This is a genomic window from Candidatus Nanopelagicales bacterium (assembly GCA_018003655.1).
GTDB lineage: Bacteria > Actinomycetota > Actinomycetes > S36-B12 > UBA10799 > JAGNDY01.
In genome coordinates, this window is sequence record JAGNDY010000005.1 from 1 (window position 1) to 54966 (window position 54966).

A 54966-nucleotide genomic window follows, 5' to 3' on the forward strand; every position below is an offset into this window, starting at 1 on the left:
CCAAGAAGCCGATCGATCACGACTCAGAGATGGGTCTACGGGCAACTATCGGGCTCATCTCCGGTACTTCTCTGCTTCGCAGGGTCGTGCTCTTCACTGTGATCTTTCAACTGCTCGCTTGGCCCCTTACCCGAATCTTCCAACACGTCGCCAAACTCGTTCTCGACAATCCGTTGACGTTCTCGATGCTGCTCGTGTCGTTCCAGATCGGCGCGCTGCTCGTCGGGCCCGTCCTGACGATCAGCGAGAAGCGAGCCACTTACTCGAAGATCGTGCAGCGGACATCGCTGATCTTGGTCCTGGCGCTGATCCTCGTTGCGGTCGCTGGTGAACTTCCCGGCGGAGCCGTCCAACTCGCGCTGATCATGGTTGTTCTCATCCCCTTCGGGCTCGCCGTGAACCTCTCGGCCGCCTTGCTCCAGGCCTGCATGCAAGTCGGGTCGCCGGACACACGGGAACCAGCGATCCTGGCGATCTACGCGGGCTGCATCTCCCTCGTCGGTTTCATCGGCACGCTCGCGATCAGCGCGCTCGTCTCGTTCGTGTCACTCTGGATCATCCTGGCGGTTGAGGGTGTCCTGCTAGGCCTGCTGATGATCGTCGCCAATCGCACAAGGTGGTTTGCGGATCTGGATGCTGCCGAGTCCGACGCGGGCACGACCGCGATCGACCGAATAAGGCGCCACCACAATGGGCGCCTGCGTTACGGCTTCGCCAGCTTTGGGCACAGTCTCGAGCCGCTGTCCGTCGGTCATCACCGAACGCGAGAGGAAGCGCACGGCGCAGGCCGAGCAGCAGATCCTGGCAATCCGCCGGTCAGCGGCACCGGTTTGACGAATCCACCGGGATGACAACGTTCGCCCTCTTGACCTGAGGGGCAGGTGTCGACGCTGCGGCACGTCCCTGCGCACCTCCGCTCGGCTCGTCCAGAGTCTTGCTCGCGACCATGACTCGTAAGGTCACGGACTCAATGGTTGGCGAAGTCGCACGTCTTGGATCGTGGATGCTTCACGTTGCGAACGTAGGGATCGATGTGCCGGGCCACGCAGACCGAGGGCGTGTTGTTCCAGATCACATGCTGGCCGCCGCGGTACTTGATGAAGGCGGCCCTCGGGAAGGCGTTCGCCATGGATTTGGCCCACCGCATCGGCGTAGCCGCATCCTTGGTCGCGTTCGCGATGACTATCTTGAGGCCTGCGATTCGTGCCCGGTTCGTTTTGGAACGAGTGCGCGGGATTGGGTCCGGTTTGACCTTCAGTCCGCTACAACCGATCGCGTAGTCGGTTGTTAGCGAGCCCCCGAAAACGGGCCCAGCAATTGCGTTGCGTTTGACGACCCGTCGCTGCCTCGCGGCAGACATTCGATCCTTGTAGTCCAGACAGTTGACCACGGAAAAGGCGCCTCCGGCGTTGGTATTCGACTTGGTCGCTGCCAGCACGGTTCTAAGGATGCCCCGGGCCTGATCACCACCAGCACCAGCAACTCGAGCCTGATTGACGATCGATGGGAGCGCATCGATCGTCGGCCACTGGGCCTGCGCCCCCACAACCCCCATCATGAAGTCCAGGTACGACCAACGAGTGAAGGTCTCTCCCCCGCCCAAGTCGATGGGTGCAGCGGCAAGGCCATCTCGGGTGGCCAGCAAGGAGGCGTAGCTTGCTGGGCTCAACTTTCTAACGAAGCCAAGTGCCTGATCCGCCGCGACCCCACCTTGAGTCAAGCCTGCGTAGCTTCCCTTCGGATCAATGTTTCCGTCCTGCACCATGGCTCGGACTCTGTTTGGGTAGAGCATGGCGTAGACCACGCCAATCCGGGTTCCGTAGCTCATCCCCCAATAGGTCAGCTTCGAGTCCCCAACCTTGGCTCGCAAACGGTCCAGGTCTCGCGCGGCATTATTGGTGCCCATGTAGTTGATGAAGCGCGCGTTGCGCTGCTGGCACAGTCGGTTTGCCTTAGCCAAGTTCGCGGCGGACTTGTTACGGACCACCGACCAAACGACCGGTCCACTGATCGGCCGAACGGAGTATGGCGTTGCGCAACTGCGCAGCACGGGCCGGGTCGCTCCGATACCGCGCGGATCCCAACTGACGATGTCGAATTTGGCTCGGATCGATGCTGGAACGATCGAGCCGACGCCAGCCACAGCAGCAGCTCCCGCGCCGCCCGGGCCACCGGGATTGAAAATCAGCGAACGCCGAGCGACGCCAGTCGCCGGGAGTTTGCTCACGGCTAGCCGAAACTTGCCTCGCTTGGGGTGGTCGTAGTCGAACGGGACTTTGAGCGTCGCGCATAGCAGCGTTGGTGCCGAGTCGGTGGGGCAGCCCCGCCAATTCAGCCCCCGAACGTCGCCACGGGTCGACCGAAAACTCCGCGCCGGAACCGTTGCGGGCGCATCCAGACTCTCTTCCAAGGCCGCCAGGTCAGTGGCCGAAGGTCCACCGGATCGCGCGCCATTCGACTCGAGGTCTTGGGTGGGGCCGACTGCGGCCGCGCCGGCCGTCCCTACCAACGAGGACGCCAGAGCGACACAGAGTGCGATGGTTGCGGTCTTACCCGCTGGTCCTCGAGTCACGAGGTGACTCTCGCACACGCTTCGTGGCACCACCTACCTAGCGGCCGATGCCTACCCTGGGTGAGAGGTGAAGTGCGGCCTACTTGACGGTGATGGTCGCGGTCTCGCCGGAGATGACCTCGACCACGGGGTACGTACCCGCCTGGGGGAAGTCGAACGTCTCGATCAGTCCGCCGGTGACAGTCGCTTGGTCAAGGCTGCCGACGGTGACGGCGAACGTTCCTGAACCGTCGGCCTTGAAGGTGACGTTCTGACCTACCGCGATCGTCAGTTCCTTCGGGGTCATACCCGTTGAAGACACCATGATCGTCCGGTCAGCGGGTGCGGTGCCGTTGCCCAACACCGGTGTGCCTGTTGCGGTGTCGCCGCTGCTGGTTTCGGTTGCCGATGGCGCACTGCTGGTAGTTGCCGTGGGGGTGCTGTCCGATGAACTGCTGTCGCTGCTGCAGGCGCCCAGAACTGGCGTGATTGCGATGACTGCTGCGGCCAATACGAGGCTGCTCCGCTTGTACTGCGCCATCTTGGTCATTGGACTCCCTCGGCTAGTCGGCCTGGTCGGCTCGGATGGACGATAGCGGTCCGACACCGCGCGTTGCCAACCGGAATCATGCCTTCGGCTGACCGATGTCTGCTCTCGCGCCCAGCGGTGCCGACCCCGTGCGACTCAGTGGGTGACGGTTGCTTCACCGGACCGCTAGGAGCGCTCAGACACAACCGCGTGAAGCGCGATTCCTGCCGCGACGGCGGCGTTCAGCGACTCAACCCGGCCGTTGATCGGAATGGATGCCAACAGGTCGCAGTTCTCGGCAACCAGGCGGCTCAACCCCTTGCCCTCGCCGCCGATCACCAAGAGCACGGGATCGTTGCCGAGACCCAAGGCATCGATGTCCGTTGAGCCCTCGCCAGCCAGGCCGACGACTGTGAACCCAGCATCCTTGGCGTCCTCGATCGTCCGGTTCAGGTTCGTCACCATGGCGACCGGAATGTGGGCCAGCGCACCGGCCGACGTTCGCCAGGACGCTGCCGTCACCGTGGCCGAGCGACGCGAAGGAATGACTATTCCGGTGCCGTCGAACGCTGCGGCCGACCGTGCGATCGCACCGAGGTTGCGCGTGTCGGTTACCCCGTCCAGCGCGACCAGCAGCGCCGGGCGGCGGTCGGTTCCAGCGAAGAGCAGGTCAGCAATATCGGCGTACTCGTACGGCGCGACCGCCAAGACGATGCCTTGGTGGACACCACCGGCGATCTCATCGAGTTCCTCACGCCGACATTCGCGCATCTCCAAGCCGTTCTCCAACGCGGTGGTCAGCGCTTGCTTGATCCGTGGATCGGCGTCGATGTTGCGTTGGACCAATAGCGTCCGAGCCGGGACTCCAGCAAGAACCGCCTCCAGCACCTGGTTGCGACCGGCGACGATGTCCGGGTTCTTGCTGGCGCCCCTCGGCGCACGACCCCGGCCGCCTTGCTGTTTGGCGGCTTGCACGGCCTCGGCGCGGGCACGCTTGCCCGCCACATGGCCCGGCCGTTCAGTCGCCTTGGGCGTCGGGCCCTTGCCTTCCAAGCCCTGGCGACGGTTGCCGCCGGAACCCACGCCCCGTGGCTTCTTGGCTTCGGTGTTGCGCACCGCACCCTTGCGCTTGGAATTGCCAGCCATCAGGAATCACCGGCCAGCGACCATCGCGAACCATCGGCAGAGTCCTCGATGCTGATCCCGGCGGCAATGATCCGGTCCCGAATTGCATCAGCAGTAGCGAAGTCACGCTCCGCTCGAGCCTCTTGGCGAGCGCCAATCTCGGCTGCAACAAGCGCGTCGAGTGCCGTTCGCAGTCGCTGGTCATCGGCCTCCGAGCCAGCCCACGGCGGGCTCAACGGATCAACCCCAATGACATCGAGCATCGAACGAACCTCTGCAAGCACTGGCACCAAGCCCTCATCGTCGCGAGCGGCGAGCAGGCGGTTGCCTTCGGTCACTCGTTCATGCGCCACCGCAACGGCGGCCGGAACTGCCAAATCATCGTTCATCGCATCGACGAAGCTCTTGGGAAGATGCTTTGTTGGATCGGGATCCGACGTTCCGACCCGGGACGCGGCACGCTTCACAAAACCCTCGATCCGTCGGTAGCTCGCGGCGGACTCGGCCAACGCCTCGTCGGAGAACTCCAGGTTGCTGCGGTAGTGCGCAGCCACCAGATACCAACGCAGCTCGACCGGGCGCACGCGACGCAGCACCTCAGCCACGATCATCGAGTTACCCAACGACTTGCTCATCTTCTCGCCAGCGGTCGTCACCCACGCGTTGTGCAACCAGTACTGCGCGAAGGCGTCGCCGGCAGCCCGCGACTGCGCAATCTCATTCTCGTGGTGGGGGAAGACCAGGTCGAGTCCACCGCCGTGGATATCGAACTGCGCACCCAAGTAGGCCCGTGCCATCGCCGAGCATTCCAAATGCCACCCGGGTCGACCCTCGCCCCACGGCGTGGGCCAACTCGGCTCGCCCGGTTTGGCGGCCTTCCACAACGCAAAGTCGCGCGGGTCGCGTTTGCGGGTATCCAACTCGCTGTCGGCGCCCGGTTGCAGATCGCCTGGCCGCTGGCCGGACAGCGCGCCGTAGTCGGCGTAGGAATGAACGTCGAAGTAGACGTCGCCACCGGACTCATACGCGTGGTCACGCTCGATCAGGCGGGTGATGAGCTCGACCATCTCGGTCACATGGCCCGTTGCCCGTGGTTCAACCGTGGGCGGTACGCAGCCGAGTACCTGGTACGCCAGTTGGAACTCGAGTTCGTATTGATGGGCAACCGCCCACCACGGCCGACCCTGCTCGACAGAGCGGGTCAGAATCTTGTCGTCAATGTCGGTGACGTTGCGGCACAGCACAACCTCGTATCCGCTGATGCGCAACCAACGCGAGAGGACGTCGAACACCAGACTGGAGCGGATGTGGCCGACGTGAGGGGCGGACTGCACCGTGGCGCCGCACAGGTACATCGAGACCTTGCCGGGTTCGAGCGGGACAAAGTCCCGTACCGACCGGGTCGCGGTGTCGTGCAGGCGTAGGCTCACGGGCGCAAGCCTACGGGTTGGCTGCCTACTGACCCATGGTGACGACGTGCTCGGGCTTGATCCGCACAATCACCCGGACGTTGTCCGTGCCATCGTCCATCGGATAGCGGTCGGCATCCATGTACTTCTTGGCCAGCTCGTCGATGAGCTCGCGCCCGCCTTCGGTGGTCATGGTCGCGGTGCCACGCACCTCGATGTAGCTGTAGGGATTGGTGGGTGGATTCACCAGGATGGTGACTCTGGGGTCGGCAACCAGGTTGAGTTGCTTGCGCCGACCCTCCGTTGTGGAGAAGAGAATGTCGTCGCCGTCGGTCTTGACCCACACCACCGAAAGCTGCGGCCGACCGTCCGGGTTGATCGTGCCCACCACCGCGAACACAACCTCGTTGAACAGCGCTTTCTGGGCATCCGTCAGAGCAGCAGTCATGCTCGGAACGCTATCTGCCCTCTGCCCAAAAAGCGAGGCACAGCCACTCTTGCGCTGATCAGCTCACCAGGGCGATCGCGATTGCGGCGATACCCTCACCGCGGCCAGTCAGCCCGAGTCCATCGGTCGTTGTCGCCGACACGGAAACAGGCGCACCGACAGCATCAGAAAGAACCTCTTCCGCTTCCACGCGGCGAGGCCCGATCTTTGGCCGATTGCCGATGACCTGCACCGACACGTTGCCGATCCGCCAGCCCGCTAGCCGCACCCGATCCGCAGCCTCCGCGAGCAGGGTCACTCCGCTCGCACCCTGCCATTGCGGCTCATCCACCCCGAAGTTCGAGCCAAGATCGCCCAGCCCAGCGGCAGAGAACAATGCGTCGCAGCACGCGTGCGCTGCGACGTCACCATCTGAGTGCCCGGTCACGCCGGTTTCGTCAGGCCAGAACAACCCGACCAGATGTAATTGCCGACCATCGGCAAAGGGGTGCACGTCCGTGCCGATCCCCACCCGCGGGGCCAAGTGGGAATCCCCAGCATGCGCTGACGAGGTCATCTGCGAGCTACCTCCTCGACTTGTCAGCCAACACCGCACGAGCCACGGCGATGTCGAACGGCGTCGTCACCTTGAATGCCTCGGGCTTGCCGGGCACTACCAGAACGGGGAATCCGTACGAGGCCACAATGCCAGCATCGTCCGTGTGGTCCGTCCCCTCGACGGTTTTGCGGTGGGCGTCATAGAGCGCGCCCCGGTCAAAGCCCTGCGGGGTCTGGACACCTCGAAGACTGCTCCGGTCGACCGTTTCCAACACGGACTCGCCCGCATCGACCCGCTTGATCGTGTCGGCTACCGGAAGCCCCGGCACCACCGCGTCAGACCCGGAATGCACTGCGGCGATGACCTCGCTGAACAACTCACGGGGTGCGAAGGCCCGGGCCGCGTCGTGGATTAACACCACCTCAACGACCGCCGGCAACTCCTTCAATGCCTTGGTCACCGATGCTTTGCGCGTCAGGCCGCCAGTGACGATCGTGGTGGGTTTGGCTGGCCAGCGATCGCAGATCTGCTGGACTTCGGACTCGTAGCCCGGTGGCCCAGCGACGACGACCATGTCGACCTCAGGGACCGTCGCGATGATTTCCAATGTGTAGTCGAGCAGCGCCCGTTCGGCAACCTTCGCCAGCGCCTTGGGCAACGCCCCACCGAGCCGCTCACCACGACCAGCGGCAGCGACGACAACGGCGACCTGCCCAGGTGGGCGGTCGCCGTTAGCAGTCGAGTGGGACATGGAGTTGTGGTCGTCGTGACCTAGGAGGCCAGCACCTCGTCGAGCAGTGACTCGGCCTTGTCTTCGTTGGTGTGCTCCGCCAGGGCGAGTTCGCTGACCAGAATCTGGCGGGCCTTGGCGAGCATGCGCTTCTCGCCAGCGGACAGGCCGCGATCCTTCTCGCGTCGCCAGAGGTCGCGAACAACCTCGGCAACTTTGATGACGTCGCCGGAAGCGAGCTTCTCCAGGTTGGCCTTGTACCGGCGCGACCAGTTGGTCGGTTCTTCGGTGTACGGCTGACGCAGGACGTCGAAGACCTTGTCCAGGCCTTCCTGATTGACGACGTCACGGACGCCGACGAGATCGACGTTGTCAGCAGGTACTCGAACGGTCAAGTCACCTTGCGCAACGCGCAGTACCAAGTACTCACGTGGCTCACCCTTGATCACCCGCTGCTCGATCGATTCGATCAGTGCAGCCCCGTGATGAGGGTAAACAACGGTGTCTCCGACAGAGAACGACATATGGCGATATGCCCCTTTCGCGATACCCAAGGGTAACATGCGTAGTTGATCATGATTCCAGCTTCAACTAGCCGCTGCGCCGACATGGGCACCACGGAGGAGCCTGCGAGCGTTCAACGCGCTAGGCTGCCCGCCGTGAACCGGATGAATCGTCGAGTGACCGTAGTCGTCGCCGCAGCCGCCACTGTTCCCCTGCTCGCAGGCTGCTTCAACGGCTTCAATGCCCAGACCGACACCCAAGGTCCATCGGGTGACGGCACCTCCGCTGAGGTGGGCAATCTGCAGATCCGCAGCGCTACCTGGGTCCGTAGCGCCAAGGACCCTCGCACGATGACGATGGCGGCGACATTCGTGAATCCCAGCAGGGAAGCAGACGTGCTCGAGTCGGTGACCACTGACCCGAAAGCCTTTGTCATCGGCATCACCGGCGGAAAGATCGACCTCCGTCCTGCCAGCGATGTGCGCGTCGGATTTAACAGCGACGTATACGTCAACGGCTACGGCGTTGACGCGGTCCCGTCGGGCTACGTATCGACGACCTTCACCTTCAAGAACGCCGGCGCGGTCACCATCCCGCTGCTGACCGTCGCGCCCATTGGCATCTATGCCGGCATCGAGCCCAACCCTGCGGGAATCGGGCAGAAACCCACCCCCCGCGCCACGGCTACTCCGGGCGCGCCGATCCCAAGTCCTGCCTCCGCAAGCGCAAGCCCCAAGGCCGCGTAGCGACACGACTCACCCCTCGAACCCGACCGTGGTCGGGTTCGAGGGGTGAGTCGTGTGCGCTGGTCGAAGCGATCAGCTGCTGCCTGAGTTTGAGTTGTCCTGTTGATCGTTTTCGCCATCACAGCGATTGATGCCTGCCTCGGAGTTGGCTGTGCAGACACTGAAGTACGTCGGCGCACCCTTCTCTGCGCCGGCGCCAACACCCGTCCAGACCTCGCCCTTCTGAGCACGCAATCCGGCACCTTGGCCGCCATATGGGCCCCAGCCGCCGCCGCCGGAGTTCTCCTTGACGATCTTGTAGCCCGCAGCGGTCAGTTCGCCCTTGTAGAAGCTGACAACCTGAGCGGGGTCCTTCGCTGAGTTCTTGTACCGCGAGTAGGTCTGGTTGCCACTGATTTTGATGGATCCCGCGGGTGGTGCCGGGATGCCGGCAACCGGCTCCGCCGTAGCCGTTGCGGTCGAGGTGACGGTGGGGGTTGCCACTGTCGCGGTCGGGGTCGGGGTCGTGGAGGAATCGGTGCTACTGCTGCAGCCGGCCGCGACGACAAGGGAACCAATGCCGATGGTCGTGAGACCGATGGCTCGGAGCCGGTGAGAACTTCCAACGTGCGTCTTCTTCGCCATGAGTGTCCATTCCTGATCAAGAGGATGATGGGGTGAAAGTACTCATGTGAACGCCTCGTCGCGCGCCGAAAAGGCGCGGCAGGCCCGAACGATGGATCGACCCGGAGTTCGGTCCGCTACGCGTCGAACTTGTATCCCAGGCCGCGCAGGGTAATCAGGTACTTGGGTTCGGATGGATCCGGTTCGATTTTCGATCGGATTCGTTTGACGTGAACGTCAAGGGTTTTGGTGTCACCGACGTAGTTGGAGCCCCAGATCCGGTCTATCAACTGCGATCGCGTCAGGACTCGGCCGGAGTTGCGTAGCAGGAGTTCGAGCAGCTCGAACTCCTTGAGCGGCAACTTGACCTCGCGTCCGTCGACGATCACTAGGTGGCGATCGACATCCATTCGCACTGGGCCGGCCTCAAGGACGGCTGAGGGTTCAGCCTCATCACTCGGCGCTGATCTGCGGCGCAAGACTGCGCGCACTCGAGCGACCAATTCACGGCTGGAGAACGGCTTGGTGACGTAATCGTCGGCCCCGAGTTCCAGGCCGACGACTTTGTCGATCTCGCCATCCTTCGCAGTCAGCATGATGATCGGCACCGACGAGACTTGGCGAAGTTGCCGACACACTTCAGTTCCTGGCAGTCCAGGCAACATGACGTCGAGCAGGATGAGGTCCGGGCCAAGGCGCTCGAACATCTCCAGCGCAGCGAGCCCGTCCGCCGCCACGGCCACTTCGAAGCCCTCCTTCTTCAGCATGAAGCTGAGTGCCTCGCTGAAGGACGGTTCGTCCTCCACGATCATCACTACCGTCATGGCCGAGCCTCCTGTGAATCGCGGCCAGTCGATCTGGCCAGTGGTGACGCCTGTGCGGGCCTCACGACGTTGCCGCGGACGCTGGGCAGTCGAAGTGTGAACGTACTGCCCTCCCCTTCCACCGACCAAACCGTGACGTCGCCGCCATGGTTACGGCAGACGTGTTTGACAATCGCCAGGCCCAGGCCGGTACCGCCGGTAACCCGTGAACGCGCCTGATCGACGCGGTAGAACCGTTCAAAGATTCGATCAACCTCAGCGGCGGGAATCCCGATGCCTTGGTCGGTCACGCTGATCTCGATTACCTGATTCGTCGTTTTGGTCGCGACTGCTATGCGGGTGTTGGGCGGGCTGTAGGACACAGCGTTGGACAACAGATTGCGTAGCGCAGTGACCAGTTGGCTTTCCACGCCGTGGGCGATCAGGTGGTGCGTCCCGCCGGCGACAATCTCGATCCGGCCGGAGTCGGCAGCCATTCGCATTGAGTCGATTGCCTCGGTAACCACCGCGTCGACATCGACCGCCTCTGCATTGGCCATCGGGTCATCACCCTGCAGTCGTGACAGGTCAACCAAGTCGGCGACCAGGTTCGACAGACGCGCGGTCTCCAGTTGCATCCGTCCGGCAAAGTGCCGGACCTCATCCGGGTCATCGGATGCCGCTAGCACCGCTTCAGCCAGTAACGACAGGGCACCAACGGGGGTCTTCAGTTCGTGGCTGACGTTCGCAACGAAGTCCCTGCGAACCTCGTCCACTCGGCGTGCGCTGGACAGGTCTTCCAACATCACCAGGTTCGCCCGCGCGGTGATCGGCGTGATGCGCGCGAGCAAGTCGAGGCGGCCACCGCGGAAAGCGGGTCGACGGACATTCAATTCCTCTTCCACTACCTGCCCAGGGTGGCGCACAGTCACCGCGACGCGAGCGATCTCTGGATCCGCAATTCCACTGGGTTGGATCAGGCCGAGGTCCGCCGCTCGGGCAGACGCGCTGAGCACCGTCCCGTTACCGGAATCCACCACCATTGAGGTGCCTGGCAAGGCCGAGATCGCGCGGATTACCAAATCGGCAGAGATATCGGCTGGCATCGACCCGGGGGCTTTCGCGGTCGAATGTGCCAAACCATGATCGGGATGGTGGCGGCTGAGCCATAGCCACACGACGAACGCACCCACTAGCGCGCCTGCGATAAGGGCAGTCAGGACTGCTGCCCCACTGGCATCCACGATTTGAGCATAGGGCCGAATTGTCCGGCGCCGACCCGCGCCTGCTGATTCGAGACCTTGCACACCTGCTGTTCACTTGTCGGCCACCTGCCGTTGCCCGCTGGTAACCAACTGTTCGCGCAAGTGTGTGGTTCCGGTTCGGCCATACGGACTACTCTGGAACCATCATGCGGACCACATACCACGAAGAACTCGAAGATTTCGATGAGAAGCTGGTGGAGCTGACTCGCCTCGTCGACGCAGCGATGCTGGCGGCTACCCAGTCTCTCCTCGATGCCGACCTGAGCAAGGCTGAGGCTGTCATCGCCGGTGACGACGCCATCGATGTGCTCGCGGCGGATTTGGAAGATCGCGCCCTCAACCTGGTTGCACTTCAGGCTCCAGTGGCCACCGAGTTGCGCGTCCTGCTCTCCGGCCTGCGGATCTCCGCATCGCTTGAGCGGATGGGCGACTTGGCGACCCACGTGGCGAAGGCGACCCGGATGCGGTACCCGGCACACGCGGTGCCAGCGGAGCTACGAGGAATCTTCATTGAGATGGGGTCGGTCGCCGAGCGGATCGTCCGACGCACTGGTGAGGTGCTCAGTGAGCGCGATGTCCCTGGGGCCGAGGGCTTGGCCGCGATGGACGACGACATGGACAGATTGCACCGGGAATTGTTTCAAGCGGTGCTCGATCCCACGTGGCCCTACGGCATTGAAGCGGCCGTCGACATCACGCTGCTGTCGCGCTACTACGAGCGATTTGCCGACCACGCGGTCACGATCGGGATGCGGGTTGTTCACATCGTGACCGGCGAACCGTACGTCTCACGTTCCGCTAGCTGAACCAATTTCACGCACGCAGTCGGAATACGCGCGGACCGGATTCTTGTTGGCGCCCTGAAGAGGGGGCAGCCGAGTAGTGAGCGAGAACATGCGCGACCATCGAGACGTGTCCGTCCTGTCCGTCCCCGACGCGAGCCTGCGCCCGAGCCGTGCGGCCGTCCTATCGGTACACACCTCGCCGTTGGATCAGCCCGGTACCGGGGACGCTGGTGGTTTGAATGTCTATGTTGTGGAGCTTTCGCGGCGTCTCGCAGCGGCGGGCGTCGATGTGGAGATCTTCACCAGGGCGACCAGGCCGGAGTTGCCGCCGGTCGTGGAGTTAGCCGACGGAATTCTGGTCCGACACATTGAATCCGGTCCGCTGGAGGACATTCGCAAGGAGGACCTCCCGGCCCAGTTGTGCTCGCTGACCGCAGGTGTTCTGCGCGCGGAGGCGAATCGGCCGCCGGGCTGGTTCGACGTCATTCACTCCCACTACTGGCTCTCCGGCCAAGTCGGGTCGGTAGCCAGTGACCGCTGGGACGTACCGCTGATTCACTCGATGCACACCATGGCCAAGGTGAAGAATGCCGCGCTGGCGACCGACGACGTCCCAGAGCCTCCGATGCGGGTCATGGGCGAGCAACAAGTTGTCGAAACCGCCGACCACCTGGTTGCAAATACCGAGGCCGAAGCCACCGAGTTGGTAGACCTATATGACGCCGACCCCGACCGGGTCTCTGTCATTCACCCCGGCGTGGATCTTGAGTTGTTCACCCCGGGTCGCCGCGCGGACGCCCGTGCCAGAAGAGGCTTGGCCAGCGATGCTCTCGTCCTGCTCTTTGTCGGCAGGATTCAGCCCCTCAAGGCCCCCGATGTCGTCATCCAGGCGACTGCGGCTCTCGTGGCGCAGTCGCCTGGTCTGCGTGATCGCCTCGTCACGGTTGTGTGCGGTGGACCATCCGGGGCCGGCGTTGAACGACTTGATGAACTGCGCAAATTGGCCGCCTCGCTCGGCGTAACTGACCTGGTGCGGTTCGAGCCGCCAGCGACCCGGGCAGAACTCGCACAGTGGTACCGAGCTGCCGACCTGGTCTGCGTTCCGTCCTACTCCGAGAGCTTCGGGTTGGTCGCCGTCGAGGCGCAGGCTTCCGGTACGCCGGTTGTCGCCGCGGACGTGGGCGGGCTGCGAACGGCGGTGGCCGATGGAGTGTCCGGATTGCTCATCCCCGGCCACAACCCGCATCTTTGGGCGAACACGATCGAGGATTTGCTGACAACCCCGCGCCAATTGGAGGCGTTGGCAACCAACGCACGCAAGCACGCGACGAACTTCGGCTGGGCGGCCACGACGGCGTCAACGCTGGAGGTTTACCGCAAAGCAATGCGAACCCGGCGGCTGCGCACCATCGAGGCCCTCGTCGCAAGCGATCGGAGCACCGCGTGAACGACCTGAACGACGCGCAACTCGTGGCCCGTGAGGTCATCGTCACCTACCTGCAGGCCGCTGGGATCGACTTCGAGGAGACCCAACCTGGTTCCTTCGCCGCCACGCTCCCAGGCGAGCACCGGCTCAAGACCACAACGTCGCTGGTCGTCGGAAGCTCAACGGTGTCCATCAACGCGTTCGTGGTTCGCAATCCTGATGAAAATCACGAGGGTGTCTACCGGTGGCTGCTGGAGCGCAATCGTCGCCTCTACGGCGTCAGCTATGCGATCGACCAACTCGGCGACGTGTACTTGGTCGGTCGGGTTCCGCTGCATGCCGTCACGGAAGCCGAAGTAGATCGTGTGTTGGGGTCGGTGTTGGAGAACTCCGACGGTGCCTTCGACCGTCTGCTCGAGCTGGGGTTCGCGACAGCTATCAGCCGGGAGTGGCAGTGGCGGATATCCCGGGGCGAGAGCACTCGCAACTTGGCGGCATTCGCGCACTTGGCCAACCCAACTGCGGAGGCCTGATCGACGACCGCGCACGATGCGGCAAGATGAAGTCATGACCTCGACGACTGTTGGCAAGTTGGTGCTGCTTCGACATGGCCAGAGCACCTGGAACTCCCGCAATCTGTTCACCGGGTGGGTAGACGTTGAGCTCACCGAACAAGGGGTAGTCGAGGCCGTTAGTGGCGGGAGAATGCTCGCCGACGCCGAGCTGCTGCCAGATGTCGTCCACACTTCCGTGTTGCGTAGGGCAATCCTGACTTCCCAACTCGCCCTCGATGCTTGCGGCCGGTCCTGGATCCCGGTTCATCGATCCTGGCGACTCAACGAACGTCACTACGGCGCGTTGCAGGGCAAGGACAAGAAGCAGACCCTGGCCGAGTTCGGTGAGGAGCAGTTCCTGCTGTGGCGTCGGTCGTTCGACACCCCGCCGCCGCCGATCGACCCGGACAGCCAGTTCGCGCAGACCCACGACGTTCGCTACGCCGACCTGGCACCGGAAATCCTGCCTCGATCGGAATGCCTCAAAGACGTCATCGATCGGATGCTGCCGTACTGGTACGACGCGATCGTTCCCGATCTGCGGGCTGGCAAGACGGTCCTTGTGACCGCTCACGGCAACTCACTGCGTGGCCTCGTCAAGCACCTCGACGGCATCTCCGACGAGGACATCGCCGGACTCAACATCCCGACGGGTATCCCGCTGCTCTATGCGCTGGATCAGGAACTCAAACCACTGGTCGCTGGCGGGAACTACCTCGATCCGGCGGCCGCCGCGACCGCAGCGGCCGCCGTTGCGAGCCAGGGCCACTAGCCGCGGCACTAGCGACGAGTAATCTCCAGCACTTTGGTCCGAACGTCAGCCAAGTAGTAGCCGGCAAGCACCAACGCGGCCAGCCCCAGTAGGCCAACGCCGCCGAAGAACAGCTGAAGGGCGACGCCGACGCCGAGGAACGCGATCCAAGCGAGCTTGGTCTGTCGTTCGACAGCCGGGAACGCAGCAGCGGGGCGGATAAGGCAATCAACGAACGCCCACACGTTGATCGCCAACATGAGGAAGTACACGGCGTTCATGGCCATCTGCATCATGGGCTTACTGTACGGAATGGCGCCACGAGCGAGGCCCGCCCCACCGATGGTGGGACGGGCCTGGCTGTGAATCGCTGACGAATCAGCGGTTTGCGTTTACTTGATGCCTAGCCGATCGCGAACCTGGGCGACTGCCTCATCAAAGCTCTTGCGAACCTCGACGTAGCGGGCGCTGACACGCTCACGGAGGTCGATGACGACCTCTTGGGCGCGGGCCGGAGCCGCAACAACGGCTTCTTGAACGTTCTCAAGGCGCTCGACAACCTCGGCGCGAACGTCGTCGACCTTGGGAAGCTCGACGTTGGGAAGCTCAACCTTTGGCAGGTTCAGGTTGCGAACGTTGGCCTTCTTGACGGCGGCCTTCGCTGTGCCCGTGGTCCGGCTGGCGCTCTTGGTGACCTTGGCCTTGGGAGCCGTTACGGTCTTCTTCGCGGTGGCCGGCGTGGTCTTCTTGGCGGCGGGCTTGCGCGCTGCGGTCTTCTTGGCGGTCGGCTTGGTGGCCGGCGCGGTCTTCTTGGCAGCAGGCTTGCGCGCTGCGGTCTTCTTGGCTGTGGTGGTAGCCATATCGATCATCCCTTTCGGTGGGTGAATTTCGGCGCTCCAACCGGTTGCTGCCCTTAGGAGGCGGCATCCAGCGGGTCGCCGGTCTTGGTGGGCCCTCCGACGTTCGTGACCCGAGGTAAGGGCAGGTCGCCCATTTCCTCACCGGGTGAGTCGGCGTCATTGCCTTCACCACGGATCGCGTGTTCGGTGGGTTGTGCGGCGTTCTCGGTTTGAAAAGCCGCGTAAATCTCCAGCAGAACCCGGCGTTGGCGATCGGTCAGGGCGGAGGTAGCCATGATGGCCGCCGTTACCGAGACTGTCTCTCCGGTGTCCTCCAGAATTCCCGCCTTGACGTAGAGCGTCTCAGCGGAGATTCGTAGTGCCTTGGCTATCTGTCCAAGAATCTCGGCACTGGGTCTTCTGAGGCCACGCTCGATCTGGCTGAGGTATGGATTGGACACCTCAGAACTCGCGGCCAACTGCCGTAGGGACAGTTGGGCGAGTGTGCGCTGCTCACGGATGTACTCCCCAAGCCCGCCCACATCGATTCGCGCCACACCTCAATTGTGCCCCGGGTGCTTGCTATTGCAAACACCCTGAGTAGGAGTGATTCTGTGAGGTCACGCACAATGCAGCGCGTAGTCGGGCAATAACAGGGTGGATGCCCTACTGGCGGCGTGCTGCAGCAAGCAAATCGTCGACCTGCGCGGTGCCTTCGCGGTATCGGCGGGTGAGTTCGGTGCTCAGCCGATCGATCTGACGGTGGATCTGCGCGCGGGTGTCAGACACGATTCGTTCATGATCAGTCAAGGAGCCCAAGCACTCGCGAAGTTCGCCGTCGGTTGCAGTGGACACGTTGACGCTGGCGAGTTCGCTGAGAGCGACCTCGGCCTCCCGCGCCGTGCCATCTTCCCGAGTCGGATCGTTGAGCGAGACAAAGCGACCCTGGCCGGGCTTACCACCGGCAGGGTGGTCGGACAAGATCGTCGAAAGGTTGGCAATGAGCTCCTCGCCCTCGCCAGCGCGTCGACGCACTTCCGCGCGGATGATGTCGATTCGGCCGTGGAGGAGTCGACGAACGTAGGACAGTTCCTGCTCTTCGACCTCAGCATCACGGCGTGATTGGCGCAACTCCGCGAGGCTCAACTCAGCGAGACTCGACGTTGTGACGTCCAGCTCCGTAAGGCCATCGGATTCGTGTGTACCGCCCATGATCAGCCTTCCTATTTCTCGCTGATTGCCTGAGGATAACCCTCATACGTCCAATATCAATGTGATTGGACCCTCATTAGTCAGCTCAATCTGCATGTCAGCACCGAAGCGGCCGATCGCTACCGTCGTTCCGAATGCCTGTAGCTCATCGATGACCGCTGCGACCAGCGGCTCGGCCGCGGTCCTCGGCGCCGCCGACTCCCAGGTGGGACGCCGACCTTTTGTGAGTTGTCCGTAGAGGGTGAATTGACTAATTACCATTGCGGGCAAACCGAGATCGCCGATGCTGGCCTCTCGCCCGTCCGGGCCGTCAAAGATCCGCAAACCGTGCAACTTGCTGGCCAGCTTGCGCGCTTCCTCCTCGGTGTCGCTGTGGGTCACGCCAACCAGAACCACCAGGCCCAAACCCTGGAATTGTCCGATCACCTCACCAGCGACACTGACCCTTGCGGCTCGTGACCTTTGCACAACGGCACGCATCAGCCGACCACAACCGCCTCTTGGGCTGCGTCGATCAGCGAACCATCGCTGCCGCGCCGAACGACCAGCGCAGCATCGGTGGGCACCGACCGTTTAACGATGGCCGTCGCGATGGGGCCAAGTTCGTAATGTCGGGCTACCGATCCGATCTGGCCAACCACGCGATCGCCGAACAGGACCTCGTCGCCATGGGCAGGCACCTCGTTGGTCGAGCCGTCGAGGTGCAGCAGGACGAGTCGACGCGGAGGCCGACCCAGGTTGTGAACGCGGGCAACCGTCTCCTGACCGCGGTAGCAGCCTTTGGACAGGTGAACTGCCGGCCCAATCCAGCCCACCTCGTGCGGCAGGGTCTTGTGGTCGGTATCCGACCCCATGCGCGGTACCGCTGCTGCCACCCTGAGCGCGTTCCACGCCCAGGATCCCGCGAGCGAAGGCGCAGCGGCCAAGATGCCCGCCAGTTCGGAGCGCGGGACGATCGTCTCTTCGCCTTGCCACACCGCAGGTCGCGCGGGCACGTATCGGTCGGCGCCGCCACCCCGGTCGGTGCCCGCCTCGGTCAAACCGGTCCCGGCATAGTCGGCCGGAACCCGCCAGCGGGTGTAATCGCCGGATAGCTCGATGTCCGCTCCGACCCAGATCACCGCGTAGTCCTGCGAAACGTCGGCAACGGTCACGTCGCGCATGAACTTCATGGAGTTCAAGTAGGCCACCACGGCTTGCGCGGTGCCGGGCTCGATAGTCATCCAGGTCTGGTTGCCGTCATCAACCACGTGGAGGTCATGCTCCACGTGACCGTGCGGGTCGAGGATCAACGCTTGGGCGCTCTCGCCGGCGGCCAGTTGCAGCACGAGCTGACTGGTCAGGTCATTGAGCCAGCCGAGCCGATCTGGACCGGACACGGTCACAACTCCGCGGTGGGACAGGTCCACAATCGCCGAGCCGCTTGCCAATTCCCGCTGCTCGCGGTGCGGATCTCCGTAGTGCCAGGGCACCCCTACATCGGCATCGTTGTCCGGTGCTGGAATCGGCTTATCAGTCATCAGGTCAGTTCACTTCCGTCGATTCGGTCACGGGTGTCCGGCTGCTCGTCTGCCGCTGGATGTCATCCACCGACTTTCTTGGCGCAGTCGCCACAGACTCCATGTAGTACCAAGTGCCCGACGTCGGCGATGAAGCCGGATTGCTCCGCCACCGCAGACACCATCGGGTCCAACGTCGCCGCATCGATTTGCGATACCCGGTCACAACGTCGGCAAACCAGATGTATATGTGGGCGCTCGTCAATCGAGTGGTACGTCGGTGAGCCCTGCCCCAAGTGAGCGTGCGTGATCAGGCCGACGTCGTCGAGCAATTCCAGCGTTCGATAGACCGTTGACAAGTCGATAGCCGAACCGCGCCGACCCGCCTCGGCGAACACCTGGTCGGGGGTTGCGTGACGCACCTCGGCGATGACCTCCAACACGAGGATCCGCTGCGAGGTCGCCCGATGGCCGCGTGCCCGCAGTTGCTCTGCCCACCGATCGGACATCTCGCCTCGCCTAGTCGACCTTGGCAAGGCGAGCCGACAAGTGGTTGCTCAGCCGCTCGCCAACCGCAGCCATGTCGAACGCCCAACCGAGATCACCCTCAATGAGGCCGTAGAGGCGGGTGCCACCGTCATACTCCTTGGCCGACTTGCTGCGCGCCACGATGTCGGTCCGTAGTTCCACCCTCGCGCCGGTGATCCGGGCGTCTTGGATAGCGGTTACTTCGACCTTGCCCTGATAGGTCTCCAGGTGGCCCGTCGAATGTACGAGCATCACCTCGACCTCGTTGTCCGGCAGCGGACGCCAATAGCCGGATTCCGACGCGGCTGGCCGGATTCGATTGCCCTGCTCGTCAATGACCCACGAGACGCTGTTGTAGGTCAGGAACGGTCGCCCGTCAAAGGCGAAGGTCAGTTCCTGCCCGAACCGGAAATCCTCGATGGTGGGGTAGGTCCCGAGGCCGACTCCGACCCATCTGCCGATCAGCCACGAGAGGGGAACGAGCTGCTCAGGCAACTCGCTGGGTGCGGGCGAGGACTCGGTGCTCATGCGCCGGTCGGGTTAGCGCGGGTCGCCGGTCTTGTACAACCGGTAGACCACGTAGCCGATGAACCAAGCCGACGCGACAGCAACGAGCACGAGCAGCGACGTGAAGAAGAGTTCAAGCACGCGACCAGCCTAGCCCGCTAACGACGTCGTGCCTGCGCGAGGATGGGGGAATGCATCGACTAGTTGTCAAGCTGACCGTCGGCGATAGCGAGCCGGAGCGCTGTTCCCAAGCGTTCTCCGTTGCTGCGGCAGCCATCGCCGCCGGAGCGGACGCGTCGGTCTGGCTGACCGGCGACGCGGTCGGCTTCGCGAAGCCTGGTTTCGCCGAGGGGTTCACGCTCGCGGATTCGACGTCGATGACCCAACTGCGCGACCTGGTCATGGCGGACGGATTGCTGACGGTCTGCACCCAGTGCGCCCAGCGACGCTCCCTGACCGCTGCGGACTTCTTGCCAGCCGTCCGGATCGCGGGGTCCGCCGCATTCGTCGAAGAGTGCCTCATCGACGGAACCCAGGCGTTGGTCTACTAGCGCCTGGGTTCCGTCGATCGGTCCGTTCCTGACAGCCGCCGCGTCGAACGTGCCTACCCGGGCAGCTCCACCAGTACTTCAGCAATTGCGCCCTGGCTCGCGACCACGCTGCGGTCGAGGGTTGCACCCGGCGCCAGCATCCGTAGCGTCCAACCTCCCGGGGCCGCGAAGAACCGGAACTGACCTGTGGCACTCGTCGGAACCTCAGCCGTGAACTCTCCCGTGCTGTCGAGCAGGCGCACGTAAGCGCCACCTAACGGTTCTCCACCGCGGGAGACAACCCCTTGGATCACCGCCTCCTTGGTGGCATCAATTCCTTCGGTGGACAACCCGCCGGTCGTTGCGCCGCACATCAGGCCTGGCCCCCCGCTGGAGTCCCCGCGATGGCGCCCTTTTGGACCGGCACGCCAACCAGGGAGCCGTACTCGGTCCACGATCCGTCGTAGTTGCGCACGTTCTGCAAACCCAGCAGCTCGTGCAGTACGAACCAAGTGTGGGCAGAGCGCTCGCCGATACGGCAGTAAGCAACCGTGTCCGTTGCCAGGTCGACTCCCTCGGCTTCGTAGAGCGCCGTCAACTCCTCGTCGGAGCGGAAGGTGCCATCGTCGTTGGCCGCCTTGCTCCACGGGATGTTCGCCGCGGTCGGGATGTGCCCGGCCCGTTGCGACTGCTCCTGCGGCAGGTGGGCCGGCGCCAGAAGCTTGCCCGAGTATTCATCCGGCGAGCGCACGTCGATGAGGTTTTCGACGCCGATGGCTGCGATGACCTCGTCACGTAGCGCGCGGATCGTGGGGTCCTGCGGCTGGGCCACGTAGGTGGTTGGCGTGCGCTCCGGCACTTCGGTTACCAGTTCGCGCGAATCCAGCTCCCACTTCTTCCGTCCGCCATCGAGCAGGCGAACGTCGGGGTGACCGTAGAGCTTGAAGTACCAGTACGCGTATGACGCGAACCAGTTGTTGTTGCCGCCGTAGAGAACGACGGTGTCGTCGTTCGAGATTCCCTTGCTGCTGAGCAGCGCCTCGAACTGCTCCTTTGTGACGAAGTCACGACGAACCGGGTCCTGCAGGTCGTCGCGCCAATCTATCCGGACGGCATTGCGGATGTGGTTCTTCTCGTAGGCGGTGGTGTCCTCATCGACCTCGACGAGGACGATGCTGTCGCCCGCGAGGTTCTCCTCGACCCAATCGGCCGAGACGAGTGCGGTCTCACGACTCATGATGTGTTTCTCCTTTGATGTCAGGGTGATGCGTTGATGTCAGGGTGATGCCTTGATGTGACTGGATGGGGCTTGGAAGTGCTCGTCAGCTGGTGGCGACTGCGCCGCGACCGACGCGCTTGATCAGCAGGTACATCTCGCAGCCGAGGCAGAAGTCGAACGCCGTGTTGAGGAACGCTGCGGCAAGGGCGAGCGCAATCGCGAAGTAGAAGACGATGGACAGGCCAGCAAGTAGGCCGACGAGAGCCACCAGAGCGAAGGCAAGGCCGACCGCCTGGGCGAACCGCGGTGGCGCCGGGTCCTCAAGCTCTGCCGGGGGGCCCAGTCGTGGCCGGACGAAACGGCGGTAGATCAGGCCATAGGGCTGAGCGTGCAGGCCAAGAACCGCGCCAGCCGCGAAGGCCAAAGTCTGGATCGCGAGCAGTGCTGCCGATAGTCCTGAGGTGGGTCCGAGCAGCAGGAGCGCTGCCAGCACGGCAGTGGTGATTCCCGCGCCGAAGCGTGGGCCACGGGGGTCGATACCTCGGACGGGGGTTGTTTGTGGTGAACGTTGAACGGTTTGTGGCGGTGTAGTCATGATTCCCTCTGGTCGAAGAGCTGTTCTGTGGCCGGCACCGATCAGATTCGGTGCTGAACAGCAAGGGCCTCGCCTCGGCACGGTGGCAGGTCACGCGCCGCCTTCGAGGAGGGGCGCATCCGTGCCGGATCTAGCGAAGGGTCGCTGTCCGGTCAGGACATACAGGAACAGGACATACACATGCAGGTAGTGGACAGGCAGAAGTCGACGGCACGCCGCTTCACCAAGTCAACCTGCTGATCCATGGGCGGTAGCTTAGGACGCTGCCTGGGCTTGACCCAAATCGGGGTCCCCAGCCGACGCATCACGTGTTGTCGCCTTCTGCGGCTGACCCTCGACCGGAAGTCCCGAATCGGGCGGAACGACCGCTCCGAGCGCCGCCACAACGTCGGCGAAGCGGGGCTGACCAGCAGCGCGGTGTGCCACGGCACCGGTGGGTTCCAGGATGAACACGGTCGGTGTCCGCATGACGTTGAATTGGCGGGTCAATTCGAGCTGCGACTCGGCGTCCACCTCGGCGTAGACCACGCCATCCACCATGTCAGCCACCCGTTCCAGGGTGCGCTTGGTCGCGCGGCACGGCTGGCAGAAGGCGGAGGTGAACTGCACCAACGTTGCTGCCGTTCCCAGTTCAACCCCGAGGTCGTGCGCCGTGAAGGCGGGTCTTGCCACCGCAGCGGTGGAGGTGTCAAGGCCCTTGGAAGCAGCGAATCTGCCGTCGGTTCGTTTGCGCCACAGCCCGAACGCCGTGGCCGCGACCAGAACCGCGACCAGCGCGATGACGCCCGCCGAATTCATTGGCTGACCTCTGTCGTAACCACCGATGTGTGGCTCGCCTCGTCTTTGGGCGGCACCACGAAGCGGTAGCCAACATTGCGTACTGTTCCGATCAACGCCTCATGCTCAGAGCCGAGTTTGGCCCGTAGACGTCGGACGTGCACGTCGACGGTGCGGGTCCCACCGAAGTAGTCATAACCCCAGACTTCCTGCAACAACTGCGCCCGGGTGAAGACCCGGCCGGGATGCTGAGCGAGGTATTTGACGAGTTCGAATTCCTTGAAAGTCAGATCGAGCGGATGGTTGCGCAGCCGAGCGGAATAGGTTGCCTCGTCGATGACCAATTCGCCACCGCGGATCTCGTCCATCCCCGCAGTGGTCGAGGTCGCGGCAATCCGGCCGATCGAGATGCGCAGCCGGGCCTCAAGTTCGGCGGGTCCAGCCGTATCCAGCACCACGTCGTCCACACCCCAGTCAGCGGTGATCGCGGTGAGTCCACCCTCGGTCACCGCCAAGATCACTGGCACGTCGACGCCCGTCGTTCGAATCACTCGGCACAGGCTGCGGACCCTGGGCAGGTCTGCTCGACCGTCCACCAGGATCGCGTCGGTCGGGGGCGCATCGAGGAGGGCAGCGCCGTCCGCTGGCATCACGCGTACTTGGTGTTGCAACAGACTCAGGGCCGGGAGCACCTGCTCGCTGGGCGCCAGCGCATTGGTGAGCAACAGCAACGTGCTCATGGCTGCGCCCCCTTCCACTGTGGCGACGAGCTCGGCGATCGTTCAGGTCAAGAGTCAACAACTACCTGCGAGGATACCTTCCAACCCCAAACGTGCAGCAGGAAAGGGACAAGCGGTGGCCGACGAATTCATGATCCAGGACGGCCCGCGACTCGACGCTGCCGAACTGCGCGCCGTCGCAAAGCTCCTCGATCGAGTCGTCGAGTCCGGCGGTGTCCGACCTCTTAGCGAGAAGGTGGTGGCCGAGCTGCGGGCTGGCGCAGACGCCGATGGACGGCATATCCGGCTATACCGGGACGATTCGTTGGTTGCCTACGCCAATGTGGACTGCTCGGATGCCGACCGTCCGGTGGTAGAGATCGCCCTTGACCCGTGCGTTGAACTGGACTGGGTCGGCGTGCTCGTGCTCGACCGCCTGGTCGCCACGACTGCGGGGGATATCCAATTGTGGTGTCACGGATCGCAGGGAAATTTGGCCAACCTGGCGGTGGACCGGGGTTTTGCGTTGCGACGCACGTTGATCCGGATGCGCCGCGATCTGTCGCAGGTACTGCCCAAAGCCGACCTGCCGCCAGGTGTGCGGGTGCGGGCGTTCCGGGTTGGTGAGGACGAACAGGCCTGGCTCGCGGTCAACTCTCGCGCGTTCGCTGATCTGCCCGATCAGGGTGGCTGGGGCGGCAGCGAACTCGCTGCGCGCCTTCGAGCACCGTGGTTCGATGCGAACGGCTTCCTGCTGGCCGTCAGGGAGGGCGAACGCGGTGGAATAGATGAGTTGGTGGGCTTCCACTGGACCAAGATTCACACAGATGGCGCGGATGCTGGTTTGGGCACCCGGTCCGAGCGGGTCGGTGAGGTCTACGTGCTGGGAGTTGATCCGGCCTTTCAGGGCACAGGACTCGGGACAGCACTGACTTTGCTCGGACTTGCGTATCTCGCATCATGTGGGCTCACATCGGTCATGCTCTACGTCGAGTCGGACAATCTGGCCGCGATCCACACGTATGAGCGACTCGGGTTCCGGCGGTACGCCGCGGACAGTCTCTTCGCGCTGAAAAGCTAGTCAGCCGGGTTCGCCGCGACTGGCCTGGGAGCGTCCACACACGGCTGTGCGCATGCCCGCGACATCTGGGAGGATGCAGTCATGACCACCGAGATCACACGCAGCTCCGAAACAGGCGAGCAGGTCGAAGTCGGTCAAAACATCGGCGACCAGATCGGGCATCGCTACATCGACCGCGAACTGTCCTGGCTGGCGTTCAACCAACGGGTGCTGGAACTCGCCGAGAACCCCGACCTGCCGCTGCTGGAACGAACCAAGTTCCTTGCCATCTTTGCCAGCAACCTCGACGAATTCTTCATGGTTCGGGTCGCCGGGCTGAAGCGCCGAATTGCCACCGGCATTGCGGTTCGGGCCGCCAGCGGTTTGCTACCGCGCGAAGTCCACGGCGCCGTGTTGGAGAAGACCCGGGAACTGATGGGTCGGCAGGCATTCTGCTTCCGGCAGGAGGTGCTCCCGGCCTTGCAAGCGCAGGGCATCGAGTTGATTCGCTGGCAGGAACTGACCGAGCTCGAGCAGGAGCAGCTCGGATCGTGGTTCGACGAGAAGGTCTTCCCCGTCCTTACCCCGCTGGCAGTCGATCCTGCCCACCCCTTTCCCTACATCTCCGGCCTGTCGCTGAGCTTGGCCGTCATCGTCCGGAATCCGGAAACCGACGAGGAACTGTTTGCCCGCGTCAAGGTGCCGGAGACCCTGCAGCGGTTCGTGCAGATCGGTCCGCAACGGTTCACTCCCCTCGAGGACGTGATTGCCGCCCACCTCGATCGCCTATTCCCTGGCATGACCATCGAGGAATCGAGCACGTTCCGGGTGACCCGCAACGAGGACGTCGAGGTCGAGGAAGACGACGCCGAGAACCTGCTCAAGGCACTTGAGCGCGAACTTATGCGCCGCCGATTTGGGCCCCCGGTGCGTCTTGAGGTCGAAGAATCCATCAACGAGCACATGCTCCGGCTACTCGTACGCGAGTTGGCGGTCAGCGATGCGGAGGTGTTCCGACTCCCCGGCCCAGTCGATTTGACCGGATTGTGGACCCTGGTTGACCTCGATCGTGACGACCTGAAGGATCCGGCATTCGTGCCAAAGACGAACCGCGACCTGGCCGGCGTGGAAACTGCGTCCGAGCCCGACGTGCTCGACGCCATGAAGCGCGGTGACATCCTGCTGCACCACCCGTACGACTCGTTTTCGACCAGCGTTCAGCGCTTTCTCGAACAGGCAGCGACCGACCGCAAGGTGCTGGCCATCAAGCAAACCCTGTACCGGACATCTGGTGACTCACCGATCATCGATGCGCTGATCGAAGCAGCCCACGCGGGCAAGCAGGTGCTGGCGCTGGTCGAGATCAAGGCGCGCTTCGACGAGGAGGCGAACATTTCCTGGGCTCGCAAGCTCGAGCGCGCAGGCGTGCATGTGGTGTACGGACTCGTGGGACTCAAGACCCACTGCAAGCTCTCCATGGTGATACGCGATGAGGGAGACTCGCTCGTCCGCTACACCCACATTGGCACGGGCAACTACCACCCGAAAACGGCTCGCCTCTATGAAGACCTTGGACTGCTCACCAGCGACCGCGAGGTTGGCGAAGACGTCGGCAATCTTTTCAACCGGCTGTCTGGCTACTCGATGAAGAATGAGTACCAACGGCTGCTCGTAGCCCCCCATTCCATCCGCTCGGGATTGGTCGATCGCATCGAACGCGAGATTGACAATCACGAGGCTGGCCGGTCAGCGCGAATTCGATTCAAGTGCAACTCGATCGTCGACGAGGCCACCATCGATGCGTTGTATCGGGCCTCCAACGCGGGCGTGCCCGTTGACATGTTGGTTCGCGGGATCTGCGCGCTTCGACCCGAGGTTCCGGGCCTGAGCGAGAACATCCGGGTGCGCAGCGTGCTTGGTCGTTTCCTGGAACACTCTCGCGTCTACGAATTTGCCAACGGCGGCGACACCGAGGTGTTCATCGGCTCTGCGGACCTGATGCACCGCAACCTCGATCGGCGCGTGGAGACACTGGTTCGGATCACCGATCAGGAACACATCGCCGAGATCGCGGGCTTGCTCGACCTCAGTCTGGAAGACCAGACCGCGTCGTGGCATCTTGATAGCGATGGAACGTGGACTGGGGTCCATACCGATAGCGAAGGCAGGCCATTGCGCGACCTACAGGCGTACCTCATCAAAGCTCACTCGAAACGACTCGGCGCTAGTTCATGACGCAAAGTCCAGTCGCGGTCAGGGAAGTCGAACTCAAACTGCGGGTCCACGGATTGTTCCGGCTGCCCGACCTCGTCAGTGAGAGAACCGGCGTGGGACGCGCCAAGCGGCAAGTCGTCCGCAACCTGCAGGCGATCTACTACGACACCGAGGACCTTCGCTTGTATCGCTGGGGCGTCACGCTGCGGCGGCGCGAGGGTGGCCCGGATGCCGGGTGGCATCTGAAACTCCCGGTCCCTGGATCGGCCGGCCAAGCCCGCGACGAGCTCCAGTTGCCGCTGTCCGAGGGTGCGGTCGGAGATGTTCCGGCTGTCCTCCGAGAAATCGTGACCCCGTACACGCGCGGTATTGACTTGGTTGCCAAGGCGGAACTGCGCACCGAGCGCACGCCCTACCTGCTCTACGACCGCACTGGCAAGGCGTTCGCCGAGATGGTCGATGACAGCGTCTCCATCGTTGACAACGACGCTGTCGTGGAGCGTTTCCGGGAGCTGGAGATCGAAGCGCTCATCGACGACGCTCCCCTCCGACAGGTCATCGACCCCCTGATCGCGGCCGGTGCGATCCCTATCCGCGGCAATAAGGTCGGCAACGCCTTGGGACCACAGGCGTTCGGGCCAGCCGACGTGCTCAGCCCAGGCGAGGTCGGCCCGCAGGACAGCGCCGGTGATGCCATCACGGCATTTCTGCGCAAGTACGTCATCGCGTTCATCAGACAGGATGTGCGCGTTAGGCGCGACCTTCCTGACGGCGTTCACCAAATGCGGGTTGCTGCTCGCCGTTTGCGCAGCGGGCTGAAGGCCTTCGGCCCGCTCGTGGACAAGAAGTGGGCCGACGACCTGCGCAAGGAGTTGGGCTGGGCAGCCAGCGAACTTGGAGCCGCCCGGGACACCGAGGTGCTGTTGGAACGCCTCGATCGTCACGCCGCCGACCTCGGTTACCGCGATGCTGAGCTGGTGAAGGCGCTGATCGATCCGCAACTCAACGCGCGACTCGACAATGCGCGCGGCCATTCCCTCGGCGCACTCTTGAGCCCACGGCACCTGCGTTTGCTCGACGATTTGGTTGCCGCGGCCGCGGCACCGAACCTGACCGAATTGGCCGACGAATCTAGCGCCGAGGTCTTCCCCGAGTTGGTCGACCGAACCTTCCGCCGACTGGCTCGGCAGGTGAAGGAGCTCCAACTCGAGGGACCGGCCGAGGTCTGGCACGAGGCTCGAATCTCGGCGAAGCGAGCCCGATACTCAGCCGATGCCATCTCCGGTGTCTTCGGTGCCCCCGCGAAGAACCTCGCAGCTGCACTGTCGGAGGTGACGGAGATCCTGGGCGAGCACCAGGACGCCTGCATCGCCCAGGATGTATTGCGCGAGATGGCCGCAACCGACGGCCTCGATGGCCCGACCGGGTTTGCGTTGGGGTTGCTCCATGAGCACGAATTCGAGGCGGAAATCCATGCCCGACTCGAGTTTCAACGAGTCTGGCCGTCAGTGACCCGCGTGCACGAGCGCACGCAACTGGCATAGCGGACGGTCAACGAACAATGGCGAAATCGAACAATAACGAGATCCTCGCGGCGGGGGTTGTGCTCCTGCGCAAATACAAAGGGGATCCACAGGTTTGTGTGCTGCACCGGCCGACTCACCGGGACTGGTCGCTACCCAAGGGCAAACTCGAATCGCGCGAGCACATCATCACCTGTGCGCGCCGGGAGACCATTGAAGAGACCGGTGACGACGTCGTCCTCGGTGTTCCGCTGCTCACCCAGAAGTATCGGGTTGAGGGTCGGCCCAAAGTCGTTCGATACTGGGTTGGCTGGGTCAAGAGCGGCGGGCCTGGTTTCTCCCCCAACCGCGAGATCGACAAGTTGGAATGGCTGTCGCCGAACAAGGCAGCCAAGCGCCTGACCTACCGGCGAGATGTGCAGATCATGCGCAGCGCGCTGGACGTCGGTCCCACCACCCCGCTGATCTTGCTGCGCCACTCCCAGGCGGTCCGGCGAGCGGTGTGGAATGGATCCAAGGATGCGTTACGGCCGTTGGCCCCGGTCGGCAAAGGCCGCGCACGCAACCAGATCGGCGACATCTTGGCTGCGTTTGGAATTGAGTCGATCCAGTCCTCGGATGCCTTGCGATGCGTGCAGACCGTTCGCCCGTACGCCGACTCGGCCAAGCTGAAGATCGAGATGGATTCGCTCTTTAGCGAGGAGGGGTTCGAACCCTCAAAGAAGGCATCACTGGGCAGGATCAACGACTTGCTGGCCGACCCGTTGGCCACGGTGCTGTGCACGCACCGACCGGTACTTCCGGAGATCGTCGCGCAGGTGCGCAAGCGAACGGGACTGAATAACACCAAGCAACTTGATCCCGGGCTACCCCCCGGGGGGTTCATCGTCTTGCACCGGCAGTTTGACCCCAAGCGCGGTATGCGCGTCGTTGCCGTCGAGCGCCACGCCCCTTAGCCGAAACGACCGGAGATGTAGTCCTCCGTGGCCTTTTCGCTTGGGTTGGAGAACATGCGCGCCGTTGACCCGACCTCAACGAGCTCGCCGGGTTGACCCGGTCCCTTGAGGTTGAAGAATGCCGTCGTCTCGCTGATGCGAGCCGCCTGCTGCATGTTGTGGGTGACGATCACGATCGTGTACTGCTCGCGCAATTGGCTGATGAGTTCCTCAATCGCCAGCGTCGAGATTGGGTCCAGGGCTGAACACGGTTCGTCCATGAGGACGACCTGCGGCTCGACGGCAATGGCCCGGGCGATGCAGAGCCGCTGTTGCTGACCACCGGAAAGGCCCGCTCCTGGCCGATCGAGGCGATCCTTGACCTCTTCCCACAGATTCGCCCCGCGCAGTGAACGCTCGACGATGTCGTCGGTGTCGGACTTCCTTACCCGGCGACCTTTTTCCAGTTTCACGCCAGCAACGACGTTGCCGTAGATCGACATCGTCGGGAAGGGGTTGGGCCGCTGAAACACCATTCCCACCACGCGCCGCACGTTGACCGGGTCTACGTCATCGGCATAGATGTCTTGGCCGTCAAGCAGGACTTTGCCTTGAACGTAGGCACCCGGGATGACCTCGTGAAGCCGATTGAGTGTCCGCAGGACGGTCGACTTGCCGCAGCCGGAAGGGCCGATCAGAGCCGTCACGGAACGAGGCTCCACAGCCAGGTTGACATCTTGAACCGCCATGAATGATCCGTAGAAGACATTCAAGCCGCTGATGTCGATTCGCTTTGCCATACCGCCCTCGTCAGTTCCGCTCAGATTCAGTGTGCATGATGATCCGCCCTATCTAGCCTTCGGCGCAAATATTCGAGCGACCACCTTCGCACCGATGTAGAGGATCGCGACGAACAGGATGAGTACGAACGCACCACCCCAGGCTCGGTCGACCGCCACCGGAGTTCCACTGCCGATCTGGTCCCAGATGAACGTGGGCAATGCCGCCTGCGGTCCATCGAACAGATTCCAGTTCATGCTCTGCGTCAGGAACGTGGTCAAGAGCAGCGGCGCGGTCTCACCTGCGACGCGAGCAATCGCCAACATCACGCCAGTGATCACACCCGGTAACGCCGTTGGGATGACGATGCGCAGAATCGTCCTCCACTTCGGGACGCCGAGGGCGTAGGACGCCTCCCGCAGATCGTTCGGAACCAGTTTGAGCATCTCTTCGGTGGTCCGGACGACCACCGGCAGCATCAGGATCACCAGCGCCAGCGACGCGGCGAACCCGCTGCGCTGCATGCCCAAGGTCAAAATCAAGGCCGTGTAGATGAACAGGCCAGCCACGATGGACGGCACGCCGGTCATCACGTCGACGAAGAACGAGATTGACAGAGCCAGCTTTCCGCGCCCGTACTCCACCAAATAGACCGCGACCATGATGCCGATCGGAACAGCGATCACCGTCGCCATGAGGACCTGCTCGATGGTCCCAACCAGCGCGTGGGCGATTCCGCCACCCGGGGTACGGGCGCTCACATTGCGCATGGTTGAGCTGAAGAACTCCGCATTGATCACGGAGATGCCCTTGCTGATGACGGTGAACAGAATCGCGACGAGCGGAATGAGCGCGATGACGAAAGCCGCGTAGACCGCCGTGGTCATCAAGCGATCGACGGCATGACGACGACCCTCAACGCGGAAGCTCCAGACCGACTGGACGACGACGAAGATGATCACTGCCCACAGCAGAGTCAGCGCGACACCCTGAATCAGTCCGATCAGCGCCATCAGAATGGCGACGATCAAGGCTGCCCCCGCGAGTCCGGGGAGTGCTCGTTTTGGCAGTCGCCGACCGACCAGCTCGGCCCGGATCGACTTCTCGACTGGTTTGCCCTCGGGGGGTGCGATCGCCATCAGTTCGACCCCGAGAACTCTTTGCGACGCGCGACGATGAGCCTCGCGGCCATATTGACGGCCAGGGTGATGACGAACAACACGAGGCCGGATGCGACCAGGGCTGACAGTCCGACGGAGCCAGCCTCGTTCCACTTGAGCGCGATATTGGCGGCGAAGGTGTTGCCGCCGGGCTCAGTGATGTGCCAGTTGATGGTGAAGACCGCGGACAGCACCAATGCGACGGCGATGGTCTCACCCAGCGCCCGCCCGAGTCCGAGCATCGCGGCCGAGATCATGCCGGGCATCCCAAACGGGAACACCGCGAGGCGAACCATCTCCCAGCGGGTGGCACCTAGGGCGAGCGCGGCTTCGACGTGACCGTGCGGCACTTGCAGAAAGACCTCACGAGAGACCGCTGAGATCGTCGGCAGAATCATGATGGCGAGAACGACGCTGGCGACGAAGATGCTCTTGGTGTAGACCTCGTCCGGGTTGGCAAACAGCGGTATCCAGCCGAAATAGTTGTTCAGCCAGGCCGAGATGCCTTCCATCCTTGGCATCAGGAATTGCAGGCCCCACAGACCAAAGATGATCGATGGAACAGCGGCAAGTAGATCGATGATGAACGCGAGCGATGATGCGAACCGGCGCGACGCATAGTAGGCCGTGAATAGCGCGATGCCGATCGCAACTGGAACAGCCAAGATCATCGCGATGATTGAGGTGATGAGGGTTCCAAAAGCGAGCGCCGCAATGCCGAACGCGGGCGGTGTGGAATCAGGGAACCACTCTTGAGTGGTGAAGAAGTTCGCGGTGTTCTGCTGCAACGAGGGGATCGCCTTCCAGGCAAGGAAGACACCGATGGCTGCGGTCAGAACCAAGATGAGGACGCCCGCGCCGCGAGATAGACCGAAGAAGACTCTGTCGCCGCGGCGAACCGCTTCGCCCTGAATCTCGGCAGCAATCTCGTCGTCGGCTGGCGACAGCGTGTCTTGGGCCATGGTCTTCACCTCCTCATTTCGAACTCACTTGGGACATCGCTGGGCCGGACACGGATGTGAGCGGCTGCGGTCGTCGACTCACGTCGAATCGCGCAGCCGCTCACATCTAACCCGTGTCGAGCGGCAGTTAGCTCAGTGAACCAACAGCAGTGTTGACTTTGGTCAGCAACTCCGCCGGGATCGGCACGTAGCCGGTGTCGGCGAGCTTGGACTGCGCCGAGTCGCTGGCGGTGTACGTGAGGAAGGACTTGGTCAAAGGCAGCAGATCGCTGGCCAGTCCCTTCTCGCAGGTGACCTCGTACGTCACGAGGACGAGCGGGTAAGCCGCGGGATCCTTCGTCGCGTAGTCAATCTTGAGTGGGAGGTTGTTGCCACTTCCGGTGACGGTCGCCAGTGCCAGCGCGGCCGAGCCCGTTTCAGCGGAGGGAGCTACTGCGCCGCCACCATTGTCGATGCTGGCGGTGTTGAGTTGCTGATCCTGAGCGAACGAGAGCTCGATGTATCCGATCGCGTTCTTGGTGCTCTTGACCGAAGCGGCGACACCGTCGTTGCCCTTGGAACCTTGTCCACCGGGAGCAGTCCAGTCCTTACCTGGGGTGTACTTCCACTCGTCGGGAGCGGTCGCGACGAGGTACTGCGTGAAGTTGTCCGTCGTACCCGAGGAATCGCTGCGGTGGAACTGCACGATGGTCGCGTCAGGCAACGTCACGCCGGAGTTCGCTGCCGCGATCGCGGGGTCATTCCACTTGGTGATCTTGCTGCTGAAGATGTCAGCGAGCAACTTAGGAGTGAGGGTGAGCTTGTCGACCCCGTCAACGTTGTAGGCCGCGGTGATCGCGCCACCGACCATCGGCATGTTGATCGCCGGGCCCGATGCGCAACGCTTGCTGGCGGCCGTGAGGTCGGCGTCCTTGACGGCCGAGTCAGAGCCAGCGAATGCGGTCTGTGCGTTGATGAAGTCCTGCACGCCTGCGCCGGAGCCATTGCCTTGGTAGTCGATCGTCGCGCCAGAGCATGCTGACTGGTACGCGTTGATCCATTCGGTCATGGCGTTCTTCTGAGCAGTCGAACCGGATGCCTTGATGGATCCGGACTCGCAGCTGATGCCATCGGAGTTGCTGTCCGAGCTCGTGCTGCTGCTACAGGCGGCGAGTGCCGCAGCGCTGACAACCGCGAGGCTGAGCACCTTGACGCTCTTGGTGATCTTCACGTTTTATCCTCCATAGTTTTTCTCTGTCTACGTGCCGCCGACACTAAGCACCGATGGTGACCGCAGGAGGGGTCCACGATGAACGGAAGATGAACGAATAACGTCTAGCTTGTGATCGGCGAAGGGAAAGTCCCGGCTTTGGCCAGCAGACCTGGGGTCGGTCGGCCCAGTTGGTCGCCGAGCCAGTCGCTGGCCACGATCAGCGCATCGAGGTCGATGCCGGTCTTGACGCCGGAACGTTCGAGGGCGAAGACCAAGTCTTCGGTGGCGATGTTGCCGGTCGCCCGGGGCGCGAATGGGCACCCACCGATGCCGCCGAGACTCGAGTCGAGCACTCGCACGCCGGCCTCGTAGGCAGCGAGGGCCGACGCGTACCCGGTGTTACGGGTGTTGTGGACGTGAACCCGCAACCGCACATCACCGACCACGTCTTGCACGGCGGCGATTCGGCGAGCAACGTCCCGGGGTACCGCTACCCCGATGGTGTCGGCGACGGCAATCTCCACCACTCCACTCTGAGCGAGTCGACCGGCCACGTCGGCCACCCTGCCGATCGCAACCTCTCCCTCATACGGGCACCCGAACGACGCGGACATCGTGACCGTTGGGATCACACCGGCGGCGTTGGCCAACGGTGCGACCTGCTCGACGGTCGCGATCGCTGCCTCTGTGGTCATCCCCTGGTTCTTCAGGGAAAACGTGTCGGTGACCATGACGACCATGTTGATCTCGTCTACCTGGGTCTGCCTGGCACGCTCGAACCCACGAGCGTTGAGCACCAGCCCGATCCAAGCGGCGGAGAGACTGTTCGCGTCATCTTTCGCGGGCAGGCCAGCGAGGACCGCCTCCGCGTCGGCCATCTGCGGCACTCGTTTGGGGTTCACAAACGACGCGACCTCGATCCGCCGGATTCCCGCGTCCACACATCGCTGGATCAGGCCAAGCTTCTGATCCGTTGATAGCCGGGCGGGGTCGTTCTGTAAGCCATCCCGGGGGGAGACTTCCACAATTTCGACACCACGAACGGGGCTTGAGTTCATGCCTCTAGGATCACTCATCGGACCTACAACAGCTACGAGAGGTGCGTTTGGCGTGATTACGCATGTGGTGCTGCTCGGACTGACCGACGCCGATGATTGCCCCGAGGCCCTCGACCGGCTACGCGCGCTCCCAGCCCGAATCCCCGAACTTCTCACGCTGCGGTGCGGCCAGGCGCTGGCCGGAGCCGCCTCAACCGGCGGCGGGTTGAACCTTGTCCTGATCACCGAACACGCCAACGAGGCCGGGCTAGCCAGCTACCAAGACCACCCCGTGCACCAGGAGTTCCTCGAGTGGATCCAACCCCGCCTGGCGACTCGCGCCGCCGTCGACACCGACGACCTGCGATAGCCCAGCAGTAACCCAGCCTCCGAACCGGAAAGTTACCCAGTGGTACGGCTGCGACACGCCGGGGGAAACAGCCATACCACTGGGTAACTTCCTAGTTTGGCGCGGTGGTTTTAGGCGGTGATGCCCTTGCCGATGACGACAATGCCACCGTCGGAGACCGTGAAGCCCCGAGCCCGGTCGGCGGCGTGGTCAACGCCGATCTCGGTTCCATCCGGAATCACGCAGTACTTGTCGATGACCGCGCGGTTGATGGTCACACCTTTCCCGACTCGGGTACCGGGCATGATCACCGAACCCTCGACCCGACTGCCCTCGTCAATGTGCACGTCGTAGGAGACCACCGAGTCGCGAACGCTGCCGCCGGCGATGATCGATCCCGCCCCCACCATCGACTGATTCGCCGCACCATTGAGGACGAACTTGGCAGGCGGCAGCGGGGGAAGATTTCCCAGAATGGGCCACTGGCTGTTGTAGAGGTTGAAGACTGGGTGGACGCTCACCAGGTCCATGTGCGCGTCGTGGTACGCGTCGATGCTGCCGACGTCACGCCAGTACGCGTGGTCACGCTCGGTGGATCCCGGTACGTCGTTCTCGTTGAAGTCGTATACGTGGGCCATGCCCTGTTCGGTGAGCATCGGGATGATGTTCCCGCCCATGTCGTGTACCGAACTCACGTCGGCGGCATCCTTCTTCAAGGCCTCAATCAACACGTCCGTGCTGAAGCAGTAATTGCCCATCGAGACGTAGGCCTCGTCCGGGGAACCCGGAATCGCGGGTGGATCTGCCGGCTTCTCCAGGAATGCATTGATCTTGCGCCCGTCCTGGGCTGTCTCAATGATGCCGAACGCGCTGGCCTCCGACCGCGGCATGCGAATGCCAGCGATCGTCACGCCAGCACCGCTGTCGACGTGCTGCTGGACCATCTGGCGCGGGTCCATCCGATAGACGTTGTCCGCTCCGAAGACCACGACGATGTCCGGCCGTTCGTCGGCGACCAGGTTCAGGCTCTGGAAGATCGCGTCTGCGCTGCCCGTAAACCAGCGGGGTCCGAGCCGCTGCTGGGCGGGAACCGGGGTTACGTAGTCACCGACCATCGAGGACATCCGCCAGGTCGTGGTGATGTGCCGATCCAACGAATGCGATTTGTACTGCGTCAACACCGCGATGCGCATGTATCCGGCATTCACGAGGTTCGACAGGACAAAGTCGATGAGCCGGTAGGCACCTCCGAACGGCACTGCGGGCTTGGCCCGATCAGCGGTCAGAGGCATAAGGCGCTTGCCTTCGCCACCAGCGAGAACGATTCCGAGGACGTGAGGTTGGTTGCGCACGGGGCCAACCTACCCGGGATGGACCCTTCAATGTCACCCCACTTAATCCGGGTGAGGATTGCCGAGCACGTGAGTGGCTTCCCGCGCTTCAGAGCATGATTCGGGCCTAGGCTCGCCCCTGTGAGAGCAGCGATTTTGACCCGCGAATGGCCCCCGAATGTTTACGGTGGAGCCGGTGTCCACGTTGAGTATCTAGTTCCTCAACTCAGGAAGTTCATTGAAGCGGATGTCTTCTGCTTCGGTGAACCCCGTCCGGACGCGCACGCGTTTGAGATTCCAGCGGGATTGAGCGATGCCAACGCGGCACTGCAGACACTCGGGGTTGACCTGGAAATCGCCTCCGCGACCGCGGGTGCAGACGTGGCGCACTCCCACACCTGGTACGCCAACATGGCTGGCAACCTGTCGGGTCAACTACACGGCATCCCGCACGTGATCACGGCGCATTCGCTGGAACCTCGGCGGCCGTGGAAAGAGGAGCAGCTCGGCGGTGGATACCGCATCTCAAGCTGGGTGGAGCGGACGTGTTACGACAAGGCCGACGCAATCATCGCAGTCAGTTCCGGGATGCGCGACGACGTGCTCGACTGCTATCCGTTCGTTGATCCCGGCAAGGTTCACGTCGTCTACAACGGCATCGACACCGACCTCTATCGAAACGTCAAAGAGACCGACGCACTTGAGCGCCACGGGGTGGACCCAAGCAAGCCGTTCGTGCTATTCGTCGGTCGGATTACTCGGCAGAAGGGCATCGCTCACCTCCTCAAGTCCGCCCGCATGTTTGACGAGTCGATCCCGCTGGTGCTTTGCGCCGCCTCCCCCGACACCCCGGAACTGGGTGCTGAGGTGTCAGCCGAGATCGCCGATCTGCAAGCAACCCGCGGGGGTGTTCATTGGATCGACGCCCAACTGTCCCGCGACGACGTCATCCAATTCCTTTCCCACTGCCTGCTATTCGCGTGCCCGTCGGTCTACGAGCCACTGGGCATCGTGAACCTGGAGGCCATGGGGTGCGAGGCGCCCGTCGTGGCCAGCGCAGTCGGCGGCATTCCAGAGGTCGTCGTCAACGGCGAGACGGGGATCCTGGTCCCCTACGACGAAAACGAGACGCGAGCGTTCGAACACGCATTCGCCGACGCCGTCAACCGGATGGCGTCAGACTCTCTTGCCGCGAAGGCGATGGGTATCCGTGGCCGCGCCAGGGCCGTAGAGGCGTTCGGATGGCAGGCGATAGCCAAGCAGACCGTCGAGGTCTATCGTTCGGCAGGAGCGCGGTAGTTCGCGACGTCCAACCGCGCAAACGAGCCCGCGCCGACGCAGGAATTTCCGAAGCGTCGGACAAGAAACCGCAACCAATGCCACAGGAGGCAGTAGTGACGCAGGTAGGTCCCGTCGAGGTGCTCGTCGTCTCGTTCCCCGGTAGCAAGTTCAACGGTTCGGTCGCACCGGCATTGCGCGACGTCGTCGCGCGTGGTGACATCGCCGTGGTGGATCTGGCGTTCATGACCAAGGACCCAGATGGCACGGTAGCGATCGTCGAAATGAGCGACGTCGACGAATCGTCATTCCTGGATGAGGCGTTGGAAGACGTGCTCGATCTACTCAACGAAGATGACCTCCTCGCCCTCGCTGAGTCGCTCGACCCGGGCTCATCGGCGGTTGCCATGGTGTTTGAGCACACCTGGGCACGGCAGCTCGCCGCAGCCGTGCGTGGTTCTGAGGGTGAGGTCATCTTCTCCGAGCGCATCCCACGCGATGTCGTGGAAGCCGCTGTCGCTGTGGCAAAGGAAGCGCTCAGCGCGTGAGAACCCTGGTCGCACCACGGCCGGACTTGAAACACACTCATAGACTGACATCGAAAGAACACTAGGGAGATAATCATGATGAGACGACGACGCGGACCTGGACTACTCGGAACCATGGTCGTAGCCGGTGGCACCGCCGCAGCGGTGAATAGCCACTCGCAGAACAAGCAGCAGGCCGCCGCCGCAGCGCAGCAAGATGCCCAAAACGAGGCTGCCCAACAGCAGCAGCTGCAGGAGCAGCAACAGCAGATTGCCGCACTGCAGGCCCAGCAGGCCGCTGGCGCAGCACCCGCTGCCGCTCCGGCCGCAGCGCCCGCAGCCAGTGGCGGAGAAAGCCTGGTGGATCAGTTGCAGAAGCTCGCATCGCTGAAGGACGCTGGCGTTCTGTCCCAGGAGGAATTCGACGTAGCCAAAGGCAAACTGCTGGGTTCCTAGCTCACCAATCGCACCCCGACCCGCTGGCCTCACTGGCTGGCGGGTCGTTGTGTGTTCGCGGATCGACCGACCTCAGGTGGTGAGGGCCGACAGGGGCAGGCCGTATTGGGCCAGCAGTACAACTGCCGCTGGCCGTCTCGTATCCGAATCCGGTGCGGGGTCTCGTAGGTCGATCACCGTGAGGATGCCGTCGGATTCGGAAATCTCCACAGCTGGATCGGCCGACTTGACCACGTACCGCCGAGCCGCAGGAGCTGAACCACCCCACGATCGCCTCACACCGGCCGTGTCAACTTTCGGCCAGATCTGAACGTCGCGGGTCGCCTGGGCGACCGAGGAGTCGAGCAGCAGGGCTTGTGCGACCTGTTCGGAAATTGTGCGCTGGGCCTGTTCATCCCGCTCGCGCTGACCGTTCTCGGTCAGCTTCGCCAGCACTTGTTCAGCCAAGCCAGCGCCAACATCTCCCACGAGCCGGTCGAGTTCATCGTCGACCTCGCGATTAGCGGCCGCCGTCGCGGCTTGGGCAGCCGCCACCATCCGACTGCGACCGAACATCTTCGCCAGCCCGCCCTTGCTGGTCAGCATCGCCAGCGCGGCAACCGCGTCTGTCCGGCTCAACGCCGGCGCGTCAGGCGTCGCTTCCGTTCCGGACTCCGCCGCAGCCTTGATAGGTGCTTCGGTTGCGGAGGGGTCGGCGTCTGCAGTGGCGCCGACCGCGGCATCCTTCGCGTTGCTAGCAATCGCCGTGTCAATCAAGTCGGCAAGCTCAAGTCGCAATGACCGGCCGATCTCGCGCCGGAACGACTCAAGCGATGCCGACAGTTGCGCGTCAGCACGGAGTACGGCAGCGGTGTCAGCCCGTTCGCCGGCGTCGCCGATCTCAGCAGCCGCAGCACTCGCAGCGGCGAGCTGCTGGGCTGCCTTCGCGCGGTCACGCAACAGGCTTTCCACGTCCGCGGCCACCGCCTCGACCTCGGTGTTGGCCACGGGATCATTCGAAGCGATCGTAGAGCCACTGGCTGAAAGCTGCGCCGAGTCGTGCTCTGCCGAGGCACTGGCCACCGACTCGACCGACTGCGCGCCGAGCGCGACGTAGCGACAGATGCGCCCCTGCGCATCCGGTAGCTCGCCGAGCACGCTGGCGGGAGCGGGAGCCTTGATCTGCACCCAGGCGCCCAAGGCCTGAGCGGCCGCTGCCACTGAGGGTGCGCCGATGGTGACCAAAGCCAGGTCGCAAAGCCCGCTGCCCTCCTCGTCGAGGGCGAGATCGAAGGCCTCCAGGTCCCAAGCGTCGCCAGCAACGAACGCCGGCCAAACGCGCGGCCGGAGGTCCGGTTCCAGTTGCCGCAGTGCGACGAGCATCGACAGAACGTCGTCGCAATCGGAAGTGGCAGCGGCAATCAAGACGGCCGGAACTGCTGCTGGCTCACCCGCCGCTGGTCGGAGCTCGCGAAGCTTGTTCACAACGGCCGCAATGTCGGTGTCTGCCCCGCTGGTCGCGTCGATTCCAACGACCAGTCCCTGCTGGGTTGCGAGCAGCTCATCGCGGATTTCCGCTGCTTTGGCGCCGACGGCAACGACGACGACTGGAGAGGATTTGCGCCTATCGGCTTCCAAAGGGCTCACTGCGGCAGGCTACCCCGCTATGGCATGCGGCAGGGTGAACCTATGCAACCCGCCGAAAGCCGTGTTGAGCCCGATCGCCCCCTCATGGGACCCGCCCGCGACACCGCTGAGGGAGCTCGGATGGCCGAGGCGGGCGGTATCCAGTTCGGCCCAGAGGAGGCAGGGCCCTGGTATGAGTGGGGCCCGTATCTGTCGGAGCGTTCGTGGGGAACCGTCCGCGAGGACTACTCCGGCTCGGGCGACGCGTGGTCGTTCTTCCCCTACGAACACGCGATCAGCCGGTCCTACCGTTGGAGCGAAGACGGTCTGGCCGGGATCAGCAACATCTGGCAGGACATCTGCTTCGGGCTAGCCCTTTGGAACGGCCGCGACTCCCATCTCAAGGAACGACTCTTCGGCCTGAACGGTCATCAGGGAAACCACGGCGAGGACGTCAAGGAGTACTACTGGTACCGAGACGCGACCCCGTCGCAGTCGTGGCTGCGGTGGCGCTATCACTACCCACAAGCCGCGTTCCCCTACGACGACCTGATCGCCACCAATGCAGATCGAGGTCGTGACCAGCCCGAGTACGAACTCATGGACACCGGAGTCTTTGACGACGACGAATTCTGGACGGTCGAGGTCGACTACGCCAAGTCAGATCCGTCGGACATGTCAATCCGCGTGCGGGTCACCAATAACGGGCCAGCAGCAGACACCATCCACGTGCTGCCCCAACTGTGGTTTCGCGACACCTGGTCATGGGGTCGGCGGCATCGTCGGCCGGTCGTGCGGCGCGTCTCGCGACCGAATGACTCCTACACCCTGGTCGCCGAGCATTGGCGAGCTGGCACCTACCACCTGGACGCCGCAGCCGGACCCGACGGCCAGTACCCGACCCCACTCTTCTGTGACAACGCAACGAACAACGCGTCGATCTTCGGCGACGACGTGGAGGCGATTTCTGAGTACCCCAAGGACGGCATCAACAACCACGTGATCCACGGTGCTGAGACAGTGAATCCAGCGTTCGCCGGGACCAAGGCTGCGCTCTGGTATCAGTTTGAGGTTCCGGCTGGCGAGACGGTTGAACTTCGGCTTCGGTTTTGGTCACCATCGGAAGGTGACCAGCGCGATCCCGCCTGGGCATCGGATCATTTCGAGAACGTGATGACTCTGCGGGAAGAAGAGGCCGACGAGTTCTACCGCGCAATCGCACCACCGGATACCGACGGCGAGCGCCTTGCCGTGATGCGCCAAGCGTTTGCGGGGTTGATCTGGACTAAGCAGTTCTACCGCTACGACGTCAAGCTCTGGATCGACGGCGACCCGCACGAGCCACCACCGCCCGAGGGTCATAGAGAGGGCAGGAACCAGGGCTGGCGGCACTTCGATGCATACGACATATTGAGCATGCCCGACGCCTGGGAGTACCCGTGGTTCGCGGCGTGGGACTTGGCCTTCCACACCGTGGTGTTCGCCCATGTGGACCCGGAGTACGCCAAGTACCAGTTGTCCGTCATGTTGCGCGAGTGGTACATGCACCCCAATGGTGCGATTCCCGCGTACGAATGGTCATTCGATGACCGCAATCCGCCGGTGCACGCATGGGCAGCGCTGCGCGTCTACGAGATCGAAGGGGGGCGCGATCACGAGTTCCTCGCTGCCGTCTTCCACAAACTCCTGATCAACTTCACCTGGTGGGTCAATCGGGTGGATGCCCAGGGCAACAACGTGTTCGAGGGCGGTTTCCTCGGACTGGACAACATCGGACCGATCGATCGCACGCACGTCCCGGCCGGCTGTCGTATCGAACAGGCGGACGGAACGGCCTGGATGGCGTTCTACTGCCTGATGATGCTGCGGATCTCCATGCGCCTGTCCCAGCACGACGGGTCCTATCGACCGATGATGCTCAAATTCCTCGAGCATTTTGCCGGCATCACCGATGGCATCGCCGAGTCTGGAATGTGGGACCCTGAAGACGGTTTCTTCTACGACCAACTCGTGCAACCGGACGGAACCAAGATCCCGTTGAAGGTCAAGAGCGTCGTCGGGGTGATTCCAGTGATGGCCGCAGCCTTCCTGGAGTCGAGCAGCCAGGATTACGTCAAGAACGCCGACCGCATCGAACGCCGCTTCAGCCAATTCATGCGCCGACGCGGTCTCGACACAGCCGAGTTGGATCGGGCCGGCTTCGTCTACCGGACTGACGACGACGCTGGCTCGAAGTTACTGCTGACAGTCGTCGATCCCGAGCGCCTGCGACGTGTGCTGATGGACGTCTTGAGTGAGGACTCCATGCTCTCCCCTTACGGAATCCGGTCCCTCTCGCTGGTTCACCGGGACAGACCGTTCGAGGTGAACATCGAGGGCCAGGAGTTCCGCATCGATTATGAGCCCGCCGAATCCACCACCGCGATGTACGGCGGAAACTCCAACTGGCGCGGGCCGGTGTGGTTCCCCATCAACCACTTGGTGATCGAGGCGCTTGAGCGCTACTACATGTACCTAGGTGACGACTTCACGGTCGAGTGCCCCACTGGATCGGGAATGATGATGAACTTGCGCGAGGTCGCCAACGAACTGCGCCGACGCCTGACGGCGCTGTTCCTGCCCACCGCCGGTGGTGGCCGACCCTGCTTCGGGGAGACGGAGAAGTTCAGCGACGACCCCCGCTGGAATGAATTGGTGATGTTCCACGAGTACTTCAATGGTGACGACGGCACCGGCATCGGTGCCTCCCACCAGACCGGTTGGACCGGCCTCGTCGCCGACCTCATCATTGGCCGCCGGGGGTAGCTGCGTCCGGCGCGGTCCGGTGGCGTGTCCGCGCGACCGCCCACGCCGCCGGGCGCCTCGGAGGGAACCGTCACTGGCGGTGACCCGTCTGAGTTGTGGCGGGCTTCCATTTGGGTTGCGCGCCGTAGTGGCGCACAATGGGCGCACGGTCGGTCGGCAGGTCAGTGGGATAACTCCCAGCCACCGGTCGGAATGTTCGACGAATGAGTTGAGGAGAGGCATCATGCGGCGCACAGGGGCTTCGATTGCGATCGCGGCATCCATGGCAATGGCCTTTGCCGCAGTTGGTGCTGCCGCGCCCGCTCAGGCCGCAGTACCAGCGAAGAAGCGGGTCACGGCGGTCCAAGAAAAGAACATCAATCAGGTTCTGGCGGGCAAGGCCGTCCTGAAGGTCGGCGACCGCGGCGGCGCAGTTCGCAATGTCCAGAAGCGTTTGAACAACGCTGGCATCATCACGCCCATCACGGGTCGCTACACCAACTCGACCAGCAAGGCCGTGAGCCGTTTCCAGGGCAAGTTCTTCTGGGGCTCTACCGGCCGCGTCAACGCCGCCACGTACATCACCCTGCGCAAGCTCACTCGCCATGGCAGCGGCGTCCCAGCCGCGTGCAGGAACGCGTCGAAAATCATCTGCATCGATAAGACCCAGAAGATCGTTCGCTTCTACCAAAACGGGAATCTCAAGCGTTCCCTCGATGCCCGCTTCGGCGCCCCGGGAACCCCGACGCGCGAAGGCAACTTCCGCGTCAACTCCAAACTGCCGCACAACATATCGACGTTGTACGGAACCCAGATGGACTGGTCGCTGTTCTTCAGCGGGGGCCAAGCCGTCCACTTCTCCAAGTACTTCCGCGCCGCTGGTTACAACGGAGCCTCACATGGATGTGTGAACCTGCGTGACTGGAAGGGCGCCAAGTGGATCTATCGGCACATGCCGGTGGGTGGCAAAGTCAAGGTCTACCGCTGAGCAGTTCGCACTCGCGCCAGCAACTCCCACTGGTCACGCAGGACCCCCAGGTTGCTGCCGCAGCATTGGCCAGCGAGCACCTAGCCGCGCTGCCGACCGAGACCGTATACGGACTCGGCGGCTTGGCAAACTCACCGACCGCCGTGGCAGCAATCTTCCGGGCCAAAGGGCGACCTGCTGACCACCCCGTCATCGTCCACGTCGGTGGGCCGGACGAGATCGACCGCTGGGCTCGAGACGTGCCAGTGACCGCCAGGGAGCTCGCGCAGGCATTCTGGCCAGGTCCACTGACGTTGGTCGTCCCACGTGCTGCCATGGTCAGCGATGCGATCACCGGCGGTCAGCAAACCGTCGCGCTGCGCGCACCGGACCATCCACTGTTCCAAGCGGTCATCGCCGAACTCACGCGAACGCTGGGTTCCGGTGTCGGGATCGCGGCACCGAGCGCCAATCGCTTCGGCCAGGTCAGCCCGACCACTGCTGCTGCCGTCCGCGATGGCCTCCGGGGTCAGTTGTCGGCCGCTGATGTGATCCTCGACGGCGGGCCGTGCGCAGTCGGTGTCGAGTCGACCATTGTGCTCTGCGGCCCACGTACCGTTACGATCGCGCGGGCCGGTGGCGTGACCGCTGAGCGGCTCGGCGCGGTTGTGGAGCTCGCCGCCCAACCGGCAAAGAGCTCGCCGCGGGTGCCCGGGTCGCTCGCGTCTCACTACGCACCCGACGCCCGCGTCATCCTCGCCGACAACCCCGCGACGGTGTCCATTGCCGATAGCGGTGCGGTCGGGCTGATCGCTGGTGCAGGCGTTGCGACCCCATCCGGATGGCTTCGCCTCTGCAGTCCCGCGGACGACGACGACTACGCACGCGACCTCTACGCGGCACTCCATCGGGCCGACGAGGCCGACCTCGATGTCGTCGTGGCAGTTCCGCCGGAAGCAACCGGCATTGGTACCGCGATTCGTGATCGACTCACCCGAGCGGCAAGTCGCTAGGAAACGCCAGATGACCCCAGCGTCTGGATGATGCTCTTGGTCGGGTCGATGTCGGCAACCTCTGGGATTCCGAGGGTGTCCAGGTCCGGCAGGTTCGGCACACTCACTCCCCACGAGGTCAGCTGCCGCGTGACCGAGTCCCGGGCGTTGGCGAACTTGCGCGCCACCAACCGCCGCGTTGCCCACTCGCTTTCCCGTGCGCGCAGGCGAGTCTCCATGGCTGTGGCCTGCTCGGGCGAACAAGACAACGCGTAGGCTATTTGAACGGACTCGCAAGTGTCGATCCGGTAGTCGTGTCCCCTCCGGATGAACTTCCCGACCTTGAAATCCATTCCGTTCTTGAGGTCGACCAGCGTCAGGACGAAGGTTGTCACTGCCCGCCAACGCGTCTCCCGCGGCACCTTGGGCGGGCGGGTTGTCGGAGCACCCATCCACCAGGGCTGCTTGACAACCAGCCGATAAGTGAATTTGTTGACCGGATCGTCATGGTGGACGATCATGAAATGCCGCGCAGCCTGGCGTTGGCGCTCAGGGAAATCGGCGAACTCGTCCGGCTGGGAGACCAACATCATCCGGTGCTCGGGATCGAATTTGTCGCGCGAGTTCCACCAGGAGTTCCAGGTGGTAGATCGGAACGGAACCCCCAGATAGAGACCGCGTTCAATGCCGAGTTCATCGAAGACCCGTGCGCCTTGCGGGTAGGCAACATCGAGAGCCACCTGGGCACCGAGGCTCTCGCCAAACTGCACGAGCCGAGGACGTTTTTGCCCGGGCATGGCGGCGATTCGGTCACGGGTCAACTCCAGTACTCGTCGTTGGAGGGCAACCCCATCGTGGGTGTCGAACAGCGCCATCGCGCTGGGCACCAAAGCGTATTGCGGAACCACCGTGGCGCAGTTGCCTCGGGTCAGGTACTCCAGAGTTTCGGTGAAGACGTAGGAGACGTAACCGACTCCGGTCGGTGACGCGATGCAAATCAGCGATCGGTCGAATGCGCCGACCGCTTCCATCTCCTTGAGGCAGACTTCTGCGCGTTCCTCGGTCGTCTCGGCTGCCTCGAAGCCAGCCACCACCCGCACCGGTTCGGTAGCCGGCTCGCCCATCACGGCAGTGATGGCGTCAGCATCGAGCGCCATCAACACGAAGCGGCGCCCTTCCTTGCCGATCGTGTCGAACTCAACCACCGACCGCGGACCAGCGGTGACGTGCGGATTGGTTGGTGGGTCCGGGTAGGCCGGCTCGACGATGTCGCCGTGGCGCTCGATTCGGCGCTTGAGTAGGACGAATGCCCCAGTACCCGCCATTCCGAGCATGCCCAGGGAGACAGCGTGCCCGACGAGCGGACTGCCTATGTCATAGCGGCGCAGCTTGGTGTCAAATGCCTCAACGACGGAGCTCGCCACGAATTGCTCGGCGGAAGTCAGCACCATCAGGCCAGCAGCCGCGCCGAAACCGGTCGCCGTTGCCTTAGCTGTGGTCATGAGGCCCGCGCTTTTGATCGCCTTGCGGTCCGGATCGACCAACCCGAAATGGCGAGCGTTCTCGTTGCGGACGAACACCGTGAAGCCCGCCACCAAGCCGCCGAGCGCAACGTCGACCAGGGCACGACGCTCGGCGAACGCTCGACCGGGGAAGATCTTGATCAGGGCAAAGTCAGTCAGCTGAACGGCAGCACCAGCGGCACCTCCCAACATCAGCGTCTCGCCGACAAAGCGGGTGATCGAGGTCGCCAGCGACTCGTTGTCCTTTGGCGGCAGGATCCGCTCAACCGTCGCGCCGAACCCAACCAAGACAACGTCGGCAATCAGGGTTCGCTGCGGGTCGGGTCGCCGCCCACGCATGCCGTGGGTGCCCGTGGTGAACAACGAGAAGGTCTCCGCCGCCGCGTGCGCGGTCGTGGTCGCCTGATAGATCGCGGCCGTCACAACCCCGGTCGCCAATGCCTGATCCGTGACGCTGCGCGGCAGCAGTCCTCGCACGAATGTCGACGCAAGGTTTGCCGAGGCCGCGAGGATTCCGGCCCTCGCCGCAGGTGAGGCGATGAGCTTGTTTCCGCGCATCTTCCATCGGGGTGCCACGCGCCCGACGCTATCGGGATTGAACCGTGCTTTGCCGCTTTGCAGATTCGACCGGCATCACCCAGGTGCGCGTAAGGCGCTTGCGCGAGCGCGAATCCTGGCCGTGTGGCCCGGTAGGTTCACGGCCATGAGCGCCGCAACCGCCGAGGCTGGCTCGACCTCCTCGGCGACCCCCACACCCAAACACAAGTGGTGGGCTCTCAGTGCGCTCTTGCTCGGCCTGTCCATGATCGTCATCGACAGCAGCGTCGTCAACGTTCTGATACCAGACATGGTCGACGACCTCGATCTGACTCAAACGGGCACGCAGTGGGTGAACTCGATCTACTCGTTGATCTTCGCCTCGCTACTGATCACCGTCGGCTTGATGGCCGACAAGTACGGTCGCCGACTGCTGTTCGTGCTCGGCATCATCGTCTTCGTTGCCGGCAGTATGTTCAGCGGAACGGCCGGCGATCCGAGCATCCTGATCCTGGCGCGTGCGGTGCAGGCAGTCGGTGCCTCAATGATGCTGCCATCGTCCATTGCGGTTATCAACGTCCTGTTCGTCGGCAAGGACCGCGCGGTCGCCTTCGGGCTGTGGGGAGCGGTGTTCGGAGGCGCGGCCGCACTCGGACCGCTGCTGGGTGGCTGGCTCGCAGAGGAGTTCTCCTGGCGCTGGGCCTTCCTCATCAACATTCCCATTGGAATCATCGCTGGCATCGCTGTGCTGCTGACGATGCCGGAGAGCAAGGTCGCCAGCGTCCGCAAGGTCGACATCGTCGGGGTGCTGCTGTCCTCGTTCGGACTGGCCTTGCTGGTGTTCGGACTCATCGAGGGCCAGCAGTACGGCTGGGGGACGGCTATCTCCGGATTCAGTCTCGGACCGGTGAAGCTGGAAATCGGCGGAATCTCCGTCGTGCCGATCGCGTTTGTACTCAGCATCGTGTTGCTGGCGAGCCTGTTGAAATGGGAACGCTATCGAGCGAGAAGAGGATCCTCTGTCCTGATCAATCTGACGCTGTTCAGGATTCGGCGCTATGGCTTTGGAAACATCGTCGCCTTGGTGGTCAGTCTGGGCGAGTTCGGAATCCTTTTCGTGCTGCCTTTGTGGCTCCAAAGCGTTGCCGGGTTCGACCCCCTCACAACTGGCGCTTTGATCGCATTCCTAGCGGTCGGAACGCTGGCAGCTGGTGGCAGCGCGCGCCACATGTCGGCTCTGATGGGTCCGACGAAAGTGGTCCGACTGGGCATGATCTTGGAGATCATCGGCATCGTGGGAATTGGGCTGAGTCTGAACACCGTGACCTCACCGTGGTGGATGGCAATCCCGCTGGTGATCTACGGAGCGGGGGTTGGACTGGACTCGGCCCAGTTGACCAACGTCGTGCTGGCCGACGTGCCGCCGGACTCATCGGGTCAAGCCTCGGCAATGACCTCCACCTTCCGCCAAGTCGGCTCCGCCCTCGGCGCCACCGTCTTGGGCGCAGTGCTCTTCAGCGGACTCGGCGACGAGCTGAACGATCAACTCGACAACATCCCCGGTATCAGCGAGGCCCAACGGACACAGGTGGTCGACTCGGTGCGGGGAACGGCCGGACAGTCCATCGTTGCGATGGACAAGAATCCGATCCTCGCGCCGATAGTTGCCGACGCCAAGGCCAGCTATACCGACTCGGCCCGCTGGACGGCATGGACCGCGGCGATCTTTGTGTTCTGCGGCCTGTTGGTCTCCTTCGGCCTTCCCAAGGACAGCAAGCAGGAAGAGGAGCTTGAGGCCGCAGTCGCTGAACCCGAGCTAACCTGAGGCGCCATGGAAACCACTCTGCTTTCGCTGCAAACCAACGAACGGCTTGTCACTGATCTGACCAACGAGTTGAGTGAATTCTGCCGTGGTCGCGGCGATGGACTTGCCCACGTCTTCGTCCCGCACGCCACCGCTGGCGTTGCCATCATGGAGACCGGCGCTGGCAGCGAACCGGACTTGGACGCCACCCTCGAACGACTGCTTCCGCTTGCCGACATCTACCAACATCGACATGGCAGTCGTGGTCACGGGCGCGACCACGTGGTCCCAGCGTTCATCAGCCCATCGATCACGATCCCGGTGATCGACAGCCGACTTGCGCTGGGCACCTGGCAGTCCGTGGTGCTCGTTGACAGCAACGGCGATAACCCGCAGCGATCGGTCCGGTTCAGCTTCCTGCCTAGCTAGCGCTAGCGCTCACGTCGAAGGGAACCTCTACGACCTGTTCGCTGAGTTCCCACAACTTCTTAGCGGTTGCCTCGTCACGTCCCTGGCTATAGAGCGTCAGGACTTTCGGAGTCCCGCGAATCTGGCCCAACTGGCTTGGTCCGACGAAGTCGCCACTGCCAACACCAGAATCGGTCGCCGCCATCACTGTCGGGCGAGCACCTCCCTTGGCCGACTGGAACAGGACCTTGCCGAACCCAGTGGCGACCGGCGCCAGCACACCTAGGCCGCGACCCTTCAGTTGTCGACTGAGCAGATTGGTGGAGCTGACCCCCGGGTGGACTCCGATGCTGGAGACATTGAGTCCGGCGGCCTGAGCACGACGACTGAGTTCCTGGGAGAACAACAGTGTTGCCTGTTTGGTGTTCGAGTACACGGCCATTTCCTTGTATGGATTCGGAGCGACCAGGGTGTCGCGAGTCATCGCCGCAGTGAGCGATCCATTGCGACTAGCGATACTCGACAAGGACAGCACCCGCGGGTTCTCGGCTGCGACGATCAGTGGCCACAGCCGAGCGGTCAGTGCGAAATGGCCGAGGTGGTTGGTACCCATCTGCATTTCGAAGCCCTGCGCGGTGAAGGTTTCGGGCCCACCCATCACGCCAGCGTTGTTGACCAAGGTGTCGATCGACCTGCCGTCCTTCAGCAGGCCCGCTGCGCACCGCGCGACCGAGTCCAAGTCGGAAAGGTCGAGTTCAACAATCTCGGTTGTGCCGGAACTGTCATCACCAGCGATCGTGGACTGAGCCCGCTCGGCAGCCGTCATGTTGCGGCAAGCCATCACCACGTGCGCGCCGTGGCGAACCAGTTCCCGGGCAGCCTCAAACCCCACGCCCGAGTTCGCCCCAGTGATAACCACATTGCGGCCGGACAGGTCACCAATCATGGATTCGTTCCAGCTCACGTCTGCTCCCAGGTTGACGGGTTCGACGCCGCACCTGCGCGAACGTCGTAGTCCTGTGATACTCGACCATCGGAACTAACGCGAGGAGGCCGGGGCGTGCGAGCGATCCAAATCACCGAGTTCGGTGGACCTGAGGTTCTGCAGGTAGCAGATGTCTACGACCCGACGGTCGGTGCGAACGAATTCCTACTCGATGTCAGCCATGCTGGCGTCAACTACGCCGACACCCACCAGGCAGAGAACAGTTACCTCTCCGCCGCGTCGCTGCCGCTGATCCCCGGCGGCGAGGTCGTGGGTACCGACCCCGAGGGCCGCCGGTTCGTGTCCCTGATCGACGGTGGCGGGTACGCCGAGCGAGCAGTCGTCTCCCGCTTCACCTCGTACGAGGTCCCCGACGACATCGATGACCTGACCGCACTCGCGATGATCGTGCAAGGCACCACCGCCTGGTTGTTGCTGCGTAAGAGCACCCACATGGCCTACAACGAGTCCGTGGTCGTGCATGCTGCCGCAGGTGGAGTCGGATCGATCGCCGTGCAGTTGGCGAAAGCCTGGGGAGCGGGTCGCGTCATCGCCACAGCCAGCAGCGAAAGCAAGCGCGAGCTGGCGCTGGAGCTCGGCGCAGATGTGGCCATCGACTCAAACTCCGACAACATGACAATGGCGATCAGAGATGCCAACGACGGTCGAGCCGTTGACGTCATTCTGGACATGACCGGTGGTCGGATCACCGACGAGAGCGTCCGAGCACTGGCACCGTTCGGTCGGCTTGCGTTCTATGGTCAGGCCAGCCGGCAAGCTCCCCAGCCGATTGCACCGACGAGCCTGCTGCAGCACTCCACCACCATTGCCGGGATGTGGCTACCGCACGCGTTCCGACTACCCGGGGACATCGTCGGGCTGGCAATGACTGAACTGTTCGAACTCGCTGAGCAGGGTCGGGTGAGGGCTGTCGCGGGCGGGGAGTACCCGCTGGAGGACGCCCGCGCCGCGCACGAAGCTTTGCGCTCGCGCAAGACGGTCGGGAAGTTGCTGCTCAACCCGAGTCTCTGACATCCATCGTTTCTCTGACGGACATCGGGCGCCAGGGTGGTGGAATCTCGACGCTCCGCAGCGACTATTCACCGACCTGATGAGGTCAGCCGGCCTGTGCGTAAGAACTCTTGATGATTTCGGCCAGAACATCGGTGTCAACGTCGGCGAGCCGCTTGAGGTAGAGGCAACCCTTCCCGAGTTTGTGCGGGCCGAGGCGAGCGAGCGCCTCGTCGAGCGCCTCGAAACCCTGAGTCAGGTAGATGGTCACGTTCTGCTTGCGTGGGGAGAAGCCGATCTTCATCCAGTCGAGTTCTCGGCCGCTGGCGTAGCGAAGACGCTGGGAACCAAATCCAACGATCGCCGGGCCCCACATGACCGGGTCGTCGCCGGTGACCTCAGACATCAGGTCGCACACTGCCAATGCATCACCACGACGCGTGGCGTCCTCGATCGACTCGAGGAACGCCTTGACGTCCCCGTCATTCGCCTTTGTCTTCAGTTCGGCCATGCCACCGCACCCTAGGGACCCGACGGGGATCTGGCCAATGCTGCCCGGTCGACACACCGAGACATGGCCCTGCCGAACGTTCGGTTACGCCTTCGGGTAGGTGGTGACGAGCACACCGAGGCACATTTCGTCGGTCGTTCCCTCACCCCACACGACGTACCTGGCAGGAGTGTTCTTTAGCGACGGCAGTTGGCTGCGCAGTTTGGCGTCGTGGGTGCAACGAACTCGCACGGTGTCACCGCGCTTGAGCGTGACCGGCTTGGCCAGTGGCTTGGCGCCCTGGTTGTCGAAGTCCCACACCGGAATGTCCAGCACGGTCTTGGCCCTCGGGGTACCCGGATTGACGTCGATCTCGATCGATTTGCCCAGCAAGTGCATATGCCCGGCAGCGGCCCAGATGGTGGTGTCTCGGTTGACCGGTCGCGTGCACTGCTGCGTGGAGCCAGCAACAGGATTCAACGGATCGCCTCCGCAGAGCAGTTGCAGCCCCGCGATCGTGCCACCGCTTTGCGGACCGAAGCGTTGGCTCACGTCGGCCACGGCATTGCTGCGCTCGCACAGCAGGCCTGTCTCGCCCGGCGCGCAGGGAAGCTCAACCGGGCCGGGGAGCAGCATGGTGTGGATGGGTGTCACGCCGGCGGTCTTGTCCGACAGTCGCAATTGAACCTTCGAGGCATCTGTGCCAGTGCCCGCCCGCAGGTTGTAGTGCATTTGCAGCACGATCTGACTGCCCGCTGGCAGGACCGTTCCCGTCCCCGTGCGGCTGACGCTCTCCTTGCCCCCCGGCGCCCAAGCCGCCAGCCATGGCGCGTCATCGAGTTCACCAATCGCTCCGGTGCCCTTCGGTGCCGGAATCAGGGTGCCGCCAAAGCAGGTCCATCCCTGACCTGGCGACTGCGCATCCAGCTTCTTCGCATCGGCCACCTGCTCCGGCGTGACCTTGTAGAGGATCGCGTGGTGCACCATCGCCTTGTTGTCGGGCAACACCTGCACGCCCGACAACGTGGTCTTCTTGGTTAGGCCGGGATCGACCAGGAAGCACCGATAGTCGTCAGTGCCGCCGTTCTGGGCCGTTGGTTCATAGGCGCCCTCCGGCAGCCCCAAAGTCTCGAATCGCTCGCCGGCTCGCAGTGGGGAGGACACCGGCACCGGTATAGCAACCCCGGCTGAGTGGCCGTGACTATCTGCCGCAGCGTCGGAGGAACCGCCACCGTTACCAACGACCGCGAAGACCACCACGAGCGCAACCAGCGCGGCGATTCCACCGAATACCCACGGCCTTGCCCGAGACGTCACCCTCGATTGTCACCTGAGAACGCTCAAACGCCAAGTTGGGCCTTCACCCTGCCCGCCTTGATGGCCTTCAGTAGCTCCGCGTGATCCAACTCGTTCTGGTCCGCGTAGTCCTCGGCGAAACTGGCTATTGCCTTTGCGAAGACCGCTCCGGTTCCGACGTAGGAGGAGATAGCGATGCGATCACCGGAGCGGGCATGCGCACGCGCCAACGTCCAACCGCACATCTTTGCGTAGATCGACATGGCGACTGGATTCATGACGTCGATATCAGCTGAGCCTTTGCCATCACGCAACTGGCGAACGTAGAACTCACGGTCGATGCCGTCTGGGCCTTTGACCCGCGTCCAGCCGAGGAAGATGTCACTGGCCGCCTGCATCAGGCGTTGGCCGGCCACCACTCGTTGACCGGCATTCCTGAACGCGCTTCTGCCCGTGTGGGGCTCAAGCACGGACTCCTGCGCTTGTTTGATCTGCAGAATCAGCGGATCGTTTTCGTCACGTCCAAACATCAGGGCTATCCATGCGCGGGTCCCAACACTTCCGACGCCAACGACTTTGTGGGCTATGTCGGCAAGTTCGTGAGCGTCAAAGAGGTGGCGACAGTCATCGGACAGCGTGCGCCGGTAGGTGCTGAACGCCTGCGTGATAGCGCTGGTGACAGCGTCGGCCTGGTCTGAGGAAAAGAGCTCATTGATCGGCACGATCAGGGGTGGTTGGGAAATGAAGCGTGGCTTGCCATCAACTACCTCGGTCAGCTTTTCGAGTGCCTGCAGGTTGTCGCGGGCGACGGCCTTGTCCCGGGCCTTGCGCACTCTGTTGATTTGCTTCTTGCTCACCTCGGAGGCGAAGCGCCGCATATACGCCTCGATCTCCATCCGTGCGTACCAGACCTCAAGGTCACCCAGGCCGGCAAACTCGACCATCGCCTCCTGGTAACTGCTGACCAGCGCTGACAACACACTCGCCCGTTGTGAGACCGTGAAAGCGTTGCTGCGCCCGGCGACCGCCATGCTCGCTGCCAAGCGTTTGAGGTCCCACTCCCACGGCCCGGGGTTGGTCTCATCGAAGTCGTTGACGTCGAATACCAGCCTCCGGTCGGGGGCCGCGTACACACCGAAGTTGACAAGGTGCGCATCTCCGCAGGCCTGCACGGGCAGTCCGCTGTCGGGGGTGGAGGCCAAGTCCGCGGCCATCACTGCTGCCGCACCTCGGTAGAAGGCAAAAGGAGAGGCGGCCATCCTGCCGTACCGGATCGGAACGAGATCCGGCACGCGGGTGGCCGCCTGCTCCTGCAGAATGTCGATCGGATCGCGGCGATCCGCGAGCGCCTTAAACCCTGCCTGACTTGACCGGGGAACTTCGGCCCTGGCCGCCTTACCCCTTGCTACTCGCTCAGGGACGCTCAGATGGGTATGTGCTCGTGAACCTGCCACGCTGCCTCCTGGTTTCGAGTCCAGGGGGCTAGAGCTCCTAGGACAGCGCCTTCTGCTTCAGCGCATTGAACTCATCTTGGGTGATCGCGCCCGCGTTGAGCAATTCCTGCGCCTTGGAGATCTGATCGGTTGCGCTGCCGGTATCAGCAACGCTGCGGATGTAGTCGGCTTGCTGCTTCTGCGCCGCGATGGCCATCTCCTGATTGCGGGTAGCCATTCCCCGACCGTAGGCGATCACGTAGACCAGCAGCGAGAAGAACGGGATCGCGAGCAGCAAGAGGAACCAAAGTGCCTTCCACCAACCGGACATATCCCGGCGGAAGAGGTCGAACACCACCGTGAAGAGGAGCATGAAGTAGATGATCATGAAGAAGATCGTGATGATCGAATAGAAAACGTTGTCGCTCATGTAGTAAGCCTCGCAGTTGGGTTTGGTCGGAAACTGAATACTTCCCCACGATCCTACGTGGGCAACCCCGCCGTACTCGGAGCCCGGACCCTGGTTTCCCAGCGTTCGAGGAAATAGCCTTGCCGTGGCAATCGGGTGAATGACGTAACGGGGTGGACCGAGGCGGATGTTTACTGTTCAACGAATTTCTCCGACGGTTTGCGCAGTTTTTGTCCCCGGCAGCGGGGTTAGTGTGCGGTTGGGAGGCGTCGCCAATGACCAATGATCGGTTGCCTGGCGAGCACGTCGCACCTGAACGCGCAGGCGCAGACCGCCAGCGGCCAGTAGATCTCGCCGTGCGATCCCGGTCATTCGGCGGCTGGGCGGGCGAATATGACCGCTACCGTCCGACCTACCCGGATGTCGCAGTTGAGCACGCCCTCGCGCAGGCGCTTCTACCGATCACTCACGTGGTGGATCTCGGTGCCGGCACGGGCCAGCTGTGCAAACGTCTGCGACACATCGATCCTAAGCTTGCAATCACAGCAGTCGAGCCCGACGAACGCATGCGCCAGGTTCTCGCCGCCAACATCGGCCAAGAGCGTGTGGTTGCCGGATCGGCCGAGCAGATCCCCCTTCCCGACGCATCCGCCGAAGCGGCCCTGGCGGCACAAATGTGGCATTGGGTCGATCCCGTTCGCGCGTGCGACGAACTCGGTCGGGTGA

At 63.2% G+C, this 54966-nt stretch carries 59 protein-coding genes; 22 read left to right on the top strand and 37 right to left on the bottom strand.

The annotated features are described in order from the left end of the window. Positions 1 to 851, top strand: an 851-nt coding sequence (locus KAZ48_02020; GenBank protein ID MBP7971547.1) for a hypothetical protein, incomplete at its 5' end; no start/stop codon positions are given. A 116-nt stretch (positions 852 to 967) separates the two neighbouring features. Here KAZ48_02020 and KAZ48_02025 read toward each other — a convergent pair. From KAZ48_02025 to KAZ48_02060, 8 genes are all read right to left on the bottom strand, one after another. Further along, positions 968 to 2572, bottom strand: coding sequence for an alpha/beta fold hydrolase (locus KAZ48_02025; protein ID MBP7971548.1), 1605 nt, complete (start codon positions 2570 to 2572; stop codon positions 968 to 970). A gap of 79 nt (positions 2573 to 2651) precedes the next feature. After that, positions 2652 to 3092 (bottom strand): hypothetical protein, encoded by a 441-nt coding sequence (locus KAZ48_02030; GenBank protein MBP7971549.1) that lies wholly within the window; start codon positions 3090 to 3092, stop codon positions 2652 to 2654. Between the two features lie 174 nt (positions 3093 to 3266). Then, positions 3267 to 4226, bottom strand: coding sequence for a 23S rRNA (guanosine(2251)-2'-O)-methyltransferase RlmB (gene rlmB / locus KAZ48_02035; protein ID MBP7971550.1), 960 nt, complete (start codon positions 4224 to 4226; stop codon positions 3267 to 3269). Next, on the bottom strand, positions 4226 to 5635 hold the full coding sequence (gene cysS / locus KAZ48_02040; protein MBP7971551.1) for a cysteine--tRNA ligase: 1410 nt from the start codon (positions 5633 to 5635) through the stop codon (positions 4226 to 4228). The genes rlmB and cysS overlap by 1 nt, the downstream gene beginning before the upstream one ends. Positions 5636 to 5660: 25 nt before the next feature. Then, a complete protein-coding gene (locus tag KAZ48_02045; protein ID MBP7971552.1) occupies positions 5661 to 6062 on the bottom strand; it encodes a PPOX class F420-dependent oxidoreductase in 402 nt (133 codons plus the stop codon). Positions 6063 to 6120: 58 nt separating this feature from the next. Next, on the bottom strand, positions 6121 to 6618 hold the full coding sequence (locus KAZ48_02050) for a 2-C-methyl-D-erythritol 2,4-cyclodiphosphate synthase (protein ID MBP7971553.1): 498 nt from the start codon (positions 6616 to 6618) through the stop codon (positions 6121 to 6123). A 7-nt stretch (positions 6619 to 6625) separates the two neighbouring features. Continuing rightward, the gene (locus tag KAZ48_02055) at positions 6626 to 7351 is read right to left on the bottom strand and encodes a 2-C-methyl-D-erythritol 4-phosphate cytidylyltransferase (protein ID MBP7971554.1); all 726 of its coding nucleotides are present in this window, start codon (positions 7349 to 7351) and stop codon (positions 6626 to 6628) included. A 20-nt stretch (positions 7352 to 7371) separates the two neighbouring features. Further along, positions 7372 to 7854, bottom strand: coding sequence for a CarD family transcriptional regulator (locus tag KAZ48_02060; GenBank protein ID MBP7971555.1), 483 nt, complete (start codon positions 7852 to 7854; stop codon positions 7372 to 7374). Between the two features lie 135 nt (positions 7855 to 7989). On the opposite strand from KAZ48_02060, the gene KAZ48_02065 reads away from it, so the two are divergent. After that, entirely contained in the window at positions 7990 to 8580 is a 591-nt protein-coding gene (locus KAZ48_02065) for a hypothetical protein (GenBank protein MBP7971556.1), read from the top strand. 72 nt (positions 8581 to 8652) lie between these two features. Here the strand turns inward: KAZ48_02065 and KAZ48_02070 are convergent, their stop codons facing one another. The 3 genes from KAZ48_02070 to KAZ48_02080 form a co-directional block, all read right to left on the bottom strand. Continuing rightward, on the bottom strand, positions 8653 to 9204 hold the full coding sequence (locus KAZ48_02070) for a hypothetical protein (protein ID MBP7971557.1): 552 nt from the start codon (positions 9202 to 9204) through the stop codon (positions 8653 to 8655). A gap of 116 nt (positions 9205 to 9320) precedes the next feature. Next, positions 9321 to 10007, bottom strand: a complete 687-nt coding sequence (locus tag KAZ48_02075; protein MBP7971558.1) for a response regulator transcription factor — start codon at positions 10005 to 10007, stop codon at positions 9321 to 9323. After that, entirely contained in the window at positions 10004 to 11230 is a 1227-nt protein-coding gene (locus KAZ48_02080) for a two-component sensor histidine kinase (protein ID MBP7971559.1), read from the bottom strand. Before KAZ48_02080 ends, KAZ48_02075 begins: the two co-directional genes overlap by 4 nt. Positions 11231 to 11397: 167 nt before the next feature. Here KAZ48_02080 and phoU point away from each other — a divergent pair, with 167 nt between their 5' ends. The 4 genes from phoU to KAZ48_02100 all read left to right on the top strand — a co-directional run bounded on the left by phoU (position 11398) and on the right by KAZ48_02100 (position 14788). Further along, positions 11398 to 12057 carry a phosphate signaling complex protein PhoU gene (phoU, locus tag KAZ48_02085; protein MBP7971560.1) on the top strand — a complete coding sequence of 220 codons (660 nt, stop codon included), beginning with the start codon at positions 11398 to 11400 and terminating at the stop codon, positions 12055 to 12057. Positions 12058 to 12145: 88 nt separating this feature from the next. Next, the gene (gene mshA, locus KAZ48_02090) at positions 12146 to 13483 is read left to right on the top strand and encodes a D-inositol-3-phosphate glycosyltransferase (GenBank protein MBP7971561.1); all 1338 of its coding nucleotides are present in this window, start codon (positions 12146 to 12148) and stop codon (positions 13481 to 13483) included. Further along, positions 13480 to 13995 carry a YbjN domain-containing protein gene (locus KAZ48_02095; GenBank protein MBP7971562.1) on the top strand — a complete coding sequence of 172 codons (516 nt, stop codon included), beginning with the start codon at positions 13480 to 13482 and terminating at the stop codon, positions 13993 to 13995. The genes mshA and KAZ48_02095 overlap by 4 nt, the downstream gene beginning before the upstream one ends. A 34-nt stretch (positions 13996 to 14029) precedes the next feature. Next, positions 14030 to 14788 (top strand): phosphoglyceromutase, encoded by a 759-nt coding sequence (locus KAZ48_02100; protein MBP7971563.1) that lies wholly within the window; start codon positions 14030 to 14032, stop codon positions 14786 to 14788. An 8-nt stretch (positions 14789 to 14796) separates the two neighbouring features. Here KAZ48_02100 and KAZ48_02105 read toward each other — a convergent pair whose 3' ends face one another. From KAZ48_02105 to KAZ48_02140, 8 genes are all read right to left on the bottom strand, one after another. After that, entirely contained in the window at positions 14797 to 15063 is a 267-nt protein-coding gene (locus tag KAZ48_02105; GenBank protein ID MBP7971564.1) for a DUF2516 family protein, read from the bottom strand. Between the two features lie 96 nt (positions 15064 to 15159). After that, positions 15160 to 15627 (bottom strand): hypothetical protein, encoded by a 468-nt coding sequence (locus KAZ48_02110; protein MBP7971565.1) that lies wholly within the window; start codon positions 15625 to 15627, stop codon positions 15160 to 15162. A gap of 53 nt (positions 15628 to 15680) precedes the next feature. Beyond that, complete coding sequence (locus tag KAZ48_02115) at positions 15681 to 16163, bottom strand: helix-turn-helix domain-containing protein (GenBank protein ID MBP7971566.1); 483 nt, start codon at positions 16161 to 16163, stop codon at positions 15681 to 15683. Positions 16164 to 16272: 109 nt separating this feature from the next. Further along, on the bottom strand, positions 16273 to 16818 hold the full coding sequence (locus tag KAZ48_02120) for a hypothetical protein (protein ID MBP7971567.1): 546 nt from the start codon (positions 16816 to 16818) through the stop codon (positions 16273 to 16275). Between the two features lie 42 nt (positions 16819 to 16860). Beyond that, entirely contained in the window at positions 16861 to 17298 is a 438-nt protein-coding gene (gene dtd, locus KAZ48_02125; GenBank protein ID MBP7971568.1) for a D-tyrosyl-tRNA(Tyr) deacylase, read from the bottom strand. Continuing rightward, positions 17298 to 18338: a folate-binding protein YgfZ gene (locus KAZ48_02130; protein MBP7971569.1), complete on the bottom strand. Its 1041-nt coding sequence runs from the start codon at positions 18336 to 18338 to the stop codon at positions 17298 to 17300. The genes dtd and KAZ48_02130 overlap by 1 nt, the downstream gene beginning before the upstream one ends. Before the next feature lie 62 nt (positions 18339 to 18400). Then, the gene (locus KAZ48_02135) at positions 18401 to 18826 is read right to left on the bottom strand and encodes a transcriptional repressor (GenBank protein ID MBP7971570.1); all 426 of its coding nucleotides are present in this window, start codon (positions 18824 to 18826) and stop codon (positions 18401 to 18403) included. Positions 18827 to 18836: 10 nt separating this feature from the next. Beyond that, entirely contained in the window at positions 18837 to 19373 is a 537-nt protein-coding gene (locus KAZ48_02140; protein MBP7971571.1) for an FABP family protein, read from the bottom strand. A 170-nt stretch (positions 19374 to 19543) separates the two neighbouring features. Here KAZ48_02140 and KAZ48_02145 point away from each other — a divergent pair, with 170 nt between their 5' ends. Continuing rightward, entirely contained in the window at positions 19544 to 19903 is a 360-nt protein-coding gene (locus tag KAZ48_02145) for a DsrE family protein (protein ID MBP7971572.1), read from the top strand. Positions 19904 to 19956: 53 nt separating this feature from the next. On the opposite strand, the gene KAZ48_02150 is transcribed toward KAZ48_02145, so the two are convergent. The 5 genes from KAZ48_02150 to KAZ48_02170 all read right to left on the bottom strand — a co-directional run bounded on the left by KAZ48_02150 (position 19957) and on the right by KAZ48_02170 (position 23213). Beyond that, the gene (locus KAZ48_02150; GenBank protein MBP7971573.1) at positions 19957 to 20256 is read right to left on the bottom strand and encodes a DUF1416 domain-containing protein; all 300 of its coding nucleotides are present in this window, start codon (positions 20254 to 20256) and stop codon (positions 19957 to 19959) included. Continuing rightward, positions 20256 to 21119, bottom strand: coding sequence for a sulfurtransferase (locus tag KAZ48_02155; protein MBP7971574.1), 864 nt, complete (start codon positions 21117 to 21119; stop codon positions 20256 to 20258). Before KAZ48_02155 ends, KAZ48_02150 begins: the two co-directional genes overlap by 1 nt. Positions 21120 to 21204: 85 nt before the next feature. Beyond that, positions 21205 to 21696 carry a DUF4395 domain-containing protein gene (locus KAZ48_02160; protein MBP7971575.1) on the bottom strand — a complete coding sequence of 164 codons (492 nt, stop codon included), beginning with the start codon at positions 21694 to 21696 and terminating at the stop codon, positions 21205 to 21207. A gap of 255 nt (positions 21697 to 21951) precedes the next feature. Beyond that, positions 21952 to 22494: a thioredoxin family protein gene (locus KAZ48_02165; protein MBP7971576.1), complete on the bottom strand. Its 543-nt coding sequence runs from the start codon at positions 22492 to 22494 to the stop codon at positions 21952 to 21954. After that, positions 22491 to 23213 carry a response regulator transcription factor gene (locus tag KAZ48_02170; protein MBP7971577.1) on the bottom strand — a complete coding sequence of 241 codons (723 nt, stop codon included), beginning with the start codon at positions 23211 to 23213 and terminating at the stop codon, positions 22491 to 22493. The genes KAZ48_02165 and KAZ48_02170 overlap by 4 nt, the downstream gene beginning before the upstream one ends. Before the next feature lie 115 nt (positions 23214 to 23328). Between KAZ48_02170 and mshD the strand changes: the two genes are divergently transcribed. The 4 genes from mshD to KAZ48_02190 all read left to right on the top strand — a co-directional run bounded on the left by mshD (position 23329) and on the right by KAZ48_02190 (position 28945). Next, a complete protein-coding gene (gene mshD / locus KAZ48_02175) occupies positions 23329 to 24273 on the top strand; it encodes a mycothiol synthase (protein ID MBP7971578.1) in 945 nt (314 codons plus the stop codon). Positions 24274 to 24354: 81 nt separating this feature from the next. Next, entirely contained in the window at positions 24355 to 26487 is a 2133-nt protein-coding gene (locus tag KAZ48_02180; protein MBP7971579.1) for an RNA degradosome polyphosphate kinase, read from the top strand. Further along, complete coding sequence (locus KAZ48_02185) at positions 26484 to 28010, top strand: CYTH and CHAD domain-containing protein (protein ID MBP7971580.1); 1527 nt, start codon at positions 26484 to 26486, stop codon at positions 28008 to 28010. Before KAZ48_02180 ends, KAZ48_02185 begins: the two co-directional genes overlap by 4 nt. A 17-nt stretch (positions 28011 to 28027) precedes the next feature. Then, entirely contained in the window at positions 28028 to 28945 is a 918-nt protein-coding gene (locus KAZ48_02190; GenBank protein MBP7971581.1) for an NUDIX hydrolase, read from the top strand. On the opposite strand, the gene KAZ48_02195 is transcribed toward KAZ48_02190, so the two are convergent. The 5 genes from KAZ48_02195 to KAZ48_02215 all read right to left on the bottom strand — a co-directional run bounded on the left by KAZ48_02195 (position 28942) and on the right by KAZ48_02215 (position 34076). Continuing rightward, positions 28942 to 29724 (bottom strand): phosphate ABC transporter ATP-binding protein, encoded by a 783-nt coding sequence (locus KAZ48_02195; GenBank protein MBP7971582.1) that lies wholly within the window; start codon positions 29722 to 29724, stop codon positions 28942 to 28944. The genes KAZ48_02190 and KAZ48_02195 overlap by 4 nt on opposite strands. 48 nt (positions 29725 to 29772) lie before the next feature. Then, complete coding sequence (pstA, locus tag KAZ48_02200) at positions 29773 to 30717, bottom strand: phosphate ABC transporter permease PstA (GenBank protein MBP7971583.1); 945 nt, start codon at positions 30715 to 30717, stop codon at positions 29773 to 29775. A gap of 125 nt (positions 30718 to 30842) precedes the next feature. Continuing rightward, a complete protein-coding gene (pstC, locus tag KAZ48_02205) occupies positions 30843 to 31826 on the bottom strand; it encodes a phosphate ABC transporter permease subunit PstC (protein MBP7971584.1) in 984 nt (327 codons plus the stop codon). A gap of 127 nt (positions 31827 to 31953) precedes the next feature. After that, positions 31954 to 33036 carry a phosphate ABC transporter substrate-binding protein PstS gene (gene pstS / locus KAZ48_02210; protein ID MBP7971585.1) on the bottom strand — a complete coding sequence of 361 codons (1083 nt, stop codon included), beginning with the start codon at positions 33034 to 33036 and terminating at the stop codon, positions 31954 to 31956. 104 nt (positions 33037 to 33140) lie between these two features. Continuing rightward, positions 33141 to 34076 carry a hydroxymethylglutaryl-CoA lyase gene (locus KAZ48_02215; GenBank protein ID MBP7971586.1) on the bottom strand — a complete coding sequence of 312 codons (936 nt, stop codon included), beginning with the start codon at positions 34074 to 34076 and terminating at the stop codon, positions 33141 to 33143. Between the two features lie 52 nt (positions 34077 to 34128). Between KAZ48_02215 and KAZ48_02220 the strand changes: the two genes are divergently transcribed. Next, complete coding sequence (locus KAZ48_02220; GenBank protein ID MBP7971587.1) at positions 34129 to 34425, top strand: Dabb family protein; 297 nt, start codon at positions 34129 to 34131, stop codon at positions 34423 to 34425. 110 nt (positions 34426 to 34535) lie between these two features. Here the strand turns inward: KAZ48_02220 and glgC are convergent, their stop codons facing one another. Then, positions 34536 to 35756, bottom strand: a complete 1221-nt coding sequence (gene glgC / locus KAZ48_02225) for a glucose-1-phosphate adenylyltransferase (GenBank protein MBP7971588.1) — start codon at positions 35754 to 35756, stop codon at positions 34536 to 34538. Positions 35757 to 35876: 120 nt separating this feature from the next. Here glgC and glgA point away from each other — a divergent pair, with 120 nt between their 5' ends. From glgA to KAZ48_02240, 3 genes are all read left to right on the top strand, one after another. Then, a complete protein-coding gene (glgA, locus tag KAZ48_02230) occupies positions 35877 to 37034 on the top strand; it encodes a glycogen synthase (protein MBP7971589.1) in 1158 nt (385 codons plus the stop codon). A gap of 95 nt (positions 37035 to 37129) precedes the next feature. Next, positions 37130 to 37561 carry a hypothetical protein gene (locus KAZ48_02235; GenBank protein ID MBP7971590.1) on the top strand — a complete coding sequence of 144 codons (432 nt, stop codon included), beginning with the start codon at positions 37130 to 37132 and terminating at the stop codon, positions 37559 to 37561. A gap of 75 nt (positions 37562 to 37636) precedes the next feature. Next, positions 37637 to 37996, top strand: coding sequence for an SHOCT domain-containing protein (locus KAZ48_02240; GenBank protein MBP7971591.1), 360 nt, complete (start codon positions 37637 to 37639; stop codon positions 37994 to 37996). Positions 37997 to 38068: 72 nt separating this feature from the next. On the opposite strand, the gene KAZ48_02245 is transcribed toward KAZ48_02240, so the two are convergent. Further along, a complete protein-coding gene (locus KAZ48_02245) occupies positions 38069 to 39622 on the bottom strand; it encodes a hypothetical protein (protein ID MBP7971592.1) in 1554 nt (517 codons plus the stop codon). A gap of 120 nt (positions 39623 to 39742) precedes the next feature. Between KAZ48_02245 and KAZ48_02250 the strand changes: the two genes are divergently transcribed. From KAZ48_02250 to KAZ48_02260, 3 genes are all read left to right on the top strand, one after another. Continuing rightward, positions 39743 to 42406: a hypothetical protein gene (locus KAZ48_02250; protein ID MBP7971593.1), complete on the top strand. Its 2664-nt coding sequence runs from the start codon at positions 39743 to 39745 to the stop codon at positions 42404 to 42406. Between the two features lie 223 nt (positions 42407 to 42629). Further along, entirely contained in the window at positions 42630 to 43373 is a 744-nt protein-coding gene (locus KAZ48_02255; protein ID MBP7971594.1) for a murein L,D-transpeptidase, read from the top strand. Then, positions 43322 to 44365, top strand: a complete 1044-nt coding sequence (locus KAZ48_02260; GenBank protein ID MBP7971595.1) for a threonylcarbamoyl-AMP synthase — start codon at positions 43322 to 43324, stop codon at positions 44363 to 44365. The genes KAZ48_02255 and KAZ48_02260 overlap by 52 nt, the downstream gene beginning before the upstream one ends. On the opposite strand, the gene KAZ48_02265 is transcribed toward KAZ48_02260, so the two are convergent. Continuing rightward, complete coding sequence (locus KAZ48_02265) at positions 44362 to 46443, bottom strand: alpha/beta-hydrolase family protein (GenBank protein MBP7971596.1); 2082 nt, start codon at positions 46441 to 46443, stop codon at positions 44362 to 44364. The genes KAZ48_02260 and KAZ48_02265 overlap by 4 nt on opposite strands. 127 nt (positions 46444 to 46570) lie before the next feature. Here KAZ48_02265 and KAZ48_02270 point away from each other — a divergent pair, with 127 nt between their 5' ends. After that, positions 46571 to 48229 (top strand): MFS transporter, encoded by a 1659-nt coding sequence (locus tag KAZ48_02270; protein MBP7971597.1) that lies wholly within the window; start codon positions 46571 to 46573, stop codon positions 48227 to 48229. Positions 48230 to 48235: 6 nt separating this feature from the next. Continuing rightward, the gene (locus KAZ48_02275) at positions 48236 to 48637 is read left to right on the top strand and encodes a YjbQ family protein (GenBank protein ID MBP7971598.1); all 402 of its coding nucleotides are present in this window, start codon (positions 48236 to 48238) and stop codon (positions 48635 to 48637) included. Here KAZ48_02275 and KAZ48_02280 read toward each other — a convergent pair. After that, the gene (locus KAZ48_02280; protein ID MBP7971599.1) at positions 48630 to 49580 is read right to left on the bottom strand and encodes an SDR family NAD(P)-dependent oxidoreductase; all 951 of its coding nucleotides are present in this window, start codon (positions 49578 to 49580) and stop codon (positions 48630 to 48632) included. The genes KAZ48_02275 and KAZ48_02280 overlap by 8 nt on opposite strands. Before the next feature lie 96 nt (positions 49581 to 49676). On the opposite strand from KAZ48_02280, the gene KAZ48_02285 reads away from it, so the two are divergent. After that, positions 49677 to 50633: a zinc-binding dehydrogenase gene (locus KAZ48_02285; GenBank protein ID MBP7971600.1), complete on the top strand. Its 957-nt coding sequence runs from the start codon at positions 49677 to 49679 to the stop codon at positions 50631 to 50633. An 85-nt stretch (positions 50634 to 50718) separates the two neighbouring features. Here KAZ48_02285 and KAZ48_02290 read toward each other — a convergent pair whose 3' ends face one another. The 4 genes from KAZ48_02290 to KAZ48_02305 form a co-directional block, all read right to left on the bottom strand. Next, positions 50719 to 51123: a DUF1801 domain-containing protein gene (locus KAZ48_02290; GenBank protein MBP7971601.1), complete on the bottom strand. Its 405-nt coding sequence runs from the start codon at positions 51121 to 51123 to the stop codon at positions 50719 to 50721. Between the two features lie 84 nt (positions 51124 to 51207). Further along, positions 51208 to 52419, bottom strand: a complete 1212-nt coding sequence (locus tag KAZ48_02295; GenBank protein ID MBP7971602.1) for a hypothetical protein — start codon at positions 52417 to 52419, stop codon at positions 51208 to 51210. 23 nt (positions 52420 to 52442) lie between these two features. Next, positions 52443 to 53876, bottom strand: a complete 1434-nt coding sequence (locus KAZ48_02300) for a DUF2252 domain-containing protein (GenBank protein ID MBP7971603.1) — start codon at positions 53874 to 53876, stop codon at positions 52443 to 52445. A 13-nt stretch (positions 53877 to 53889) separates the two neighbouring features. Continuing rightward, positions 53890 to 54261, bottom strand: coding sequence for an SHOCT domain-containing protein (locus KAZ48_02305; protein ID MBP7971604.1), 372 nt, complete (start codon positions 54259 to 54261; stop codon positions 53890 to 53892). Positions 54262 to 54515: 254 nt separating this feature from the next. On the opposite strand from KAZ48_02305, the gene KAZ48_02310 reads away from it, so the two are divergent. Further along, positions 54516 to 54966 (top strand): methyltransferase domain-containing protein (locus tag KAZ48_02310; protein ID MBP7971605.1); only part of this gene is annotated, 451 nt, incomplete at its 3' end.

What these genes read in the sequence shown, in the direction of transcription:
- KAZ48_02105 (MBP7971564.1), bottom strand. Translation starts at nt 15,063, where the DNA reads ATGATGCAGATGGCCATGAACGCCGTGTACTTCCTCATGTTGGCGATC.
- KAZ48_02140 (MBP7971571.1), bottom strand. Translation starts at nt 19,373, where the DNA reads ATGAGCACCGAGTCCTCGCCCGCACCCAGCGAGTTGCCTGAGCAGCTC.
- KAZ48_02215 (MBP7971586.1), bottom strand. Translation starts at nt 34,076, where the DNA reads ATGAACTCAAGCCCCGTTCGTGGTGTCGAAATTGTGGAAGTCTCCCCC.
- KAZ48_02190 (MBP7971581.1), top strand. Translation starts at nt 28,028, where the DNA reads ATGGCGAAATCGAACAATAACGAGATCCTCGCGGCGGGGGTTGTGCTC.
- KAZ48_02055 (MBP7971554.1), bottom strand. Translation starts at nt 7,351, where the DNA reads ATGTCCCACTCGACTGCTAACGGCGACCGCCCACCTGGGCAGGTCGCC.
- KAZ48_02185 (MBP7971580.1), top strand. Translation starts at nt 26,484, where the DNA reads ATGACGCAAAGTCCAGTCGCGGTCAGGGAAGTCGAACTCAAACTGCGG.
- phoU (MBP7971560.1), top strand. Translation starts at nt 11,398, where the DNA reads ATGCGGACCACATACCACGAAGAACTCGAAGATTTCGATGAGAAGCTG.
- KAZ48_02255 (MBP7971594.1), top strand. Translation starts at nt 42,630, where the DNA reads ATGCGGCGCACAGGGGCTTCGATTGCGATCGCGGCATCCATGGCAATG.
- pstC (MBP7971584.1), bottom strand. Translation starts at nt 31,826, where the DNA reads ATGGCCCAAGACACGCTGTCGCCAGCCGACGACGAGATTGCTGCCGAG.
- KAZ48_02145 (MBP7971572.1), top strand. Translation starts at nt 19,544, where the DNA reads ATGCATCGACTAGTTGTCAAGCTGACCGTCGGCGATAGCGAGCCGGAG.
- mshA (MBP7971561.1), top strand. Translation starts at nt 12,146, where the DNA reads ATGCGCGACCATCGAGACGTGTCCGTCCTGTCCGTCCCCGACGCGAGC.
- dtd (MBP7971568.1), bottom strand. Translation starts at nt 17,298, where the DNA reads ATGCGTGCCGTTGTGCAAAGGTCACGAGCCGCAAGGGTCAGTGTCGCT.
- KAZ48_02045 (MBP7971552.1), bottom strand. Translation starts at nt 6,062, where the DNA reads ATGACTGCTGCTCTGACGGATGCCCAGAAAGCGCTGTTCAACGAGGTT.
- KAZ48_02150 (MBP7971573.1), bottom strand. Translation starts at nt 20,256, where the DNA reads ATGTGCGGCGCAACGACCGGCGGGTTGTCCACCGAAGGAATTGATGCC.
- KAZ48_02170 (MBP7971577.1), bottom strand. Translation starts at nt 23,213, where the DNA reads ATGAGCACGTTGCTGTTGCTCACCAATGCGCTGGCGCCCAGCGAGCAG.
- KAZ48_02160 (MBP7971575.1), bottom strand. Translation starts at nt 21,696, where the DNA reads ATGACTACACCGCCACAAACCGTTCAACGTTCACCACAAACAACCCCC.
- KAZ48_02070 (MBP7971557.1), bottom strand. Translation starts at nt 9,204, where the DNA reads ATGGCGAAGAAGACGCACGTTGGAAGTTCTCACCGGCTCCGAGCCATC.
- KAZ48_02155 (MBP7971574.1), bottom strand. Translation starts at nt 21,119, where the DNA reads ATGAGTCGTGAGACCGCACTCGTCTCGGCCGATTGGGTCGAGGAGAAC.
- KAZ48_02060 (MBP7971555.1), bottom strand. Translation starts at nt 7,854, where the DNA reads ATGTCGTTCTCTGTCGGAGACACCGTTGTTTACCCTCATCACGGGGCT.
- KAZ48_02130 (MBP7971569.1), bottom strand. Translation starts at nt 18,338, where the DNA reads ATGACTGATAAGCCGATTCCAGCACCGGACAACGATGCCGATGTAGGG.
- rlmB (MBP7971550.1), bottom strand. Translation starts at nt 4,226, where the DNA reads ATGGCTGGCAATTCCAAGCGCAAGGGTGCGGTGCGCAACACCGAAGCC.
- KAZ48_02120 (MBP7971567.1), bottom strand. Translation starts at nt 16,818, where the DNA reads ATGGGCGGTACACACGAATCCGATGGCCTTACGGAGCTGGACGTCACA.
- KAZ48_02275 (MBP7971598.1), top strand. Translation starts at nt 48,236, where the DNA reads ATGGAAACCACTCTGCTTTCGCTGCAAACCAACGAACGGCTTGTCACT.
- KAZ48_02250 (MBP7971593.1), top strand. Translation starts at nt 39,743, where the DNA reads ATGGCCGAGGCGGGCGGTATCCAGTTCGGCCCAGAGGAGGCAGGGCCC.
- KAZ48_02100 (MBP7971563.1), top strand. Translation starts at nt 14,030, where the DNA reads ATGACCTCGACGACTGTTGGCAAGTTGGTGCTGCTTCGACATGGCCAG.
- KAZ48_02110 (MBP7971565.1), bottom strand. Translation starts at nt 15,627, where the DNA reads ATGGCTACCACCACAGCCAAGAAGACCGCAGCGCGCAAGCCTGCTGCC.
- KAZ48_02135 (MBP7971570.1), bottom strand. Translation starts at nt 18,826, where the DNA reads ATGTCCGATCGGTGGGCAGAGCAACTGCGGGCACGCGGCCATCGGGCG.
- KAZ48_02195 (MBP7971582.1), bottom strand. Translation starts at nt 29,724, where the DNA reads ATGGCAAAGCGAATCGACATCAGCGGCTTGAATGTCTTCTACGGATCA.
- KAZ48_02180 (MBP7971579.1), top strand. Translation starts at nt 24,355, where the DNA reads ATGACCACCGAGATCACACGCAGCTCCGAAACAGGCGAGCAGGTCGAA.
- KAZ48_02165 (MBP7971576.1), bottom strand. Translation starts at nt 22,494, where the DNA reads ATGAATTCGGCGGGCGTCATCGCGCTGGTCGCGGTTCTGGTCGCGGCC.
- KAZ48_02270 (MBP7971597.1), top strand. Translation starts at nt 46,571, where the DNA reads ATGAGCGCCGCAACCGCCGAGGCTGGCTCGACCTCCTCGGCGACCCCC.
- KAZ48_02050 (MBP7971553.1), bottom strand. Translation starts at nt 6,618, where the DNA reads ATGACCTCGTCAGCGCATGCTGGGGATTCCCACTTGGCCCCGCGGGTG.
- KAZ48_02240 (MBP7971591.1), top strand. Translation starts at nt 37,637, where the DNA reads ATGATGAGACGACGACGCGGACCTGGACTACTCGGAACCATGGTCGTA.
- KAZ48_02290 (MBP7971601.1), bottom strand. Translation starts at nt 51,123, where the DNA reads ATGGCCGAACTGAAGACAAAGGCGAATGACGGGGACGTCAAGGCGTTC.
- KAZ48_02030 (MBP7971549.1), bottom strand. Translation starts at nt 3,092, where the DNA reads ATGGCGCAGTACAAGCGGAGCAGCCTCGTATTGGCCGCAGCAGTCATC.
- KAZ48_02075 (MBP7971558.1), bottom strand. Translation starts at nt 10,007, where the DNA reads ATGACGGTAGTGATGATCGTGGAGGACGAACCGTCCTTCAGCGAGGCA.
- KAZ48_02305 (MBP7971604.1), bottom strand. Translation starts at nt 54,261, where the DNA reads ATGAGCGACAACGTTTTCTATTCGATCATCACGATCTTCTTCATGATC.
- pstA (MBP7971583.1), bottom strand. Translation starts at nt 30,717, where the DNA reads ATGGCGCTGATCGGACTGATTCAGGGTGTCGCGCTGACTCTGCTGTGG.